The organism is Streptococcus sp. HPH0090 (genome assembly GCF_000411475.1).
In the GTDB taxonomy this organism is placed as follows: domain Bacteria; phylum Bacillota; class Bacilli; order Lactobacillales; family Streptococcaceae; genus Streptococcus.
Genome location: NZ_KE150464.1, coordinates 173,015 through 230,685, shown reverse-complemented (window position 1 = coordinate 230,685; position 57,671 = coordinate 173,015). Strand labels below are relative to the sequence as shown.

Annotated in this window: 43 protein-coding genes, 3 tRNA genes and 1 other RNA gene (2 of these 47 running past the window's edge); 9 read left to right on the top strand and 38 right to left on the bottom strand. The window is 39.6% G+C overall.

Annotation, left to right across the window (positions count from 1 at the left end):
- Together thiI and HMPREF1481_RS03065 are read right to left on the bottom strand one after the other, a co-directional pair.
- A protein-coding gene (thiI, locus tag HMPREF1481_RS03070; protein ID WP_016465624.1) for a tRNA uracil 4-sulfurtransferase ThiI crosses the window boundary here: on the bottom strand, window positions 1-520 show its 5' portion. 695 nt of this gene lie to the left of the window's left edge; only the first 520 of its 1,215 coding nucleotides appear in the window; the start codon lies at window positions 518-520; the stop codon falls past the left edge of the window.
- A gap of 8 nt (window positions 521-528) precedes the next feature.
- Window positions 529-1,671 (bottom strand): cysteine desulfurase family protein, encoded by a 1,143-nt coding sequence (locus HMPREF1481_RS03065; protein ID WP_016465623.1) that lies wholly within the window; start codon window positions 1,669-1,671, stop codon window positions 529-531.
- Between the two features lie 136 nt (window positions 1,672-1,807).
- Between HMPREF1481_RS03065 and HMPREF1481_RS03060 the strand changes: the two genes are divergently transcribed.
- Window positions 1,808-2,209 (top strand): DUF6556 family protein, encoded by a 402-nt coding sequence (locus HMPREF1481_RS03060; protein ID WP_016465622.1) that lies wholly within the window; start codon window positions 1,808-1,810, stop codon window positions 2,207-2,209.
- A gap of 122 nt (window positions 2,210-2,331) precedes the next feature.
- Here HMPREF1481_RS03060 and HMPREF1481_RS03055 read toward each other — a convergent pair whose 3' ends face one another.
- The 6 genes from HMPREF1481_RS03055 to HMPREF1481_RS03030 all read right to left on the bottom strand — a co-directional run bounded on the left by HMPREF1481_RS03055 (window position 2,332) and on the right by HMPREF1481_RS03030 (window position 23,681).
- Entirely contained in the window at window positions 2,332-10,551 is an 8,220-nt protein-coding gene (locus HMPREF1481_RS03055; RefSeq protein WP_016465621.1) for an SIALI-17 repeat-containing surface protein, read from the bottom strand.
- Window positions 10,552-10,702: 151 nt separating this feature from the next.
- Complete coding sequence (locus HMPREF1481_RS03050) at window positions 10,703-17,332, bottom strand: SpGH101 family endo-alpha-N-acetylgalactosaminidase (RefSeq protein WP_016465620.1); 6,630 nt, start codon at window positions 17,330-17,332, stop codon at window positions 10,703-10,705.
- A gap of 327 nt (window positions 17,333-17,659) precedes the next feature.
- Window positions 17,660-19,990, bottom strand: coding sequence for a DNA translocase FtsK (locus HMPREF1481_RS03045; protein ID WP_016465619.1), 2,331 nt, complete (start codon window positions 19,988-19,990; stop codon window positions 17,660-17,662).
- A gap of 90 nt (window positions 19,991-20,080) precedes the next feature.
- Complete coding sequence (locus tag HMPREF1481_RS03040; protein WP_016465618.1) at window positions 20,081-22,036, bottom strand: PTS fructose transporter subunit IIABC; 1,956 nt, start codon at window positions 22,034-22,036, stop codon at window positions 20,081-20,083.
- Window positions 22,033-22,944 (bottom strand): 1-phosphofructokinase, encoded by a 912-nt coding sequence (gene pfkB / locus HMPREF1481_RS03035; RefSeq protein WP_006148803.1) that lies wholly within the window; start codon window positions 22,942-22,944, stop codon window positions 22,033-22,035. The genes HMPREF1481_RS03040 and pfkB overlap by 4 nt, the downstream gene beginning before the upstream one ends.
- Window positions 22,941-23,681: a DeoR/GlpR family DNA-binding transcription regulator gene (locus HMPREF1481_RS03030; RefSeq protein WP_016465617.1), complete on the bottom strand. Its 741-nt coding sequence runs from the start codon at window positions 23,679-23,681 to the stop codon at window positions 22,941-22,943. The genes pfkB and HMPREF1481_RS03030 overlap by 4 nt, the downstream gene beginning before the upstream one ends.
- 161 nt (window positions 23,682-23,842) lie before the next feature.
- Here HMPREF1481_RS03030 and HMPREF1481_RS03025 point away from each other — a divergent pair.
- A tRNA-Ser gene (locus HMPREF1481_RS03025) sits at window positions 23,843-23,930 on the top strand.
- A 79-nt stretch (window positions 23,931-24,009) separates the two neighbouring features.
- On the opposite strand, the gene HMPREF1481_RS03020 is transcribed toward HMPREF1481_RS03025, so the two are convergent.
- The 7 genes from HMPREF1481_RS03020 to HMPREF1481_RS02995 form a co-directional block, all read right to left on the bottom strand.
- Window positions 24,010-25,344, bottom strand: coding sequence for an Nramp family divalent metal transporter (locus HMPREF1481_RS03020; RefSeq protein WP_016465616.1), 1,335 nt, complete (start codon window positions 25,342-25,344; stop codon window positions 24,010-24,012).
- A 404-nt stretch (window positions 25,345-25,748) separates the two neighbouring features.
- Window positions 25,749-26,717 carry a hypothetical protein gene (locus HMPREF1481_RS03015; RefSeq protein ID WP_016465615.1) on the bottom strand — a complete coding sequence of 323 codons (969 nt, stop codon included), beginning with the start codon at window positions 26,715-26,717 and terminating at the stop codon, window positions 25,749-25,751.
- Window positions 26,718-26,796: 79 nt separating this feature from the next.
- Window positions 26,797-26,884 (bottom strand) — tRNA-Ser (locus tag HMPREF1481_RS03010).
- A 35-nt stretch (window positions 26,885-26,919) separates the two neighbouring features.
- Window positions 26,920-27,267: a transfer-messenger RNA gene (ssrA, locus tag HMPREF1481_RS10620) on the bottom strand.
- A 59-nt stretch (window positions 27,268-27,326) separates the two neighbouring features.
- Window positions 27,327-27,962 carry an SGNH/GDSL hydrolase family protein gene (locus HMPREF1481_RS03005; protein ID WP_016465614.1) on the bottom strand — a complete coding sequence of 212 codons (636 nt, stop codon included), beginning with the start codon at window positions 27,960-27,962 and terminating at the stop codon, window positions 27,327-27,329.
- Window position 27,963: 1 nt separating this feature from the next.
- Window positions 27,964-28,791, bottom strand: a complete 828-nt coding sequence (locus HMPREF1481_RS03000) for an HAD family hydrolase (RefSeq protein ID WP_016465613.1) — start codon at window positions 28,789-28,791, stop codon at window positions 27,964-27,966.
- A gap of 23 nt (window positions 28,792-28,814) precedes the next feature.
- Window positions 28,815-30,134: a CapA family protein gene (locus HMPREF1481_RS02995; RefSeq protein ID WP_016465612.1), complete on the bottom strand. Its 1,320-nt coding sequence runs from the start codon at window positions 30,132-30,134 to the stop codon at window positions 28,815-28,817.
- Window positions 30,135-30,293: 159 nt separating this feature from the next.
- Here HMPREF1481_RS02995 and def point away from each other — a divergent pair, with 159 nt between their 5' ends.
- Together def and rlmB are read left to right on the top strand one after the other, a co-directional pair.
- On the top strand, window positions 30,294-30,905 hold the full coding sequence (gene def, locus HMPREF1481_RS02990) for a peptide deformylase (protein WP_006152551.1): 612 nt from the start codon (window positions 30,294-30,296) through the stop codon (window positions 30,903-30,905).
- Window positions 30,906-30,949: 44 nt separating this feature from the next.
- Window positions 30,950-31,678, top strand: coding sequence for a 23S rRNA (guanosine(2251)-2'-O)-methyltransferase RlmB (gene rlmB / locus HMPREF1481_RS02985; RefSeq protein ID WP_016465611.1), 729 nt, complete (start codon window positions 30,950-30,952; stop codon window positions 31,676-31,678).
- A 32-nt stretch (window positions 31,679-31,710) separates the two neighbouring features.
- Here the strand turns inward: rlmB and trxB are convergent, their stop codons facing one another.
- The 7 genes from trxB to HMPREF1481_RS02950 form a co-directional block, all read right to left on the bottom strand.
- Window positions 31,711-32,622, bottom strand: a complete 912-nt coding sequence (gene trxB / locus HMPREF1481_RS02980; protein WP_016465610.1) for a thioredoxin-disulfide reductase — start codon at window positions 32,620-32,622, stop codon at window positions 31,711-31,713.
- 65 nt (window positions 32,623-32,687) lie between these two features.
- The gene (locus HMPREF1481_RS02975; protein ID WP_016465609.1) at window positions 32,688-32,912 is read right to left on the bottom strand and encodes a DUF4059 family protein; all 225 of its coding nucleotides are present in this window, start codon (window positions 32,910-32,912) and stop codon (window positions 32,688-32,690) included.
- Between the two features lie 79 nt (window positions 32,913-32,991).
- Complete coding sequence (locus tag HMPREF1481_RS02970; RefSeq protein ID WP_016465608.1) at window positions 32,992-33,735, bottom strand: amino acid ABC transporter ATP-binding protein; 744 nt, start codon at window positions 33,733-33,735, stop codon at window positions 32,992-32,994.
- A complete protein-coding gene (locus HMPREF1481_RS02965; RefSeq protein WP_006149849.1) occupies window positions 33,735-34,535 on the bottom strand; it encodes an amino acid ABC transporter permease in 801 nt (266 codons plus the stop codon). Before HMPREF1481_RS02965 ends, HMPREF1481_RS02970 begins: the two co-directional genes overlap by 1 nt.
- A gap of 156 nt (window positions 34,536-34,691) precedes the next feature.
- Window positions 34,692-35,048: a Spx/MgsR family RNA polymerase-binding regulatory protein gene (locus HMPREF1481_RS02960; protein WP_016465607.1), complete on the bottom strand. Its 357-nt coding sequence runs from the start codon at window positions 35,046-35,048 to the stop codon at window positions 34,692-34,694.
- An 11-nt stretch (window positions 35,049-35,059) separates the two neighbouring features.
- Complete coding sequence (locus HMPREF1481_RS02955) at window positions 35,060-35,551, bottom strand: methylated-DNA--[protein]-cysteine S-methyltransferase (protein WP_016465606.1); 492 nt, start codon at window positions 35,549-35,551, stop codon at window positions 35,060-35,062.
- A gap of 13 nt (window positions 35,552-35,564) precedes the next feature.
- The gene (locus tag HMPREF1481_RS02950; protein ID WP_016465605.1) at window positions 35,565-36,065 is read right to left on the bottom strand and encodes a GNAT family N-acetyltransferase; all 501 of its coding nucleotides are present in this window, start codon (window positions 36,063-36,065) and stop codon (window positions 35,565-35,567) included.
- Between the two features lie 134 nt (window positions 36,066-36,199).
- Here HMPREF1481_RS02950 and HMPREF1481_RS02945 point away from each other — a divergent pair, with 134 nt between their 5' ends.
- Both HMPREF1481_RS02945 and trhA read left to right on the top strand, forming a co-directional pair.
- Window positions 36,200-36,655, top strand: coding sequence for a DUF1836 domain-containing protein (locus HMPREF1481_RS02945; protein ID WP_016465604.1), 456 nt, complete (start codon window positions 36,200-36,202; stop codon window positions 36,653-36,655).
- Entirely contained in the window at window positions 36,645-37,292 is a 648-nt protein-coding gene (gene trhA / locus HMPREF1481_RS02940; protein WP_016465603.1) for a PAQR family membrane homeostasis protein TrhA, read from the top strand. Before HMPREF1481_RS02945 ends, trhA begins: the two co-directional genes overlap by 11 nt.
- Window positions 37,293-37,325: 33 nt before the next feature.
- Here the strand turns inward: trhA and pdxT are convergent, their stop codons facing one another.
- The 6 genes from pdxT to HMPREF1481_RS02910 form a co-directional block, all read right to left on the bottom strand.
- Entirely contained in the window at window positions 37,326-37,898 is a 573-nt protein-coding gene (gene pdxT / locus HMPREF1481_RS02935; RefSeq protein WP_016465602.1) for a pyridoxal 5'-phosphate synthase glutaminase subunit PdxT, read from the bottom strand.
- Entirely contained in the window at window positions 37,899-38,774 is an 876-nt protein-coding gene (gene pdxS, locus HMPREF1481_RS02930; protein WP_006153788.1) for a pyridoxal 5'-phosphate synthase lyase subunit PdxS, read from the bottom strand.
- A gap of 138 nt (window positions 38,775-38,912) precedes the next feature.
- Window positions 38,913-39,545: a Pr6Pr family membrane protein gene (locus tag HMPREF1481_RS02925; protein ID WP_016465601.1), complete on the bottom strand. Its 633-nt coding sequence runs from the start codon at window positions 39,543-39,545 to the stop codon at window positions 38,913-38,915.
- A 2-nt stretch (window positions 39,546-39,547) separates the two neighbouring features.
- The gene (locus tag HMPREF1481_RS02920; protein WP_016465600.1) at window positions 39,548-39,886 is read right to left on the bottom strand and encodes a zinc ribbon domain-containing protein YjdM; all 339 of its coding nucleotides are present in this window, start codon (window positions 39,884-39,886) and stop codon (window positions 39,548-39,550) included.
- A 140-nt stretch (window positions 39,887-40,026) separates the two neighbouring features.
- Window positions 40,027-40,698 (bottom strand): (d)CMP kinase, encoded by a 672-nt coding sequence (gene cmk, locus HMPREF1481_RS02915; RefSeq protein ID WP_016465599.1) that lies wholly within the window; start codon window positions 40,696-40,698, stop codon window positions 40,027-40,029.
- An 8-nt stretch (window positions 40,699-40,706) separates the two neighbouring features.
- Window positions 40,707-41,198, bottom strand: coding sequence for an SAG1386/EF1546 family surface-associated protein (locus HMPREF1481_RS02910; protein ID WP_016465598.1), 492 nt, complete (start codon window positions 41,196-41,198; stop codon window positions 40,707-40,709).
- A 45-nt stretch (window positions 41,199-41,243) separates the two neighbouring features.
- Between HMPREF1481_RS02910 and HMPREF1481_RS10615 the strand changes: the two genes are divergently transcribed.
- Window positions 41,244-41,447 (top strand): ferredoxin, encoded by a 204-nt coding sequence (locus HMPREF1481_RS10615; RefSeq protein WP_167497302.1) that lies wholly within the window; start codon window positions 41,244-41,246, stop codon window positions 41,445-41,447.
- A 260-nt stretch (window positions 41,448-41,707) separates the two neighbouring features.
- Here HMPREF1481_RS10615 and galE read toward each other — a convergent pair whose 3' ends face one another.
- The 5 genes from galE to HMPREF1481_RS02885 all read right to left on the bottom strand — a co-directional run bounded on the left by galE (window position 41,708) and on the right by HMPREF1481_RS02885 (window position 47,844).
- Window positions 41,708-42,727, bottom strand: a complete 1,020-nt coding sequence (gene galE, locus HMPREF1481_RS02905; RefSeq protein ID WP_016465597.1) for a UDP-glucose 4-epimerase GalE — start codon at window positions 42,725-42,727, stop codon at window positions 41,708-41,710.
- Between the two features lie 100 nt (window positions 42,728-42,827).
- The gene (locus HMPREF1481_RS02900; protein ID WP_016465596.1) at window positions 42,828-43,928 is read right to left on the bottom strand and encodes an NAD(P)/FAD-dependent oxidoreductase; all 1,101 of its coding nucleotides are present in this window, start codon (window positions 43,926-43,928) and stop codon (window positions 42,828-42,830) included.
- A 16-nt stretch (window positions 43,929-43,944) separates the two neighbouring features.
- Window positions 43,945-44,742: a Nif3-like dinuclear metal center hexameric protein gene (locus HMPREF1481_RS02895; RefSeq protein WP_016465595.1), complete on the bottom strand. Its 798-nt coding sequence runs from the start codon at window positions 44,740-44,742 to the stop codon at window positions 43,945-43,947.
- Complete coding sequence (locus HMPREF1481_RS02890) at window positions 44,729-45,406, bottom strand: tRNA (adenine(22)-N(1))-methyltransferase (protein ID WP_016465594.1); 678 nt, start codon at window positions 45,404-45,406, stop codon at window positions 44,729-44,731. Before HMPREF1481_RS02890 ends, HMPREF1481_RS02895 begins: the two co-directional genes overlap by 14 nt.
- A 101-nt stretch (window positions 45,407-45,507) precedes the next feature.
- The gene (locus HMPREF1481_RS02885) at window positions 45,508-47,844 is read right to left on the bottom strand and encodes a cation-translocating P-type ATPase (protein WP_025173250.1); all 2,337 of its coding nucleotides are present in this window, start codon (window positions 47,842-47,844) and stop codon (window positions 45,508-45,510) included.
- A gap of 131 nt (window positions 47,845-47,975) precedes the next feature.
- Between HMPREF1481_RS02885 and HMPREF1481_RS02880 the strand changes: the two genes are divergently transcribed.
- Together HMPREF1481_RS02880 and HMPREF1481_RS02875 are read left to right on the top strand one after the other, a co-directional pair.
- Window positions 47,976-48,725: a lysophospholipid acyltransferase family protein gene (locus HMPREF1481_RS02880; protein WP_016465592.1), complete on the top strand. Its 750-nt coding sequence runs from the start codon at window positions 47,976-47,978 to the stop codon at window positions 48,723-48,725.
- A 107-nt stretch (window positions 48,726-48,832) separates the two neighbouring features.
- Window positions 48,833-48,905 (top strand) — tRNA-Thr (locus HMPREF1481_RS02875).
- A 291-nt stretch (window positions 48,906-49,196) separates the two neighbouring features.
- On the opposite strand, the gene pyk is transcribed toward HMPREF1481_RS02875, so the two are convergent.
- The 5 genes from pyk to HMPREF1481_RS02850 all read right to left on the bottom strand — a co-directional run.
- Entirely contained in the window at window positions 49,197-50,702 is a 1,506-nt protein-coding gene (gene pyk, locus HMPREF1481_RS02870) for a pyruvate kinase (RefSeq protein WP_016465591.1), read from the bottom strand.
- A gap of 66 nt (window positions 50,703-50,768) precedes the next feature.
- Window positions 50,769-51,776, bottom strand: coding sequence for a 6-phosphofructokinase (pfkA, locus tag HMPREF1481_RS02865; protein WP_016465590.1), 1,008 nt, complete (start codon window positions 51,774-51,776; stop codon window positions 50,769-50,771).
- Between the two features lie 81 nt (window positions 51,777-51,857).
- Window positions 51,858-54,959, bottom strand: a complete 3,102-nt coding sequence (locus HMPREF1481_RS02860) for a DNA polymerase III subunit alpha (RefSeq protein ID WP_016465589.1) — start codon at window positions 54,957-54,959, stop codon at window positions 51,858-51,860.
- Window positions 54,960-55,072: 113 nt separating this feature from the next.
- Window positions 55,073-55,456 (bottom strand): lactoylglutathione lyase, encoded by a 384-nt coding sequence (gloA, locus tag HMPREF1481_RS02855; protein WP_016465588.1) that lies wholly within the window; start codon window positions 55,454-55,456, stop codon window positions 55,073-55,075.
- Window positions 55,457-55,551: 95 nt separating this feature from the next.
- A protein-coding gene (locus HMPREF1481_RS02850; RefSeq protein WP_016465587.1) for a J domain-containing protein crosses the window boundary here: on the bottom strand, window positions 55,552-57,671 show its 3' portion. 415 nt of this gene lie beyond the right edge of the window; the window shows 2,120 of its 2,535 coding nt (coding positions 416-2,535); the start codon falls outside the window, past its right edge; its stop codon occupies window positions 55,552-55,554.

Sequence of the window (57,671 nt, the reverse complement as noted above, 5' to 3'; positions counted from 1 at the left end):
CAGGCAAACCACCTGTACCACGAATGGTTTCATATGAAAGGTAGGCTGCTTCTTCACGAATCTCCACCTGAAGGTTAATGTCAGGATTTTTCATTTGTGCCTGCACATTTGGAATAGCTTCAAAAACTGCTCCACCAAGCGTTTGATTGAGTTCACGACTATCGAGTTCAAAGTTGTGGTCGCTGCGCTTACTTGAGATTTTAAAGGTCATCCCTTCCTTGTAGATGTCCTTCATAATCTCTTGAACAGCAGACCTAAGAACTTCTACGGATTTTTCAACCTTATATACTGGAGAAAAGTTTTGAATCCCGAAAACTTGCTTGAGTGACTCTGCCACCGGTTCATAATTTGCCCCATTCAGATAAGCGTGGGCACGATCACGGTCTGCTGTAACTTTGACTTGAGGATAGATGGATAACACATCTGAGATATTATTACGTAGTTTATTGATGAAACGCATACGGTTTTTGCCCTTGGTTGACAACTCTCCGTAGCGAATCATAATTTCTGAATACTGCATGAATACTCCTATCTTACTTTTTTAGTTTGATTGTAGATTAATTTTAACTTGGTCAAGAACTGCTCCACCTGACTCATATCATTTTCTAAGTCAAGACTGAGACGAACTGCTGACTGGGCTTTATCCTTTTCGATACCCATAGCAATCAAGGTTCCAGCAGGTTTACCAGCCTTGGACGAGCAAGCTGACGTTGTAGAAATGAAAATATCATAGTCTTCAAAGGCGTGCACAATAACTTCCCCACGAACTCCCTTAATCCCAAAGGTCAGAATATGAGGCGCAAAGTTTTCCTCACCTGAAAAGACAAAAATATCTGGATATTCAAGTAGAGCTTGACGGATGACTTCCTTCATCTGACTGGTTTTGCTAGTAAACAAGTCCAGTCTCTCCATAGCCAAACGTAAAGCCTTGGCAGTCGCAGCAATTCCTGCTACATTCTCAGTTGTAGAACGATAGTCGCGCTCCTGACCACCACCGGTTAATAGGGGGGTGATTTTCTTGCCAGACTTAATGTAGACAAAGCCAACACCACGAACTCCATGGAACTTATGACTGGAGAAGGTTGCAAAATCTACTCGATCTGTCAAATACTTTTCTGTTGGTATTTTTGCTAAGGCCTGAACAGCATCCACATGGAAAGAAATGGTTGGTTTATCTGCTAAAAGATCTGAAATAGCTTGGATGGGCTGGATGGAGCCAATTTCGTTGTTGACTGCCATGATGGAAACTAGTGTGGTATCAGGACGAAGTAAACCTGCTAAGGCATCTACATCTACAAAGCCTCTTTCATCAACTGGTGCAAAATCTACTTCAAACCCTTGTGTTTTCAGCCAGAGAGCTGACTCCTTGACTGCTGGATGCTCAATATCAGACACAATGATATGTTTCCCAAATTTCGCTTTTTCAAATGCGACACCTTTGATAACCCAGTTATCCCCTTCAGTCCCACCAGATGTAAAGAAGATTTCTTCGCTTTTTTTGCCAATCAAATCAGCAATCTGTTGACGAGATGCATCTAAAATTCTGGTAGACTGGTCTCCTAAACGATGAAGACTAGAAGGATTTCCAATAATTTTTGCAGACACCTGCATATAGGTTTCAAGTGCTTCTGGATAGGGCTTGGTTGTAGCCGAATTATCAAAGTAAATCATGGTTTCTCACGCTTTCTAAAATCACTCCTTCTATTGTAACACGAAACAGTTCAGGCGACAAGAAAGGCAATTCAGGTTCATTTAAGTTTTTTTTAAAGATTTTGAGTATAATGAATCATGACAAAGGAGAGAAATTATGTCTAACTATCGTAGAAGTTCAAAACCAAAGACCGAACACATCAAAAAAGGCTTCACTGTTTTTCAAAAAACAATCGCAACGATTGCTAGTATTCTAGGTTTGATTACGGCTAGCATCACGATTATGAATGCCTTTGATAAAGAAAAAGATAAAAAAGATACAAATCCGCAAACAACCATTATCAAGGAAATTCAAAAGGAAAGCCCAGCTCAATCAAACGCTCCTTCACAGAGCCAACCAAACAATCAAGAAACCACTCAAAAAGAAGAAGTTCAAACTCCTAGCAAGAAAGAAGATACAAAATCAGAAGACAAGTCTCAACAAAAAGAGCAATCTGATTCTTCTGTAAATACTCCAACCACTGAAGCAGGAGTTAGTGCTAACAACGGAGCATCCTAAATTTCCCCCTAGACCAACGATTCATTCGTTGGTTTTTTTGTTACTGAATATTAAAAACCAGGAACTAGTGTTCCTGGTCTTCTTGTTGCAACTGACGAATCTGCTTTAGTTAAGATTTTTGCTTAATCTTCTTTTCCTTTTTTGATAAAGGTCGCAGATAGAACCAATCCAAGACTAGCTATGAATGCTAATCCTACTGAATCTTGCTCACCTGTTGCTGGAAGCTGAGCTTTAGCTCCAGTTGCAGGTGCATTTGGTCCTTCTTGTTCTGGTTTTTGGTTTGTTGCACTTGGAGTTGGCTTGTGATCTGCAAGTGGTTCAGCTGGAGTTGCTACAGGTTCTTTATATTCTGGAACCTCATTCTTAGCTGCTTCAACCCAATTAACGCCACCCTTGAACTCTGGGAGCTCATTCTTATCCGCTTCCACCCAATTAACCCCACCTTTGAATTCTGGAACTTCATTTTTAGCTGCTTCTACAGCATTAACGCCACCTGTAAATTTTGGAATTTCTACAACTGGTGCTGCTTGATCTCCTGCTGTTCCGATTGGTTCAGTGTATTCTGGAATCTCTACGACTGGTGGTTGTTCCTCACCCTTACTACTTGTTGGAGTTTCAGGTGTTGGTTCTGGTGTTGGAGTTGGTTCTGGATCTGGAGTTGGCTGTTCAGGTTCTTCTGAAAGTTCTTGATGGAATGTCGTCATTTCATAGAACTCTGGCTTGCCACCTTCCCAGATAAGTTTGACATCCAATAACGGTGCTTTTTCTCTCACTGCAAATGTTTGGAAGCTTGATGTAATTGCACCCAAATCTGTCCATGCTCCATCTCTGTCTGATTTCAAAGTACGAGCAAGTACACGTGCTGCCACACCTTGAGGTAGACTAGAAACAAGTCGGATGTGGTTAGCATCTGTTGGTTCTGACAAGTGGTAAACCAGCTCACCTTGGTCTTTCTCAGCCTTATAGCTATTCAAAACCTTACCATCTACAAGATTGGTGTAGAGGTTACCTCGACTCTCACCACTATTTCCTTGGACAGTTGGGTCGTTAGTTGGTTTCACAAATTCACCGTCATTGATAACCAACTCAGTAAATCCAACAAAGCGGGCATCGTAGTTAGCAGTAAAGAGAACACGGAGATAGTTGGCTTTGACAGGACTTGCAAGTTCACCTTCGATATAGCGATTTCCAGGCATCTTAGAATCATGTGTCCACCCATCTGTCAATGAATCATCATGCATATCATTAGCGATGCCATCGCCTACTGTCACAACGTCTGTCCATGTCTTGCCATCTTGGCTGACTTGAATCTTACCATCACGAAGATAGTTCTTAGTTCCGTCTTGGATATATGCTCTAATCTTCTTGATTTCACGTTCACTACCAAGTTTCAAGGTAATATGACCATCTTTATGAGCATAGTCAGAGAACTCTACGAAGTTATTGTACACACCATCAAACAACTGATCCAAATTCTTAATCTTGCGAACATCATTTGCACCATAATGGGCATCAATTCCCATAGATGTAGAATCAAGTTTAGTTGGTTGGACTTCTTTTGTCTTAACCAATAGAGAAGTTGCTGTCACTGCTTGTTCTTGGTCGGTCTTATTGACCAAACGAGCATAACGTACCAAGGACTTATCAGTTACTTGGCTAGCTGGATACCATTCTTGTGCATTTGGAGAGTATTCCAAGTCAAGGGATGGATTTCCAATACCAATAGCCTGGATGCTTTCAGCTTGGTGTAGGCGGTCTAGCTTCATTCCCAAGTAGCTATGAGCTGGAAGCTTAGTTCCACTTGGAATTTGCATGTCATAACGACCGAGACTGTCATATACTGGAGTTGATTTCAAACTTTCAACATTGGTATCTGTCATCTCGCTATTGCCAGTACGTGTTTCAACTGAGAAGTCAGCGATACGCCACCATAGATTGATATTCTTGGTGTTACGAACACGGATGTAGCGAGCTGAAATTGGAGTTTCAATTTCTTTGGTTTGTTCACCAGTCAAACGATCCAATTCTTGCCATGAACTTCCATCTGTAGAATACTCAAGAACACCTTCTGCTAATTTATCTCCTGAACCTTGAACGAGGCGAACCTTAGTTACAGGTTTGACTCCACCCAAGTCTAGTTGAACCCAACCATCGACTGGAGTTGAGTCTGTTCTATCAGCATTTGCAAGCATTGCTTCAGTATTATCACGACCATCTGTAATCTGAGCAACTGTCGTATTGTACTTGTACATCAGATTTGGACTGATGGTCACTGTAACTGCCTGTTTAGGACGACTTACTTCAACAGGTCGGTTAACAGCGATTTCTCGTACAGCAAACCAAGTATTATCACGATCTGAAGTAGCAATCATGCGAACAGCTTTAGCATTGATATTGAGGTTTTCAAATTTAAGAAGAGGCTCATTACCAGTGTAGCTTGGTTCTGAAAGTGTTACCCACTCATCATTTTCATTGAGGTACTCAACCTTAGCATTGTTAAAGGTATCATGTGGATTTGCTTGAGTTCCCATTGCAAATGTTAAGTTTTGGATTGGAACAGCCTTGTTAAATTTCAAGCCAATGTAGTCACCAGTTTGGATGCTATTTGGTGATTTAATTAGGGCATGTGTTCCTAAATCACCATCAGTGACTTCAGCAAGTCCACCTTCTACACCTGTACGGTTTGTGATAAAGGTGCTGATTACTTGGTCTGGGTGTAGGGCTTTTTGAACTTCAGTTGCCAATACTTCACGAAGGCCAAGCAAGAATGGTCGAATATGTTGAACACCCAACTCAGCTCTTTCATCATGGTCTACATAATGGAAAGTATAAGTTTGAGACTGTTCATAAAGCTTCAAGCCCTTGTAGTAGCTATCCCAAAGTCTAGCAGAATCATTGTTTTCAATAGCTTCTGATCCATCTAGGAAAGCACTCAAAGCATCCATTTGGTCAATAGTGTTATCCAACCAGTAATGGATTTGAGAGCGCATCTTTTCGTCACCAGATGCTTTATAAAGTTGAGCTGCTGCTTTGAGTTTTGCAAACTCTGCGCGCAATTCAGCACGCTCTGCGCTGACATCTTGACCAGCTTTTAGCTTAGCCATAAAGGCATCCAATTTCGGTGCAAGCTCAACAGACTCTTCTAACTTCACAACACGACCATCCATATTTTGGTTAATCATGTGTTTACCAAGTTCACGGAAGGCAACAGATGTTTCACTGTCAGTAAATTTACCTGTTTCAACAAAGTTGAAGGCGATATCATTTACTTTCTTAGCTTCGTCTTCAGATTTCCATTGTTTCCATGCGTATTGAGCAGCTGAGAAGAGGGCAATCTTTGAAGGCTCAGATTGTTGCATTGGGTTCAACATGATACCTGAAAGGAGACTAGGATCCACATTTGGATGAAGGAATTTCTCACCGCCACCCAAAATCAAGTGTTGTTTAGAGTTGTCTGTACATGGCCAGTTAATCCATAGAGATACTGGACGGTAGGTCTTGCCACCTGCAGTCAGATTGTTCTTAAGGTTAGATAGGAAGTTTTCAGATACTTCACCCCAAATCTTACCACCAGTAAGGGTCATAGAAGTTGAACTTGGAAGATTTTCATTTAGAGATTTCAACTCATCTTCACGACCATTACCCCAATACTGACCTGGAACGAAGATCATTTCCTTACGAAGGCCAACATAAGTTGCTTGTTTTTCAGTCAACCAGTCTGTCATGTCCTTCATCAAGCGGTTGTAGCTATTGTAGCCACCAACTGGACTTGGAGCATCATCTGCCAAAATACCGAACTCACGAACACCGGCATCCATCAATTGAGTGAATTTAGCCTTAATGGTTTCAAGATCTTTTTGGTAGTCAGCATCGTTGCCAAAACGGATACGGTTGTTCATGAATGGATGGATGGTCCAAACATAACGAGTCTTGTTTTGGTTTCCGACACGCGCCAACTCACGGATTTCAGCTAATTTTTCTTCTGGATAAAGTTCACGCCATTTCTTGTTGTGGTATGGGTCGTCTTTCGGTGCAAAGAAGTATTGTGTCATCTTCAAGTCGCCACCGTAGCGCATCAACTCAGCACGATCAGCATTTGTCCATGGATTTCCATAGTAACCTTCGATAAAGCCACGATTCTTAATTTCAGCGTAGTCTTCGACTGTTACATTACGCAAGACTGGAGCTTCACTTTCATTAAGCATGTGTTTCAAAGTTGTCAATCCATAGAAAACAGCATCTGTGTCCTTACCAACGATAGAGATTGTGTTGTTTTTGATCGACAAAGCATAAGCATCAATCTTATCAAAGAGGCCTTGAGAAATACCAGATATTTCTTTTTCAGCCTGTGAATGTTGACCATGAACACCAAGATAGATATTTGTAGCACCTGCTACTGCTGCTTGACTGCTTGTATATGAGATTTGATGATCTTGTAGAACACTCTTCAAGCGATTGCGAGTGTAAATATCTAGATGGTCTCCCATAACAAGATTAACTTGTTTTTGAAGTTTAGTGACACCTTCACCGTAAGTAACTTTTTGTGGTGTTGGGAATACCTTGTATTCTTTCTTGAGATAGTCTTGACTTTGTGTTGCAGCAGCAATCGCATCATCACTGGCTGGTTTTGTAGCTACAAAGCTATCCGCAAGTTCAGTTGTACCATCACTTACTTCTTCAACTTTTGGTTTTTCTGGGGTCACTGGTTTCTCAGGAGTTACTGGTTTTTCTGGAGCAACTGGCTCTTCTGATTCACTATCAGAAAGTGGCTTGAGCAGTTGAATTTCTGCGGCACTACCAAATCCTGCGAAACCTGACAGAACTTTAAATTCTACCTTATTGGTTTCAATTGCTGCAAAATTAACCGTTTTTTCTTTAGTATTATTTTCCCAAGTTCCTGATGCAACTTTAACCATTTGACCATCTTTTTGAGCATAAATTTCATAAGATGTCACGACTCCGTTACCACCACCTGGACGTGGAAGATAAGTCAAACCATTGACTTTTTCAGGAGCCTTCAAATTCATGGCAACGGTAAATGGAGCTTGATGTCCAGTCCATTTAGAATGCCAGAAGGTATTTGGATCATTGTCGAAAGCTTTTTCAACTGGGCCTTCAGTCTCTGTTCCTGGTGTTTCCTGACTAGTTGCAGAAACTGTGAAGTGATCTGTTGGGATCAAACGTGGGTTTACAAATGCTTCATTTGACAACTCTGCACTATGCAAGATTCCTTGGAAGCCACCGATTGTTTCAAGTGGAAGTACCAAGCTATTGTGAGCCAAGCGAGGGTGAGCTGGATTTGCAATACGCTCAACTTTTTCACCATCTACATAAACTTCTGTTTTTTGTGGTTTCGTAACAACAGAGATTTGATAACGTTTATTCTTCTCTAGCTTCTTGTCAAATTGAATATGGAATTGTTCAAATTTATAAGCTAAGTAGCCATCCTTGTCCGCAAGGTAAAGTTGGTTGTCCCCACTTGTAGAGAAGACTTGCTCTCCATCACCTGTAACAGTTACATCCAATTTCAAAACATGACTAGGACCAACATCACCTACTAAACCTTCGATACTAGAATCTTTTTCAAAATTCAACCCTGCTTCTGTTTTCTTCACATTCTTAGCAAGATATTCCTTGATAGTTTCTGGTTTAATTGTGAATAGGTCACTATCTTCTATTGTTTTTTCTGGATTTGAACGTGGTGCGTAGACACTTGTTGGTTGGATACGGTCTGCATAGGTCTTAGCTGCACGATCTGAACCCCAAGTGCGTTCTGCAGTTGATTGCATACTCTTGAAGAAGCGTTTAAAGATATCAAAAGAAGTAAGTCCTGTTTCATGCAGGTCAATATTGTCATTCCAGACTGCATGACCACCACCGATGATATTTGGATTTGAGGCTTCTAAGCGTGGCCCTCTTCGAGCAGTAAAGTCATTTGGTGCCCAGCTATTGTATTGCAATTCATAGTTAGCGTAGTCGCTATAAGGTCCCTGACTGTTGCTACCATTTGGAACACTATAGGTTGGTACATCCAAGATATTGATAATCTTAGCACCCTTAGCAATCGCTGCCTGTGGATTTTGCCAGCCGAGGCTCCAGATATCCACTTCTACACCATTCCAATCTACTGGTGTTTTGCCTGGTTTCGCAGTGAGTGAACCCCAAATACGTGGTGTTAAGCCTTTGTCTTTGATGTATTGAATCATATCATGGACATAGCGTCGATAATTTTCAGGACTTCCATAGTACTCATCTGTACCGATGTGAACTGTAGAAACACCTCGAAGTGGCGCATTTTCACCAACTAGTAACTTGTCATAAACAGATTTAACAAAAGCAAGTGTTTCTTCGTACTTGTTATCCAAGTCTAGCATTGCCACACGCTCTACATTATGCTTGTTAGCGCTCAGTGGTCCTTTATACATCAAATCTGGACGCACTTTGACAAAGGACAATGCGTGACCTGGTGTGTCAATTTCAGGAACAAGATTGATATGCAAGTCTTTAGCCAAGCTAATAATCTGTTGCAATTCGTCTTTTGTGTAATGTTCTTTTGAGGTTAATTTTTCACCATTATCACCAACAACATCTGTTTCTACACGGAAGCCTGTCTTAGCATTTTTCAGTACATAATCCAGTTCTCCTTGTTGGCTGAGGTGTTTACCTTCCACGTGTTTTTTTAAGAAGATATAGTTGTCATTCAAGTGCAATTGCAAGTCGTTCATCTTGTAGTAGGCCATGTTAAGCATGATATCTACAAGCGTATCATAAGGAATGAACTTACGACCTGTATCTAGCATAAAACCACGGTGACTGAAGCTTGGGAAATCACGGATTTCACCGTTTTGCAAGTTATTTTCTCCCAATTGAAGGAGGGTACGAGTTGCATAGAAGGCACCTGCATTCGTCGCTGCTTCTACAGTGATCACTCCATCTTTAATGGTGATGCCATAGCCTTCTTTACCATAACCCTTGTCTTCAACCTTTTTAAACTCAATACGATTTTTCGCTTCTTGACTACCGGTTGCGACTTCCAAACCACGATTTTCAAGGTCAGTTTGGTAGAACTTAGCTTCCTTGTCAAATCCTGAATTTCCTACTGAAATGACAGTTTCAGAAGTAATAGAAGTTTTACCTTCAGTGCCGTACCATTGTTGAACTGCTGGGGCAACTGCAGGTTTGGTTCCGACACCTTCATCTGCATGCAAACCTTTAATCACTACTTCAAATTCTTTTGTGAAGGTATGGTTATCATTCGTTTGTTGGACCATCACTTTGACATGTTGTTCTGTCAACGGTGTATAGATTTTATTATTTAGGTCGACAACACCTTGCTTATTGCTTCCAATCAAACTAACTTGGCCAGGCAATTTAGGCAATACAAGTGATTTTCCATCTTCAGCAACCGCTAGTTCTGTAACTTGACGAATATCTGTAGGTTTGCTAGTATCTGGAATGTTTGAGTAGGCACGAATTTCTTGGATACCCACATTTTTCCATTGCATAGTACCAGCTTGATAATCTGTAATTTCAAGTTTGAGATACTTAGCTTGAACGGCTTCTTTTAAGTCAACTTTTTCATCTAGAACCGGAGTTCCTGTCCGTTGATGAGCCAACTTCCATTCTCCAGGTCCTGATCCATTAACATTGTCTTGACCAGCATAATAGAGATTCCATGATTTGATATTTGGATCATTTTGTTCACCACGAACACGACGATCCCAATCAATTTCCACATGCTTGATTAAGGTTGTCTTTTCAAGCTTAAATTCGATTGTTGGTTTCACAACATCACGGTCAGTTGCCCAACGAGTATCTGGATTTCCATCAATCGCCTTCTCAGCTGTAAATGGTGTGTTCGCTTCATGGTTTGATACTGTCGCAGTAGCCTTTTCCAAATGATTGACATCGGGAGTTTCAACCACATCTTTTGCCACTGGAGTTTCTGCTGGTTTAGCTACTGGTGCTGCTTCTTCTTTTGGAGTTTCTGCTGGTTTTGGTGTTGCTTCTTCCTTAGGAACTGGAGTTTCAGCTGGTTTTGCTTCAGGAGTAACTGTCCCAGTGTTTGCAGGCTGTGTTGCTGGCTCGGTCGGTTGTGATTCAGTTGCTTCACTTGGGCTGGCTGTTTCAGCCTTTTCAATAGCTGCTGCTATATCTGCTGGCAACTTATCCATGGGCTGAACCTGAGTTACTGTACCTTCTGTCTCTGCAGGCCCTTCTGTTTCAGCCGCCTGAACTACACCAGCACCAAAAATGCTAGCACCAATCATGACAGAAGCTGCGCCAATTGCAAATTTGCGTATACTGTAATGACACCGTCTCTCAAAAAAATGTTTTCCCATTTTCTTTCTTTCCTTTCCTACGCTAAAATAGGTAAGCGTTATCATTTCCCTTTTAAAAAGAGAGGACCAAGAGGTCCTCTCAAGGTATTTGTTTTCTCCATTACAATAAGCAAGGAGTTTGAGTTTCTATGGTGTAGAACTCTATTATGTTTTAATCTTCTTTTCTTTTTTCAAGAAATAGAGCAGACATCGCTAATGCAAGACCAGCTATGAAGAGGTGTTCAGTTGTGCCTTCACCAGTTTCAGGGAGTTTAGACTCAGCCGCTTCTTTCTGTGCTGCCTGCATCTCTGGTTTAGGAGCAAGAGCTGGTTTCTGATCAAGTTTTTCTGCAACTGGACTTGTCTGATTGTCTCCTGCACCTAATGTTTCTTTATACTCTGGAACATCATTCACAGCTGCTTCAACCCAATTAGCTCCACCCTTGAACTCTGGAAGCTCATTCTTATCTGCTTCGACTGCGTTGACTCCGCCTTCGAATTCTGGAACATCGTTCACAGCTGCTTCAACCCAATTGACGCCACCTTTGAACTCTGGGAGTTCATGAACAGCAACTTCTGCAGCATTAACTCCACCTGTAAATTCAGGAATTTCAACTACTGGTGGTTCTTGATCTCCCTTACTTGTTAGTACTTCAGGTTCTGGAGTTGGTTTTTCTGGTTCTGGAGTTGGAGTTGGTTCTGGATTCGGAGTTGGCTCTGGATTTGGAGTTGGATCTGGAGTTGGAGTTGGTTTTGGATCTGGGTTCGGAGTTGGCTCTGGGTTCGGAGTTGGCTCTGGAGTTGGAGCTGGCTCTGGATTTGGAGCTGGCTCTGGAGTTGGAGCTGGCTCTGGATTGGGAGCTGGCTCTTCAGTTTCTTTAATTTCTTTCAAGCCTTCTACCAATTTATTAAGTCCGTTTGGAGTTAATAAGTTATGTTCTGCAAGACCATTCTTGTACGCTTCAACAGCTGCCAAGTATTCTTTCGCATCTTGACGATCAATCCTACGAACACGTTCTACTTCAGCATTGTATGCAGCTTCATCTAATGGTTTATCATCTTCAATTGGAAGGACGAAGCGTAATTCCGCTGCTGAAATATGTCCAGGATCACCGTATGTTTCGTTACCAGTAAAGATTGCTTTCTTCACTTTGATTGGAGCATCGAAGTTAATCACTTTTGTCTTCGCATCATTTGCCCATCCAGTAAAGTTAAAGTTATGTTCTTGTCCTTTTTCATCAATCACTGTAAGGCTACCGCTCATCACACGTCCGTTTGGACCTGAAGGACGAGGAACATATTCAAAGCGAGTTGATTCCATCGGATTATTGAACTCTACTGTTAATGGTTTTCCTAAGCTATTCACTCCATAAGGTGTATGCCATAAAGTATTTGTATTGCCATCAAATGCATACCATACATTATCTGCTTCTTCATAAGGAGCATCAAGATCATGGATATCGTCCCAATCTGGAGCGTTACGTTTCACCGCAAGTTTTTCTTTAGCCTCGTTAACGCGTTCTACAAGAGCTTTAGCATCATCCACACTAATATCATCGTCTGCTTCTAATAAAGCTGCTACAGCGTCTTTATAAGCATTTAATGAATCTTGTTTATAGTTGCCATTTACGATTGGTGTATTCTTTTCGTATGCTTCATCGATGATCATCTTACCAGTTAACTTAATTTCTTCAATTTCAAGGTTATCTAACATAAAGTCTTTATAACCTTTGAAGTTGATTTCGTTGTTATCTGTATCTCCTTTAGTATCGGCACCACGCGCATTTGAGTAAATACCAATCCAAGTGTTTCCACCTTTTTCACCAGTAACATAGAAGCTTACTTTCTTAGGAGTTGATGAATTTTCCCAAGTGTTTTCTAAGTCGTATTTCGTTAATTTACTACGACGAGAATTTTCGCCATTACCGATAACGAATGAGTATGCTCCATTTGAACCTGCTTCATAATCGAAGGTTACTTTATAAGTCTTACCTTCTTCGAAGCGGAAGTTTTGTGGAATTGTTTGGTAAACGAGTTTGTCATTTCCTGTTAAACCGTTCGTCTTCAATGACCAATTGCCTTCGATAACATCGTTGACTTTCTTACCATTCCAGCCACGTTGAGTATATGGTTCGTGTTTCTCAGATAAGTGAGTACGGTTATCTTGTACGCCTTCAACATCGCCGACTACGAATGGGAAGATACCTTGAGGCACTTCTTCAAAGTCTTGTTTGAATTTACCATTTCCTGTATCGTGTTTTTCGTTGTACATTACAGATTGGTTTTCGAATACACGAATTTCATCGAAGTAAGTTGCTGCTGCATCCGCATCACGTCCAAGTTCTAATGTCACATTAGAAACATCTTCGCCTGTTGTGAAGTATACATACATGTTTTGGAAGTAACTTGTATTATCCACAGTTGCGTTCTTTGGAAGTGTGTTATGCGCATGTGCTTGTACATAGTTCTTCGCGATTGATTTGTTAGTGTAGTTAGAAATCACTTTGTCGCCTACACGGATTGTGATATCTGCACGTGCATCACTTCGGTTATCTACACCTACATAAACAGCATATCTTGTATTTGGTTTCAAGTCTGTTAAGCGTTGTTTCAACGTCACACGTTCAGTGTTTCCTTGAATACGTAACATTTCGTTAGCCCCTTGAGATTTCACAATTTCAGCATGTTCGCTGTCACCTGTTTTTTCCCAATGATCTAATGTTCCGCTGTTGAAGCCTTGGTCATAGATGTGTAGTCCTTCACTCCATACCATTGTCTTCTTGCCTTGAGCAACTTTGTAAAGTACATATGGTTGGTTCGCTTCTCCCGTAATTTGAATCTTACGGTCTGCGCCGACTGTTAATTCTACAACATCTTTCTTACCTTGGTCTGTTAAACGGTAAAGATATACTTTATCTCCAGTCCAATCTTCTGGTAGAGTCCATTCAGTTGTTCCACCTTCAGTTGTGTAGAAGTACATCTTTTCTTTGTCGCCTGTTAAAGCTTTACCATTTTCGTCCCAGTTCCATGGTACTAAGTAGCTTCTACCATTTTCGATGACACGACCGTTTAATGTTGTGACACGTTTACGGTAATCTGGGCTGTTAGGATCGTTTGATTGACGAACAATCTTCACTTCATCCCCATTGTCATTCGTTAAATGAATTTCCATCTCTGGAGTCCACTTGTAGTTTTGACCGTTGTCGCTCATCGCAACTGGGTCACCGTTCACCCATTTAGAAACTTTGTAGTGTTGGAAGAACTTCGTCATAATGTTGTTTTCGAAGAGGTTACGAATATATCCTTCGTAGTCGCTTCGACCTTGCCATCCTTCAAAGTCTTTCATGTTGTATCCACCAAGTAATGGATAGTTAGCGGCACCACCGTAGCTAGGATAGTCACCCACCCATGAGTCTTTTTGGTGGTTACGAATGAATCGAGTAATATTTGAGTTAATCCCTTTCAGTGAGTATCCACCGTAAGTTAAGTCAGCTGCCCAGTGTTGGAATGTTGAATCATATTCCGCACCAAAGCCCCACTCGATAGCCATACGCCAGCCTTGAGAGTTTATTTCTTTAGCAAGTACGTGAGTTGGCCAAGCAGTGTTATCTCCTGATTGTCCGTTACCCCAAACGTCCACATAGATGAAGTCTAAGTCAGCACCTAGTTTTTCTCGTAATTCTTTCCAACGATCTAAACGTCCATGTGCTAAGTCATATTCTGCATCGATGTTGATACCTTGGTCTAACCAGTTCCAACCGTACATATATGTTCCGTCAGCGTTTCTACGTAAAATCGCTTCGCTGAAGTATTTAGATTCAGGATATGTTTCAGAAGCATTGACGTGAATACCGATTTTAGCTCCGTATTCTTTTGCTTTTGCTAATAATTTTTTGAAATCTTCAACGCCACCGATTCTCTTACCGATATCCGCATAGTTTAAGTGACCTGAGTCGTGACCTTCACTACCATAACCTTTAAGTAGGATTGATTGACCTAAACCATCTGTGTGTAAGTTAATCTTCTTAATACCATCTAATGTCATTAAGAATGGGTTTTGCGCTTGAGATGCAAAGTTCATCGCAATACGATACGCTACTAAATCTGGAACAGATTCTGCCCCTTTAGGATTGTTCATGATATTACGATATGCAATCGCACCATCTTGCCAGTCCACAACATTATCTTTGTTTAAGTCTTTTGTGATGACTACTTTAGAACTTGGTAATTCTAATGTGTATTCTGGGAATACTAAGTTCTTATAAGCACGTTGGTACCAGTAAGGTGAGCTTTGAATACCTAAGTAGTTTACGCCTTCAACACGTTCTAACGCTGTTGTTAAACGTGCAAAGTCATTTCCTCTATAAGTAAATTGAGAGTTACTCCAAACAGATGCTGCTAATTCATTAGAAGAAACAAATCCATACATGAAGCCGTAAGTATATTCATTCATCTTGCCTTTTTTCAAGTCTAAATGATAGTCTCCACGGTTATGTGTGTTTGTAGACATTTGAGCTCCGTCGAATTTTGCACCTTGTTTGTTAGAACCAACAGAAACAAGTGTGTTTCCTGGGAATTCAATGGTTTGGATTAATTTGCGAACATTGTCGACTGGTTTACCCATTTCGACATTGTTTTTGTTCACTACTTTTGTCACATCGAAGTGCATTTCGTTGCCGATTAATTGTAATTTTACAGTGATTTCAGCGTTGATGAATTCATCATCGTTTCTTACTTTCATTACATATTCTGCAGTAGTGTCATCAATCTTACGGTATTGAACTTCTGGAGTGACTAATACACCGTTGATTGACATTTTATCTAATTTTTGAACTTGACCTGTTAACGTTTTTCCATCTAATTCATATTCTTTAACACGTGGAAACGCTGTGTCGATAATCGCTTTTAATTGTTCTGATTGTAAAGTTTCATAGTGAACATCTTGGTCATTGCGACGTAACCCATCATCCACTGCTGGAGTTTCTTCTTCAGGTTTGATGTTATCTTGGTTATCCGCTTTGATCGATACAGAAGATAATTCTGTACCGTAAGTACCAGCTTTGAGGTAAACTTTATTCACATCAGCTAAAGCGTTCTTGACAACTTCTGGAACGACTTCTGTGCTAAATAAATTTTGTCCATTATTTGTAGCATTTAATTGACCGTCTTTTTTGTAAACGATAGATAGGTGGTTTTCTTCACCTACATTTGGTGCTTCTACACGAGTCTTACTATACCAAGTGTTTACATTTGGTCCTTTGTATTGCCAGAACCAACCGCCCTTGTCATACCCAACAAAGATGTTGTTATCATTATCTTTATATTTTAGATATACCCCAAAGCGTGTTTCAGCTGGAGGAGTATTTGCCTTGAACGTTAAGTCAACGCTTACATTTCCTTCCGCATCCGCCTGTAATCCAGCTTTTTCAAATAAAGCTTCGTTTGCTCCATTGTCGTTAGCTGTTGTTGAAGTTAATTTGTTGTAGCGTACTCCGCCTTCTTCAACGACTTCAACATTCCCTTTCACACGGCTTACTGAGTTCCACTCTTTTTTCACTTCGGCTGTCGCTTCGCTAGTTTCTCCCGTTGTTGCTTCAGCTGGTTTGTTTTCTGCTGGTTTGTTTTCTGCCGGTTTATTGTCAGCTGGTTTTTCTTCTTGAGGTTTGTCCTCTTTTGGTTTTTCTTCTTTATCTTCTACATGCTTATCCAAAGCATCTAGACCAGTTGGTTTCGTTGTTTCAATACCTTTGATATAGTTTTGAATCCACTCTAACTGAGCAGGTGAGAAGAGGATACCACCACTCCGTTTACCAGATACACCATTTTGATGAATACCAATTAATTTTCCATTTTCATCAAAGATTCCTCCACCACTGGCACCTGGCTCACTTCCTTGATAGCTAATCCCACGAACACCTTCACCGTGATCATTAATAGCTTCGACAGTTGTATTCAGAATTGGATCAAGCTCTCCTTTTGGATAACCAAAAACATGTACCTTATCTCCTACCTTAATCGTAGATGGTTTATCCAAAACTTCAACAGGAGCATTTGCAAGAGGTTTGCGAAGTTTCACGATGGCTAAATCGTTTTTATAGCCTTTTAGAAATCCTTCACGATCCCAGTGTTTTACATCATTTTTACTAAACTTAACGTCTGGAGCACCTTCATAAGAAATGGTATAAACATCGTCATCACTATCGATATTATCAGCAACTTTACGATTGTTGCCATCTGGAACATCTTTAATAAAGTTATGAGATACTGATAAAACAAGGTTTTCCCCGATAACGATACCACTACCAGTTCCAGCATCGCTCTTAATTTCAACTGTAGCACCGTAGTTTAATACCCCATTTTTTGTTTTAGCAACATCTTCTGGAACTAAACTTTTATCTTCTTTTGCTAAATCATCTTTTGAAGCAGAATGTCCACTATCTTCAGCCTTATCGAGTTTTTCGCGTAAATCTTTAGGAAGTTCATTTGCAGTTGCAGAAGTTGTTGCTACTTCTTTTTCTTTCGCTAGCAATTCCTCTTCAGTTTTTGGCCCCTCAGTAACTTCAGGAGACCCTTGATTTTCTCCAGGTTTTGGAGCTTCAAAATCATGTCCATTATCATCTTTTGCATTTGCCAGAGCTGCTGCTAAATCAGCTGGTATATTTGCAGTAGAACCAGTTTGTGCTGTATCTGCTAAAACAGTACTTGTTCCAAAGAATGTAGCACCAATAATAACAGAAGCAACACCTAATGAAAATTTCCGAATACTATATTTACAACGTTTTTCAAATAACCTTTTATCCATTATTTTTTATTCCTTCCTGCTTAAAAAGTAAGCGTTTGCATTTTTTCTTAAAAAATAACCCCCTTCATTTTTTTCGCTTATTTTTTAAACATATAAATATTTCTTATACCATTTTAATATATCAAAAACTAGTTTAAAAATCAATACAATATTAGTTAAAATTAGTAAAAGTAAATTCTAAATTTCGAACCAAACTGAAAGTCTTTTTACTACAAAAATACCTATAATCATAGGCATACAAAAAGAAATCACCTTAAAAAATTTAGGGAAAATCCTCCCCATTTCTCAAAGGTAATTTCTTGAATTTTTATTCTATTTTCAAACAATTTATTGTTGTAAGACTTTTCGAGGTTTAGTACCTTCAGCTGGGCCGATAACACCAGCCATCTCTAATTCTTCCATCAATCGAGTTGCTCGGTTAAAACCAACTGATAAACGACGCTGAATCATAGAAGCACTCGCCTTTTGTGTCTCGATGACAAGGGCTTTTGCTTCTTCAAAGAGTGGATCTCCAGCATCATCGCTAGAACCAAAGTCGCCTTCAGTCTCGGACACTTCTCCAGGGTCAAAGCTTTCATCATAGTCAGCATCTGCTTGGGCCTTGATGAAGTTCACAATACGCTCGACATCATCATCTGAAATAAAGGAACCTTGGAGACGAACTGGATGGTTTTCATCGATTGGCTTAAAGAGCATATCTCCTCGACCAAGCAATTTCTCAGCCCCATTTTCGTCCAAAATCGTCCGTGAGTCTGTTCCTGATGAAACAGCGAAAGCTACACGAGACGGAACATTGGCCTTAATCAAACCAGAGATAACATCTACTGAAGGACGTTGGGTTGCAAGGATCATATGGATACCAGCTGCACGCGCCTTTTGTCCTAGACGGATAATAGCATCTTCTACTTCCTTGCTGGCAACCATCATGAGGTCAGCTAACTCATCGACAATCACAACGATTAAAGGTAGCGGTACTTGTTTGTATTCAGACTGAGCGTTAAACTCTTCTACCTTAGCATTGAAACCAGCGATATTTCGAACGCCGACTTTAGCAAAGAGCTCATAGCGGTTTTCCATCTCGTCAACAACCTTTTGCAATGCCTTGCTAGCCTTACGTGGATTGGTAACAACTGGAATCAAGAGATGAGGGATATCGTTGTATACTGAAAGCTCAACCATCTTTGGATCGACCATCATGAATTTGACTTGGTCTGGGCGTGCTTTCATCAAAATACTTGCGATGATTCCATTAACTGCAACGGATTTACCAGAACCAGTAGAACCTGCAACTAGCAAGTGAGGCATTTTAGCTAAGTCAAAACTACGAGCTGTTCCGTTAACTGCTTTCCCAAGAGGAATTTCTAAAAGATTTTCAGGTTTTGTTTGTGATTGTTCCCAAAGTTCACGGAAGGATACAGTTGCAATTTCAGAGTTCGGAACTTCGATACCAACCAAAGATTTCCCTGGAATTGGAGCCTCAATACGGACATCCTTGGCAGCCAAAGCAAGAGCCAAGTCATCTGCTAGGTTGGAAATGCGATTGACACGAACACCTACAGCAGGTTTTACTTCGTACTTGGTAACGGATGGCCCAATTTCTGCTCTTTCAACCGTTACTTTAATACCAAAACTTGCGAAGGTTTCTTCCAAAATCTTGATATTTTCTCGTACGATTTTCTTTTCTTTAGACTGATCTTTAGGTTTATCCGGTGCAAAAAGTTGCAAACTTGGGAGTTTATACTCTAAGGCTTTTTTAGCAGAAAAATCGACTTCTACTTCTTCGTCATCCTCTTCTGGGAAAACTTCTTCCTCAGGAAGGTCAACTTCTTCAGGATATTCATACTCGGCTTGAGGGAGAATAATCTCAGGCTCTACCCATTCTTCCTCTGGAAGTGGAGGAAAATCGTGCAGTGGCTCTTCTGATAATATTTCTCCAGTTTCCATATCTACAGGAGGCATATCAATCAAAGCCTGCTCTTCTCTTTCTTTCTCAAGTCTTGCTTGTTCTTCTGCTTCTCTTCGTGCCTTTTCTTCTTCACGCTTGATAAAGCGTTCTTGTTTTTTCTGCTCATGGCGTTCCATCCAGATAGCAAATCGAGCTGAGAGAAAATCAGCGATATCGTAGATAGACCATGGACTGATCAAAAGAGCACCGATTAAGACTAAGATTGCTCCGATGAAGTAGGTACCAATGTTTGAGAACAAAAAAGCTACCGGAATGTAGAGGATAACCCCTATCAAACCTCCACCAGCAAAACTAGTTACTTGAAAGCTAGTTAAATCTTTAAAAATTTGACCGGCAGTCCCTTGGAAAACAGCGTTTGCCATGCTAAATTTCCAGACGAGATATGCTTGAAAGATGAGAAGCAAGCCTGAAAAAATGAAGAAGAAACCTGCTAACAAGCCTTCCTGTTTATGAATCCACTTAAATAAAAATAGATAGATTAGCAGAGAAAAAATAGCTAGATAAGCCAAACTCCCCACGAGTAAGCGGATTAGGTTATAAACAGTAATTCCGACTGCTCCCCATTTGAGAGCTGCAAAAATTAAACAGATAGCCAAAGCTAAGGAAATCAACATTCGTTGAATCGCTTGTTTTCTTTCTAATTCCGCTTTAGACGGTCTACGTCTTGTTTTACTTGTATTCTTGTTTGCCATGCTTCTATTATACCATATTTCATGAACTTTTCGAGAGGTTAAAAAAATGACTGCCCACTTTCGTGTTCAGTCATTTGAATGTGTTTGTGATTATTTTTCTAATGGTTTACGAAGGTAACCGTAAACTACACCACTGACAATTGCTCCTACCAAGACAAAGACAAGGTAAAGAAGAGCATTTGAAGTAAGGGCGATAACGAAGATTCCTCCGTGAGGAGCCATGAGCTTGATATTTGCAAGACCAACGAGTCCACCTGCTACTGCTGAACCAAGGATGAAGCTTGGGATAGCACGAGCTGGGTCTGCTGCACCAAATGGAATCGCTCCTTCAGTGATGAATGACAAGCCCATAACGATGTTCGTCAAACCAGAGTTACGTTCTTCTTTGGTAAATTTATTCTTGAAGAGAAGTGTTGCCACAAAGATTGCAAGTGGTGGAACCATTCCTCCAGCCATAACTGCTGCCATGGCTACTGAGCCACCTGTTGCCACTGTTGCTGCAAGAGTACCAGTACCAAAGACGTAGGCTGCTTTATTGACAGGCCCACCCATATCGACAGCCATCATTCCTCCAAGAACGACTCCAAGAAGGACAGCTGATCCACCTTCAAGACCACCAAGGAAGTTGTTCATACCAGTGTTGATTGCGGCCATTGGGATATTAACAGCTAGCATGACAAAGCCTGTCAAGATTGTTCCAAAAAGTGGTAAGAGAAGGATTGATTTAGCACCTTCAAGTGAGCGAGGAACCTTCACGTATTTCTTAACCAAGAGCACCAAGGCACCAGCGATAAATCCACCTACGAGGGCTCCAAGGAAACCTGATGATACTCCTGCAAGAGCTGAAGTTGCTTCACCACCCTGAGCATAAGGGATTTTACCAAAGGCATAACCTTCTTTAGCGATAGCACCAGCTACGAAACCGGCTACCAAACCTGGTTTTTCAGCGATTGAGTAAGCAACATATCCAGCAAATACTGGAAGCATCAAACCGAAGGCAGAACCACCAATTTTCATGAACATAGAAGCGAGTTCATGGTAAGAACCAAGATTTCCAAGGCTCTCATTTGGAACCCCCAAAGCACCATCAATCAAGAAGGCGAGGGCAATCATGATACCACCACCAATAACGAACGGCAACATTTGAGATACACCACTCATCAAGTGTTTGTAGAAAGCACCACCTAGACTTTGTTTTTCATTAGATGCTGTTGAAGCTTGCGCTCCATTAGCAGCACGATATACTTCAGCATTACCAGAAAGAGCCAAGTTGATCAACTCTTCTGTCTTACGAATACCGTCTGCAACTGGACGGTTCACCAATGGTTTACCATCAAAACGATCCATCTCAACTGCTTTATCTGCAGCGATGATAACAGCTTTGGCATTGCGGATATCTTCTGCTGTCAATTTGTTGCCAACACCACTTGCACCGTTGGTTTCAACCTTGATACCAACACCCATTTCCGCAGCCACTTTTTGAAGAGCTTCTTGGGCCATGTATGTGTGGGCAATTCCTGTTGTACAAGCTGTAACTGCTACGATAAAGTCACCAGATTCATTTGCAGGAGCTTGAACTGGTTCTTGAGCTTTTTCTGAAGCTTGGTCAAAGAGTTCAATGACTTGATCAGCTGATGTTACTTGACGAAGTTTATCAGCAAATCCGTCTTTCATCAAATATTGTGACAATTCTGCCAAGGCAGCCAAGTGCGTATCATTGGCACCTTCTGGAGCAGCAATCATAAAGAAGAGGTCAGTTGGTTGTCCATCTAAGCTCTCGTAGTCAACACCTTTGTTCGACTTAGCAAAGAGAACAGTGGCTTCCTTTACAGCAGCATTTTTGCTGTGTGGCATAGCGATACCGTCGCCCAAGCCTGTAGAAGTCAAAGCTTCACGCGCTAAAATTCCTTCTTTAAAGGTTTCAAAATCTGTCACGTATCCATGCTCCACCAAGCTATGAATCATTTCTTCGATAGCTGCTGTTTTTTCAGTTGCTTGCAAATCAAGTAACATGACATCTTTTCTCAATAAATCTTGAATTTTCATCTTTTTTCTACCTCAACTTTTTCATAAGTTTCTTTAATAAATGCTGCAGTTGCTAAATCATCTGAGAAGGTAGTTGCTGTTCCACAAGCCACTCCCCACTTGAAGGCTTCTACTGCATCTTTTGATTTGACAAACTCACCCGTAAATCCAGCAACCATAGAGTCACCAGCCCCCACTGAGTTTTTCACTGTTCCCTTGATTGGTTTAGCAAAGTATGCTCCATCTGATGTTACCAGAAGGGCTCCATCACCAGCCATAGAGATAATCACGTTTTGAGCACCCTTAGCCAGTAATTCTCGAGCGTATTTTTCTATTTCATCAAGGCTTTCAAGCTTGACTCCAAATATAGCTCCCAGTTCATGATTATTTGGTTTGACTAAAAGTGGTTGATAATCCAAACTATCAATCAAGGTTTGACCTTCAAAGTCACAGACTACTTGAGCGCCTGTCTGACGCGTCAAAGCAATTAATTCTTTGTAAACAACATTACCCAAATTTTTAGCACTCGAACCCGCAAAGACAACTGTATCTTCTGCTGTCAGACTTGAAAGAATGGCTTTTAACTCTTCAAGTTGTTCGGGCTCAACATTAGGACCTGTCCCATTGATTTCAGTTTCTTGGTCGGCTTTAATCTTAACATTGATACGCGTATCTTCTGCCACTTGGACAAATTGCGTTTCAATTTGTTCTTCAGCTAAAGTATCTGTGATAAATTTTCCAGTAAAGCCTCCGATGAAACCTGTCGCTGTATTTGGAATATCCAAACGCTTCAAGACACGGCTAACATTGATACCTTTACCGCCAGCAAACTTATCATCACTATCCATACGATTAACACTACCAACTTCCACTTTGTCCAAACGAACAATGTAGTCTATAGATGGATTGAGTGTGACTGTATAAATCATACTTCTATTATCTCCGTTTTCTCTTTGATAGCTGACAAGAGCTCGTGACCCTTGCTTGTAATGACAATAGCACGTTTTATAGGAGCTACCTTAGCAAAACAAGACTGACCAATCTTGGATGAATCTGCTAGAACATATGTCTGTTTAGAATTTTCTAAGATAGCACGCTTGACGGCGCCCTCCTCCATATCTGGAGTTGTAAAGTAACCTTCATCTACACCATTCATTCCAATAAAGGCACGATCAAAGTGCAGTTGGTTAATCTGATTGAGAGCTACTCCTCCGATACTGGCATCAGTTGTCATCTTGACTCCACCACCGATAATGACTGTTGGGATTTGCTTATCAACTAATTGAACCGCATGGTGAATGGAATTGGTTACCACTGTAATGTCTTTTCGCTCCAATTCTTTAATGAGAAAGGCTGTCGTACTTCCTGCATCCACAAAGATAACATCTTTTTCTTTGATGAGGGAAGATGCTCTTTGAGCAATCAACTTTTTCTCTTGAAGGTTTTTGACAGATTTTTCTTGAATGGTTTCTTCTTCTTGCAAGGAGTGAGGCAACTCTGCTCCTCCATGCACTCGACGAAGTTTATTTTCAGACTCCAATTCATCCAAATCACGTCTGACCGTTGATTCTGAAGTATCTAACAAACCTACCAATTTCTCTAGAGAGACGATTTTATGGTGTTTCAATTCTTCTAAAATCACCTGTTTTCGTTCACTTTTTAGCACTAGTTTACCTCCTGTTAACGATTACATTATTCATTTTATCATAAAAAATATCAAAGTCAAGCATTTTTTGTCACTTTCTTTCATTTTCTATCACTGAATCCTCAACTTTAAATAAATTTGCAAGAAAGAGGGCTTTATGGTAGACTAGGTTAGTAAACAATGGAAGATTACTCAAGAGGCTTAAGAGGCCGTGTTGGAAACGCGGTAGGCGTGTTAAAGCGTGCGTGGGTTCGAATCCCATGTCTTCCGTTTATTTTCAAAAAAGATACCCAAGAAATCTTGGGTATCTTTTTTCTTATATGTTTGTATTATAACTCGGGTGAATTTCTTAGAAAATATCAAATAACAATTTCACATTGAGAATTGTTAAGATAATGGAAACAATATAACCAAGGATGGTATTCCATTTAGCATTGGTAAATTCGCCCATCAGTGATTTCTTAGAAGTTAGATAAATCAAAGGGAAGATTGAAAACGGAAGAGCGATTGAAAGAAAGACCTGCGAATAGACCAATAACTGATCCAAGGTTTTTTCCTGATGACCAAACACAACCGCTACAATCATGACAGGCAACAAGGCAAAGAGACGAGTTGCCAAACGAATGAACCACTGAGGCAATCTCATATGCAAGAAACCTTCCATAACGATTTGTCCAGTCAAGGTACCCGTAATTGTCGAATTTTGACCACTGGCTAATAAAGCCAAGGCAAACAATGTTGATAAGGTTGAGCTAGCTATAGCTCCTGCAATAGTAGAATCCTGCAAGGCATTATACATTTGAGAGAAGGCAGAAATATCGGATGCATGGCCGAAAAAGAGAGCCGCCCCGAGGATTAATAGAAGGGAGTTAACGACAAAGGCCAAAGATAACTGGAGATTTGAATCCCAGGTCATAAAGCGCACCGCTTTTCGAACATCATCCTTGTCCTTGTGATTGATTTTCCGAGTTTGAGACAAGGAAGAATGTAAATAGAGGTTATGGGGCATAACCGTCGCACCTACAATCCCCAGAGCTAAAGTTAATTGACTTTCATGTCCTGGCAAAGGACTCTCAAATAAGGTCGAATTGGGTAAATAACCCTCAGCTATTCCCTGGAAACTTGGGTGTGACAAGGCTACTAGATAAGTAAAGATTGCTAAAATCGTTAAAATCAGTGTTGTCACAATAGCTTCAATCTTCTTAAAGCCAAATTTCATCAAAAGCAATAAGAGAAAGACATCTAGAACCGTCAAAAGGATGGCTATCATAATCGGAATCTTAAAGAGAAGATTGAGAGCAATGGCTGAACCTAGAACTTCTGCCAGGTCTGTCGCCATCAAGGCTAACTCCAAAATCACCCATAAGCTATAACGAAGCCATTTTGGTGAGTGATGAGCTGTTGCTTGAGCCAGGTCCATCTGGGTTACAATCCCTAGCTTTCCTGCCATCTGCTGAAGTTGCATGGCAATGAGAGATGAAATCAAGATAACAAACAAGAGACTATACTTATAGGAAGCACCACCGACTACACTGGTAATCCAGTTTCCTGGATCCATATAACCAACTGCGACAAGAGCACCCGGACCCAAGAAGGCCTTTAAATTTTGCCAGAAATGATTGTTATTTGGAGTATCGATAGATTGATTAATCTCAGAGAGTGACACTTTTTTATGAGAAGACATAGATACTTACCTCTTTCTATACCTACTTTTTCATTATTTTCTATTAGAGAAAAATAAGATTGACTTTAAACTATTAAAACAATGAAAACTATATGAAAAACATTTAGTTTTTTCATTATTTTTCTTAAGGCACCTTAATATTTTTCTTAAGGCACCTTAATTATAACACAAAAAATGAAAACTATATGAAAAACATTTAGTTTTTTCATTATTTTTCTTAAGGCACCTTAATTACAACACAAAATATGATAAAAACTTAAGAAAATTCAGGACTTGGACAGGCTATTTTAGAAAAAGATCAGATCACGCCTCAAAACAAGTTTCCTTAGTTTTGCTTAATCTCTGCCATAATCAAAAACAAGTAGCTCAGCATGAACTACTTGTTATCTTTAAAATCTTAAATTTTAGACGTTACTTTTTTCTTTTGATTTATCTTTGTCTTTGGATTTATCGGCGTCTTTAGATTTGTCGGCATCTTTAGATTTGTCGGCATCTTTAGATTTGTCGGCATCTTTAGACTTATCTGTAGATTTTGCTGAGTTCCCACGAACGATTTTATCGTAACCTTCAGTATTGTCAATCAACTCAGTTGCAAGAGTACGATAGTCTTCTTGAGAAATAAGCCAATTTCCATCCTTATCTTTTGTCAATTTGATTTCTGTGTCAAAATCTCCAGTAGTGAAAGGTGTTTGAGCAAGGTTAGGATCTACATCATTATAAGTACTGAAATCTTTTCTGAAAAGATGTTCAAAAATCCAATAAGAAATAAGTGTTTGGTAACGTTTAACATCAGCATCTGCACCAGCTTTGTTATACTTACCTAAGTTATCAATTCCACCAATCAAAGTAGTAAGTACATCCCTTGTAGATGATGCCAAACCTTTAGAGTGCAGCTTCTTAGAGTTAAATGTAACAGTTGCTGAGTCACCTGATTCATCAACCTTCACGTCTTTAATTGTATATGAACCGATTTCTTGGAACATTTTACGTCGTTGTTTTAAGAAACCTGAAATTGTTTCTTCAGGTGTCTCTACAGGAAAATCTTGGTGCCATTGTACTGAGTATGTAGATGCTGGTGTAAGACCATCATCTTTAATTTTTTCACTTGTTTGTACTGCAATTACGGCGTCAGTCCATTTTTCATAGGTTTCACCATAAACCTTTTTGAAACGTGCAGAGTCTGATGTAAGAACTGAATCTAGAAGAACTTCCGCATCTTTTGTAACTTTGTCTTCTACTGATTCCTTTTTAGGTTCTTCTGTTGTTTGCTCAGTAGTTGCAGAAGCAGATTCTGATTTTTTAGACGTTAAAGAACATGCACCCAAGGCCAATGTTGAAAGTGCCAAGATACTGAGTAGTTTAATCTTCTTCATAATATACCTCAATGTATAATATTTACTCTTGGAATCTTACTCCAAGGGTATGGTTTAGAAAAACATAGCGTTATTCTAACGGAGAATGGGGGATTCGAACCCCCGCGCCGGTTACCCGACCTAACGATTTAGCAAACCGTCCTCTTCAGCCTCTTGAGTAATTCTCCTGCGATACATGTATCTTACTTGATGAAACTTTACAGAATGGAGCCGGTGGGAGTCGAACCCACGTCCAAACACCTGCTAACATATTTGTCTACAACCATAGGTTATGTATTGTTTTAACAGTCCCTCGACACATAACTCAAGCCTAGGAACTGCGAGTCTATAAATCTCTTACCAAACTGCTAGACAAAGCTTGATCGTATCTCGCTAATAATAAGACCTGTCATCAGACACGAGCAATCCGAATCGGGTCACGCCTGCTGGTTTTTAGGCAGCTAGAGCGTAAGAAGTGTTATTTTTTGCAGTTATATTTAACTGAGCGTTTACGTCGCCACACGAGTCGCAAAATATGCCTCATAATGCCTGTCGAATCCGTAACGACCCCAAAGACTATAAAGATATTATACCTTATCTAGGTTAAAAAAGCAAAAAACAGGCAAAAACTTAGAAAATGTAATCTTTCAAGGCTTTTGATAAAGTCTGATAGCCAGAGACGCTAAGATGAAGACCATCTGTTGTATAGTCTGATTTGAGTTGTCCTTCCTGATCGAGTAGTTTGTCAAAAACAGATACATATTCTACCTGCATATAGGCTAATGCCAGTTCTTGGTAGGCTTGGTTCCATTCTTTAATTTTTTCATTGGTACGAATATAAACAGTCTGTTTGAAATTCTCACTCTCATTGACCGGCAAGATGGAAACAAGCTTTATTTGTGACAGCGGATAGTCACGTGAAATGGTTTGAATCACACTCTCAAGATTGTTTAGCGCTTCCATCATTGGAACATCTTTTCCAATGTCATTTGTCCCAATCAATAATACAATTTGATCTACTGCATCACCATAGAGGTGGGCATCAAGATTCTTCAATAAAAATCCGGTCTGATAGCCTCGAATGCCTCGATTCACAATCGTCTTTGATGTACCTAGTAGCTCTTGCAAAGGATAATACTCAATAATTGAATCACCAATAAAGATGATAGATGGTTCAATTACCGAGATACGATTGAGTTTACGATACTTGGTTTGAATTTTCTCCTGCTCTTTTAAGAGCCAATTTTCTAATAACTGTACTGCCAAGTTATTCTCCTTTTTCTAGCCAGTTTTCTAAAACTTGGTAAACACCCGCCTGACTGTTGGCTGGAGCTACTTTTGTAGCAACTTTCTTGACAGACTCCTCAGCATTTTCCATAGCGTAAGAAATTCCTGCCAACTCTAACATTTCGATGTCATTTTCACTGTCTCCAAAAGCCATGATTTGTTCTGGTTTTAAGTTCCAACGTTTGAGCAATTCCTCTAAGCCCCAAGCCTTATGGATCCCGTCTTGTAAGATATCAATACAGCCATATCCACTAGAAACAGCACGAACATGACCGTCAAACAAGTCATTAATTTCCTGCAAAACTGCATCTGATCGTTCTTCACCAACAACCATACTCATCTTTAGAACACCACCGAATAAGCTAGAGTCAAATTCATCAACAAAGTGCATTCGTCGATAGAGCTTTTCAATCATCTCTGGAGTCATAAATTTATCCAGTTCTGTAAAAACAGTGCCTTCCTTAACAAAACCACCATTCATACCAGTTACTACAAACTGATCCTGGCATTCTCTACCTTTAAAATGGTCTAAAGCCCTATCAACCATAGCATCATCCCAAGTTTGTGCCTGTAGCAATTTATCATTTTCGAATATACGAGCACCATTAGCAACTACGAGAATGACTCTTTCTACAAGATGCTTCAGTAATTGTCGCATGCGATGAACTTCATTCCCAGTAGCAATGACAAAACGAATGCCACGTTGATCTAGCTTATCCAATATTTTTTCTAGGCGTGGAAGATCTAGTTGTCCTTTTGGATCCAACAACGTACCATCCATATCCGTCGCAATGACTTTAATATCCATAATATCCTTCTTGCTCTTAGTTATTACCATTTCAAACCTACATGCTCATTCATTTCCTTGTAGGCTGTATCAATTCGTTCCTTGGTTGCCTCATCTAACTGATCACGGTATTTCCCACCTTCGATGAAATCATCCAAAATATAAGTCTGGTATAGATAAAGTGGATAGCCTTCTGGAGAATACGTTCCTTTTGGTGTTCTATTAACCCATGTAGGATGAGCTTTAGCCGTCTCAATTGTAGTCTTACCAGATTTTTTCTTAATGGTCACGTCCATGAGAACACCACGTTCTGTCCATTTTGCATTTTCCTCATCCTGCATGGTCTCAATTCGCTGATTTGAGATGAAATTTCCCATAGAATAGATAATGAGTTTCTTGTCCCCATCTTTCTCAACTGTCTCAGCAGGTTCAACAACGTGAGGATGGCCACCAAAAATAATATCTGCTCCCCAGTCAATCATTTTATGATAGAGTTGTTTTTGCTCTTCAGTTGGTTCCAATTGATACTCAATTCCCATCTGAGGCATTATAACCGTGATATCTGCTTCTTTTTCGGCTCTTTCAATTTCTGCCTTCATTTTTTCTTCATTCAGGTCAGACAAATGATTATCATAATCTTCTTTAGAAATGTATTCTTCAATACCGTTAAATCCATAAGAATAAGCTAAGAGAGCAACTTTAATTCCGTTAACTTCCTTGATGACTATCGGTGCTTTATCTCGTGGTTCATGGGTATAAACACCAATTGGTGTCATTCCAGCTTTTTCGATAGCATCTGCAGTCGAAAAAACACCCTCAATCTGAGAATCTAAGATATGGTTGTGAGCTAAGTCTAAGACCTGATAACCAGCATCCTTTATAGCGTCCATGACTTCTCCAGGAGCATTGAACAAAGGATAGCCTCCCAAGTAGTGGTCTTTGTTTACAGTACCTTCAAAGTCACCGATGACTAGATCTGCTTGCTTGAGCCAAGGTTTTACATACTCAAAATTTTCATGGAAATCATAAGTCCCATCTTCTTTTAGGGCAGTTCGATAAATTGGAATATGATAGAGAAGATCCCCATTTGCCATAATACGCGCACTTGTTTCTTGCTCTGTTGCCGTAGTTTTCTCCTTAGAATCAGCTGTCTGACTAACGACAGTTGTACTACTACTGGTCAATGGAATTCCCTTTATCCCTTGAGCTAATAAGGTCAAAGCCATCGAAATCGCAACAACAATCAACAAAACGACAATAACGGTTTTATTGCTCCACTGTCGATAGTTTTTGAAAAATCGAATAGATTTTCTAGCAACTTGTAAAACTGGACCTTTTTGATTTCTACTACTACGTTTTTCCATCTGTTTTCTCCTTGCTTTTTGATGCAAGTCTCCTTACCTTATTATACCACAGACAAATAGGTATTTCCTTTCTTTCTATTATTTTTTAACGGCTTCTGTTACTTTCTTTCTCATCTGTTTTGTGTTATCATGTAAATGTAATGTAAGGAAGGAGAGAACATGTCTGCTATAGAACGTATTACAAAAGCTTCACATCTAATTGATATGAAAGATATTATCCGCGAGGGCAATCCAACTCTACGTGCTGTTGCTGAGGAGGTCACTTTCCCATTGAGTGATCAAGATATTATCCTCGGTGAGAAAATGATGCAATTTTTGAAACATTCACAAGACCCAGTTATGGCTGAAAAATTAGGTCTTCGTGGAGGAGTTGGACTTGCAGCACCACAATTGGACATCTCAAAACGTATCATCGCTGTTTTGGTTCCAAATATCACTGAAGAAGGCGAAACACCTCAAGAAGCCTATGACCTGCAAGCTGTTATGTACAATCCTAAAATTGTCTCACATTCAGTCCAAGATGCTGCTCTAGGTGAGGGAGAAGGTTGCCTATCAGTTGACCGAGCTGTCCCAGGTTATGTTATCCGTCATGCTCGAGTGACTGTTGACTACTTTGACAAGGATGGCGAAAAACATCGTATCAAGTTAAAAGGCTACAACTCAATCGTTGTCCAACATGAAATTGACCACTTAAATGGTATTATGTTTTACGATCGAATTAACGAAAAAGATCCTTTTGCAGTCAAAGAAGGTCTACTCATTCTTGAATAAAGAAAATCCCGTTGCAAGGCGGGGTTTTATGTTATAATAGAGCCATGAAAACAAATGATATTGTCTATGGCGTTCACGCCGTCACTGAAGCACTTTTAGCAAATACAGGAAACAAACTTTATCTCCAAGATGATCTTCGTGGAAAAAATGTAGAAAAGGTTAAGGAACTAGCTACAGAAAAGAAAGTATCCATCTCTTGGACTTCAAAAAAGGCTCTTTCTGAAATGACTGAGGGTGCTGTTCACCAAGGTTTTGTTTTGCGTGTTTCTGAATTTGCCTATACAGAACTTGAGCAGATTCTTGCAAAGACACGTCAAGAAGAAAATCCACTACTGCTAATTCTTGATGGTTTAACAGATCCACATAATCTCGGTTCTATCTTGAGAACAGCGGATGCAACCAATGTTTCAGGTGTTATTATTCCCAAACACCGAGCTGTCGGCGTCACTCCTGTCGTAGCAAAAACAGCAACGGGTGCGATTGAACATGTTCCTATTGCCCGAGTCACTAATCTCAGTCAAACCTTGGACAAACTCAAAGACGAGGGATTCTGGACTTTTGGAACTGATATGAACGGAACACCTTGCCATAAATGGAACACAAGTGGCAAAGTCGCTCTCATTATCGGAAATGAAGGAAAAGGTATCTCAAGTAACATCAAAAAGCAAGTGGACGAGATGATCACTATTCCAATGAATGGACATGTACAAAGCCTCAATGCCAGTGTTGCTGCAGCTATCCTCATGTACGAAGTCTTCCGAAATCGATTATAAAAAAGTTTCCAATCGTTTGATTGGAAACTTTTTTAATTATGTTCAGTGATATATTTATAGGCTTCTTGACCTGCAATGGCGCCATCTCCAACTGCTGTTGTAACTTGGCGAAGGTCTTTCTGACGAACATCCCCAACTGCAAAGACACCTGCAACACTTGTCTTCATGTGGTCATCTGTCACAATCCAACCTGCCTGGTCTCGAATCTGCAACTCTTGAACGAAGTCACTAACTGGATCTAATCCAACATAGATGAAGACACCACCAAAGGCTTGTTCTGTCACTTGTCCTGTTTTAACATTTTCAATGACAACTGACTCCACACGGTTTTCACCCTTGATTTCTTTGACAACAGAATCCCAAATGAAATTGATTTTTTCATTGGCAAAAGCTCTATCTTGCAAGACTTTTTGAGCACGAAGTTCATCACGACGGTGAACGATAGTTACAGTTTTGGCAAACTGTGTTAAGAAGATTGCTTCTTCAACTGCTGAGTCACCTCCACCTACAACCAACAAATCTTGGTCACGGAAAAAGGCTCCATCACAAACGGCACAATAAGAAACACCACGGCTATTAAGTTCTTCTTCACCTGGAACTCCCAATAGACGGTGCTTAGAACCTGTCGCTACGATAACTGTACGAGTTTCATAAACTTGGTCGTCTGTTACGACTTTTTTAAATTCGCCATGGTCCTCAACATTTTCAACAAAGCCATAAAGATGCTCAACACCAAGATTTTCAAGTGGTTCAAACATCTTTTCAGCTAATTCTGGACCACTGATATTGGCATAGCCTGGATAGTTTTCAATATCCGAAGTATTATTCATCTGACCACCAGGAAGGCCACCTTCAATCAAAGCAACTTTCAGATTACTGCGTGCTGCATACAAGGCTGCAGTCATCCCAGCAGGACCTGCACCGATAATAATCGTATCGTACATTCTCTTTCCTTCTTTCTTGTTGTAACTATTTTTATTCTAACGGATTATATCCTATTTAACAACTATTATGCCTTGAGAACCAACAAGATACTCATGGTTGCAAAAGACAGTACTGGAATTATCAAAACTCCAATCATAATCATATCGTAGAGGTGAGCTTGACGTTCCTTAGCAGTTTTATCGGCTCCTGATAGTGCTCTAAAACCAATCCAAAGCCCTAAAACCAGTAAGACCAGTAGTATCGTCAACACTAAACTCTCTAAATATAAAGCAAATAGCTGGACTAACATGCTCTCTCTCATTTCTATTAATTTTAAAGAGCAAACCCAGTTAGCTTAGCTAACTGAGTTTTTCTTATCTTCTATTATATCAAATATAGGTCCGTTTGTAACTAGCAAAGAATTCTTTTGTTCGTTCTTCTTTCGGATGATTGATAATCTCATCTGGTGTTCCAGACTCAATAATCTTTCCTTTATCCAAGAACAAAACCTTATCAGCCACTTGAGAGACAAAGGACATGTCGTGACTCACCAAAATCATGGTTTGTCCCGACTTAGCGGCATTAGCGATAGATCTTTCTACCTCACCAACCAATTCTGGGTCCAGTGCTGAAGTTGGTTCATCCAAGAGTAAGACGTCCGGTTTCATAGCCAAAGCACGCGCCAAGGCTACCCGTTGTTTTTGTCCACCTGACAAGTGGCGAGGATAGTGCTGTTGACGATCAGATAGACCAACCTTAGCCAACTCTTCTTTAGCTATCGTAGTCGCTTCTTCATCTGATAGTTTTTTTACTACTACCAAACCTTCCTTGACATTGTCTAAGGCCGTTCTACGCTCAAACAGATTGAACTGTTGGAACACCATAGATAGTTTACGACGAAGAGTCAAGATTTCTTCTTGCGTAATTTGAGAAAAATCCACTTTGAAATCATCAATCTGAATACTTCCACTATCGGGAGTTTCCAGGTAATTTAGGCTACGAAGAAAGGTTGATTTCCCAGCTCCTGATGAACCAATAAGAGCAACGACTTCTCCTTTTTGAATATCTAAGTTCAGATGGTCCAAAACTGTCTGACCTGAAAAGGATTTGCTTAAATTTGAAATTTTAATCATTAGCGAAGCTCTCCTTTCACATCTGTTTCAACATTATCTGGTGCTGAAATCGCCATTTTTCTTTCAATGAAACGACCAAGATTTTCAATAGCAATATTTACAACCCAATAAACTAGAGCTACTGAGATAAAACGTTCGAAGTAACGATAGTCTGCACCACCTAAGATTTGAGCTTGGGCAAAAACTTCTACGACACCTGCACTAAAGGCGAGGGAAGTTCCCTTGGTCAATCCAATGAGGGAGTTAATCAAAGTTGGTGTTGCAACCACAGCTGCATTTGGAATAATCACACGGCGATAAACTTGTGCACGTGTCATCCCAAGACTGCGAGCAGCTTCAATCTCACCAGGATTTACAGAAAGAATGGCTGCACGGATGGTTTCACTAGCATAGGCTGCCTCGTTAAAGGCAAAGGCTACAATCGCAAACGCTGCAGCTGGAATCGCATTGATATTAAATGCAGTTCCCCATTGTTGATTCAATGCTTTAAGTGCCAAAGGAATTCCGTAATAGGTCAACATGAGTTGTACTAAAATAGGAGTCCCTTTTAAGAAACTAACAAAAAAGGCTTGTAATGGATAAAGAATTCTAACGCGATTGATTTTTACAATGGCAAAAAGCAGGGCTAGCATAATTCCAAAAAAAGCACCAAATACTGTCAACATCAAAGTTGTCGGTAATTGCTGTACTATTCTTGGAATCCCATCAAAGACTGAACGCCAACTAAAGAGTTTGCCGTCTGGGATATATTGCATCAAATTTTGATACCAATCAGATGCTAAAATCGTTGTAACATTCATAGAAACATCCTCTCAAGATAATGATTCATTCTATCATACTTATGCTCTAATTAAAAATATTTGCTACGAGCATATCAGATTTCATCTACCTTCTAGTTTATCATACTTTAAAAGTGGGAGGTTATATATTTTATCTATCAAAGAGATAGAAAAAAACTAATTCAAATCCAAGTTATTGTATGATTTACGATAGCCAATTTGTTTTACAAAACCATTTTCAACTAGTATCGGACGTTTCAATAGCATACCATCACTGGCCAAGAGTTTGGCTGCTTCTTTGTTTGACAATGTTCCAACCTTATCTTTCAATCCGAGTTCACGATATTTGATTCCACTAGTGTTGAAAAATTGCTTCAATTCAAATCCCGAAGTTTCGAGCCAGTTTAAAATGACCTTTTCACTCGGAGTCTCTTCAACGATATGAACGTCTTTATATTCTAGTCCGAGTTGATCTAATTCTTTCTTAGCTTTTTTACAAGTTGTACATTTTGGATATTCGATAAATTCTAACATTTTTTCTCTTTCTATTTTTTATTTTCTTGATAACTTGCACCTTCATGCCTCAATAGCCAAGCCTTCTTTTCGAGTCCCCAAGCATAGCCTGTCAGACGTCCTCCAGCACCTAGCACACGGTGACAAGGTACAAGGATAGACCAGGGATTGCGACCTACTGCTCCTCCGACTGCTTGAGCAGAAGCCACCTGCAAGTCCTTAGCTATTTGCCCATAAGTAACAGTCTGGCCAAAAGGGATTCCCCGCAAGTAGTTCCAGACTCTTTTTTCGAAGTCACTACCGACAGGAGCTAAAGGCATCTCAGATAAGTCTTGATCTTGCCCCTTAAAATAAGTCTCTAAATAGGAAGTAATTTGATTTAAAATGGGATGACTTTCAACAACAGTCACATCATTTTCAGATAAACCCTTCTCAAAATCGCTCTCTTCTTCAATCCATATCCCAAACAGATAGTGGTCATCTGCAACCAGAGATAAGGTTCCAATCGGAGACTTGTATAACATCTTTGCATACTTTTTAGACATTCGATTTTAATTTTTGGTAGGCCAAGCGTTCCCCGTCTACTGGAACTTTACCAACTTGTTTAAAACCAAGCTTTTCAAAAATATGTTGCATAACTTTGTTTTTAGCGTGCGTATCTGAACGAAAATCTAGGTAATCAAAGCCTTCAATCAAGCCTTCTAAAAAAGTCTGAGCAACACCTTGACCTTGCACATCACTAGCAACAGCAATACGGTGAAATACTAAGTATTCTGCTTCATTTCCCTCCCAGTTGCCATCATAAATTGCTTCATAAGCTTTTTCCGGGCTTTTAGTCACTGCTGCATAGGCTAAGAGTTCTCCTTCTTCTAGCGCTACGTAAGCCTGTCCAGAGATAATATCTTCAATGATGGTATCTGCATCTGGGTAGCCGTTTTGCCACTGAGTGCTACCAGCTTCTGCCAAACATTTCTTGGCTCCCTCAATCACTTGCATAATCTGATTTACTTCATTAGGAAAGGCTAAGCGAATCTCCATTATTTATCCTCTTTTCATACTATTTTCTCTCATCATAGCATAATTTAAGGCTTTCTACAAGCAGTTAAAACTTGACTTTTAATTTCTATTATTTTATAATCTAGTTATCAAAACTAGATAAAAAGGAGTTGGAAATGAAATCTGTTTTTTCCTACCCAAAATGGGAAGAAATTCCAAATATCAATCTCTATCTGGACCAGGTTTTACTCTATGTCAATCAAATCTGTCCTCCCGCTTCTCCTGACAAGGAGAAAGGTTTGACAGCATCCATGGTGAACAACTATGTCAAACACGGATATATCAGTAAACCTGAAAAGAAAAAATACCAACGCAAACAAATCGCACGATTGATTGCTATTACCACTCTCAAGTCTGTTTTTTCTATCCAAGAAATTGCTCAAACCCTTAATACCCTACACACAGACACTAATTCAGAAGAACTTTACAATGCTTTTGTGGACTATATGAATGAAGATATTGATCCAGCTAATCCCATTATCCAGGCAAGCTGCCAAACTGTCAAACTCTATCATCAAACACTTGCATTAGTCTATACAGAAACCGAAGAGGAGGAAACAAATGAATACTAGTTTCAAACTTAGTAAACGACTTAGTTTTGGAGAAGAAATTGCCAACAGTGTCACCCATGCTGTAGGAGCATTTATCATGCTCATCCTACTTCCCATTTCATCTACTTACAGTTATGAGGCACATGGTTTATTATCGTCTATCGGTGTTTCCATCTTCGTCATCAGCCTCTTTCTCATGTTCTTATCATCAACTATTTATCATTCTATGGCTTATGGTTCAACTCATAAATATGTGTTACGAATTATTGACCATTCTATGATTTATGTTGCGATTGCAGGTTCTTATACACCAGTGGTTTTAACCCTGATGAATAATTGGTTTGGTTATCTGATTATTGCTATCCAATGGGGGACAACCATTTTCGGTATTCTTTATAAAATCTTTGCCAAGAAGGTCAATGAAAAATTCAGTCTCATCCTTTACCTCATCATGGGATGGCTAGTTGTAGCAATCTTACCAGCAATTATCAGCCAAACAAGTCCAATGTTTTGGAGTCTTATGGTATCAGGTGGCCTTTGCTATACAGTTGGCGCTGGATTCTACGCTAAAAAGAAACCATACTTCCATATGATTTGGCATCTCTTCATTCTAGCAGCCTCTGCTCTCCAATACATTGCTATTGTTTATTACATGTAAAAAAGAAGGTGGGAGAAATCCCAACCTCTTTTTTTATTTACACATATTCATAAAGTACTGATGCAAACGAAGATCTTTTGTCAATTCAGGATGAAAGGAGGTTACCAGCATATTCTTTTCTTGAGCCGCAACGATTTGATGATTCACTACTGCCAGAACATCTACACCCTTACCAACTTCACTAATAATAGGTCCACGGATAAAGGTCATGGGAATTTTGCCAACACCCTTACAGTCTGCCTCAGTATAAAAGCTTCCTAGCTGACGTCCATAGGCATTGCGCTCTACTACTATGTCCATGGTCGCTAGATGGCTTTCCTCTTGAGAAGTGATTTGTTTTGCTAGCAAAATTAAACCCGCACAAGTTCCAAAGACCGGTAAACCATTGAGAATAGCCTCTCTTAGAGGAACTAGCATCTGCTGATCTCGCAACAGTTTCCCCATAGTTGTAGACTCTCCCCCTGGCAAGATTAACCCCGACAGGTCACTCTGGTGTTGCTGAAAATCTTCTAGGTTTCGCAGTTCAATACTTTCAACTCCTAGTTGAGCAAGCATTTTCTCGTGTTCTACAAAGGCACCTTGCAAGGCCAATATTCCGATTTTCATCTATTTTCCTCGCTCAGCCATGAGAATTTGGATTTCATTCTCGTTGATACCTACCATGGCTTCTCCCAAATCTTCAGAGATTTGAGCCAAAATTTGAGGATTCTGATAATTGGTAACTGCCTTAACAATTGCTGCTGCACGTTTAACAGGATCACCTGATTTGAAAATCCCTGAGCCAACAAACACACCTTCTGCACCTAGCTGCATCATAAGAGCAGCGTCCGCTGGTGTTGCAACCCCTCCAGCTGCAAAGTTAACAACTGGTAATTTCCCATGTTCGTGGACATATTGAACTAATTCTACAGGTACTTGGAGTTCTTTTGCAGCAACATATAACTCGTCCTCACGGAGGTTTTGAATGCGGCGAATTTCTTGATTCATCATACGCATATGACGAACCGCCTGAACGATATCTCCTGTCCCTGGTTCTCCTTTTGTACGAATCATAGAAGCTCCTTCAGCGATACGACGTAAGGCTTCACCTAAGTCTTTAGCGCCACAGACAAAAGGAACTTGAAATTCTTTCTTGTCCACATGGAAACGGTCATCAGCTGGAGATAGAACTTCGCTCTCATCGATATAGTCAATCTCGATAGCTTCTAAAATCTGAGCTTCAACAAAATGCCCAATTCGAACCTTAGCCATAACTGGAATGCTGACTGCTTCTTGGATTTCCTTAATCATCTTTGGATCACTCATGCGAGAGACACCACCCGCTGCACGAATATCAGCTGGGATTCGTTCCAAAGCCATAACTGCTGCCGCACCTGCAGCCTCAGCAATTCTTGCTTGTTCAGGATTTTGAACATCCATGATGACGCCACCTTTAAGCATCTGTGCCAAATTTTTATTTAATTCATAACGATTTTCAGTCATTTTTTTCATCCTCAATAGTTGTATTGGTAGCTACAGTTTTATTGTAAGGTATAAAAGACTGCATAACAAGATAAAATAAATCGATTTGTCCGGGTACAATTGTCTCTATCACAAAAAAAGCACCCACATTGGGTACTTTTATTTCTTAGATTTTTTAATACTTTTCACAAGATAAAAGAGATATCCTGAAACCATGTAGGCAACAAAGATAGTTGCTGCCCATTTAAAGACAAAGCCCCAACCATGTTTGGTAGCATTCAAAAAGAAATAAGGGAAGGGACTATCCTTAGCATTAGGGACATCCATCTTTAGAACAAAACCGTTTAAGAGGGCAAAAATCATATAAAGCAAAGGAAGGCTAGTCCAAAGCATGGGATCAACTAACTTATATTGACGACTCTTATCAAAAATAATTGTATCTGCTAAAAACCAGAGAGGGACAATATAATGACAAAGAAAATTTTCCAAACGGTAAAAATCTGTCGTCAAGGGAGCTAGCATGAAATGATAGATGACACAGGTGATCATGATACTCATAGTAACGCCACCTTTGAGACGTAGAATACCAGGACTCTGCCAACTATCACCACCACTATGCATCTTTAACAAAAGATAACCTGTAAAAAGTACAACCAAAAGGTTAGAAAGTACAGTGTAGTAAAGCAACATCCCTAAACCACCGCGCTTGGTAATCTCCAAGTATACACCGGTAAAGGCTGCTATAAATAAAAAGATACGACTATAAAATATTACTTTTTCATTTTTAATCATGATTAAATCTTCTTCACAAATTCTGATTTAAGCTTCATAGCACCAAAACCATCAATCTTACAGTCAATGTTGTGGTCACCTTCAACAATACGGATGTTTTTCACACGAGTTCCTTGTTTGAGGTCTTTAGGAGCCCCTTTAACCTTCAAATCTTTAATCAAGGTTACTGTATCTCCATCAGCTAGTTTGTTCCCATTTGCATCGATAGTAACAATGCCTTCTTCAACTTCTGATTGCTCAGCAGGATTCCACTCATAAGCACATTCTGGGCAAACAAGAAGTGTGCCATCTTCATATACGTATTCTGAATTACATTTTGGGCAATTTGGTAATTGACTCATGTTATCTCCTTAAAAAATTTATAATTATTTGAATGTCAAATTTTCTTCAACAGCAACTATTATACCTTAAAACAGGCCATTTGACAAATCATGATAAAAAAACGATCAACCAAAATTCAGTTCATCGCTTTTAAAGTTTCTTATAAATGTTTTTGTGCTTCTGATTTGATTTTTTCAACAACCTCTAAAATAGAGAGTCCAGTTGTATCCAAATAGATTGCATCCTCAGCCTGTTTAAGAGGTGAAGTTTCACGATGACTATCTTTATAGTCACGCGCAGCAATCTCTTCCTTCAAAGTTTCCAAATCCGTTTCGATTCCCTTTGAAAGATTTTCTCTGTAACGACGTTCTGCACGTTCATCTACAGATGCTACAAGAAAAATCTTCAATTCAGCCTTAGGCAAGACCACTGTACCAATATCGCGACCATCCATGACAATACCACCTTGCTTGGCAATCTCTTGCTGAAGGGCTACTAATTTTTCTCGAACAGCTGGAATCGCCGCAAAAGCAGAAACAGCATTGGTTACTTCATTTTCACGGATTGGATTTGTCACATCGACATCTCCAACAAAAACAAGCTGTTCTCCTGTTTCAGCGCGACCAAAGCTAATCGGATATTGTTCCAGTAATTCAAGAAGTCGTGAAGACTCTTCTGGACTAACTTGGTTGTTCAAAGCGATGTAAGTCGCAGCACGATACATAGCACCCGTATCCAGATACGTATAGCTAAAGTCCTTAGCGATAATCTTAGCTACCGTACTCTTACCACTGGAAGCTGGCCCATCAATAGCAATCTGAATTGTTTTCATCGTCACTCCTATCTTGTCTTAAGGACATCACCTGGATTTGCAAACCAAGTACCTGAAGACATATGACCAGGGTTTAGAGCTTCCAATTGAGCAATAGAAATACCAGCTCGAGCGGCAATCGCTGCTTCCCCTTCACCTGCCATGACTGTAATTGTGCCCTCAGAATCAGTATGTGCTTCTGTATGTTCTTGTTGAGTTGTTTCTGCTTCTGTTGACTCTGTTGACTGAGCAGTAGTAGCCACTGTTGTAACTTGCTCTACTTTTGGTGCTGAAGAATCATAAAAATCTTTCAAAGCTGAAGTACGATCACTTCCGCCTGATGACAAGTAGACCAATACAACTACCATCCCAACAACAATCACAAAGAAAAGAATCGCTAGAACAGTTAAAATACGATTCGCCACGACACCTGAACCTTTTTTGTTTCGTTGACGACGTTCTGTTCTTGTTTCTTCTTCCTGGTTCTCATAAATATCTTCTTGCCACGGTTCCTTTTCCATACCCTACTCCTTGAGTTTTTTTTAGTTTCTTATTACAATATAAATATGAAGATTAGACTTATACCTGAACGCTGCATTGCTTGCGGGCTCTGCCAAACTTATTCAGAATTATTTGATTACCATGATAATGGCATCGTCCGTTTTTTCGATGATTCTGAGCAATTAGAGAGAGAAATCCCTTCTAGCGACGATGTATTAGAAGCCGTTAGAAATTGCCCTACTCGTGCTCTGATCAAAGAGGAATTTTAAATTTTGGTGGAGCATAGACCTCTATTTTCCACTCCCTCTAGTTTAGCATATTTTTCTAGAAAATTATAGTCTTTTGTTAGACTATTTTTATACAATTTTACTTTTATTTTTTCTGATATTTTAATAATAAATAAACTGTTCTTTTAGGACATTTATCGATGACATTAACAGTAAAAAACTGCTTGTCTTTTTTGTTTCAATTTCATAAGGAGCTAGAAAAAAGAGGAAACACTTCCTCTTTTTTTATTTTATTCAATTGATTAATCTTCAAATCCATTTGGATGTTGACTTTGCCAACGCCATGCATCTTCACACATCTCTGTAATACCAAGTTCTGCTTCCCAACCGAGCTCTGCTTTCGCTTTTGCTGGATCTGAGTAGCAAGCTGCGATATCACCCGGACGACGTTCAACGATACGGTAAGGAATTGGACGTCCGACTGCTTTCTCCATATTTTGGATAATTTCAAGTACAGAGTAACCTTTTCCTGTACCAAGGTTGTAAATATTTAGACCTGAACCCTTTTGAAGTTTCTTAAGTGCTGCAACATGCCCTTTTGCTAGGTCAACGACGTGGATATAGTCACGCACACCCGTTCCGTCTTCAGTATCGTAGTCATCCCCAAATACTTGAACTTGTTTCAACTTACCAACTGCAACTTGTGTCACATATGGCAAAAGGTTGTTTGGAATACCGTTTGGATTTTCACCTAAGTCACCACTCTTATGAGCTCCAATTGGATTGAAATAACGAAGCAACACAACGTTCCATTCTGAATCAGCTTTATAGATATCTGTCAAGATTTCTTCAAGCATTAGCTTGGTACGACCATAAGGGTTAGTAGCTGAAAGAGGGAAATCTTCTAAGATTGGGACTGTATGAGGATCTCCATAAACAGTTGCTGATGAGCTGAAGATGATGTTCTTACAGTTTGTCTCTTCCATAACTTTCAAGAGACTGACAGTTCCAGCGATATTGTTATCATAGTAGGCAAGTGGGATACGTGTAGATTCCCCTACAGCCTTCAAACCAGCAAAATGGATGACTCCTGTTGGTTCTTCATGTTTGAAAATATCACGAAGTGTATCTGTATCACGAATATCTGCTTCGTAGAAAGGAATTTCTACGCCTGTGATTCTTTCGACTACTTCAAGACTTTTACGACTACTATTGACCAAATTATCCACGACAACAACTTGATGTCCAGCTTGGACCAGTTCGATGACAGTGTGAGTTCCGATAAAACCTGCTCCACCTGTTACCAGAATTTTTTCTTGCATTTTATTTCCTCAATTCTTGGATTATTTTTTTCATTTTACCATTTTTGATAGGGAAAGTCATTTACTTTCCTAAGACTACCGTAAAAACTAAGTAAAAGATTTACGATTGTTTCTCTTTAATATATCTCTCAGTTGGATAATCTGCTGGATCCAATACTCCACTTCTTCCTTGAAGCATTTGAGCTAGGTGATAACCGATAATGGGACCAGTTGTTAACCCTGAAGATCCTAGTCCGCTTGCTGTATAAACTCCTGACAAGGCTGGTACTTGACCAAAGAATGGAGAGAAGTCACTTGTATAAGCACGAATACCCACACGTTCTCCAGATGAAATCGCCTCAGCTAGGGCTGGGTAAAATGGACTCGCTGTCTCAGCCATTTGATCGAGCAAGGTTTCATCCACTGTCAAGTCAAAGCCCATGTCATTTTCATGAGTAGCCCCTAAAGATAATTTACCGCCTGGAAATGGTATCAAATCCCACTCTCCTTCAGGCATAACCACAGGGTAGGTTCCCATATCTTGTGGCACTTGATAATCTCTAAGTTGACCTTTTTGAGGACGAACATCCACCTCATAGCCTAAAGGCTCCAAAATATGTCCAAGCCAAGCTCCCGTGGATAAGATAACTTGGTCAAACATTTGATTGTCTATCTGATAGCCTGATAATAAAGGAGTTAGACTAACCTCTTTCTTTACCACCTTAACCTGACTGGCATCCAGTAAACGACTCACTAGGAGTTGCCCATCTACTCGAGCTCCTCCAGAAGCATAGAGCAATCTCTCAAATCCCTCTAGACCAGGGAATAGGCTGCTTGCAGCAGCTTGGTCCAAAATGGCTAATTCGCCAATTAAGGGAGATTCATCTCTACGTTGCAAGGCTAAGTCATAGAGTTCCTCGAGCTTGGAGTCATCTTTTTTAAGAAGAAAGATGCCAGAACGCTGGTAGAAATCAACCTTTTGACCCGATTTTTCTAAATCAGCCAATAAATCTACATAAAAATCCGCTCCCAAGCGCGCCATCTTATACCAGGCTTTATTGCGTCGTTTAGAGAACCAAGGACTGATGATTCCTGCAGCTGCCTTGGTCGCTTGGCCGTATCCATGATCAAAGACAGTTACTTCGATATCTGCTTCTTTAGAGAGGTAGTAGGTGGCCGTTGCCCCTACAATCCCTGCTCCTACAATGGCAACTTTTTTCATTGTCCTTACCTTCTAACTAGATATGATGGAATGGATTGGTAGAAGCTTGACTTGCGATAACTTCAAGAGACCAAGCATTCTCTTTCTTCCATTCGTTCAAGAGCGATTCAATTTTTTCAATAAAGAGAACTTCGATATAGTGGCCTGGATCCAAAGCCAATAAGCCGTCTGACAACATATCTTGGGCAGTGTGGTAATAGATGTCACCAGTAATGTAAACATCCGCTCCTTTAGCCAAAGCATCAGGATAGAATGATTGACCACTTCCACCACAGATAGCCACTCTTGAAATTGTTTTTTGCAAATCACTCTCATCATAATACACCATACGGAGGCTATCTAGACCAAAGACTTCCTTAACATGGTCAGCAAATTCCTTAAATGTTTGAGGTCTAATAGTTCCAATACGGCCAATCCCACGTTCGGGACCTGTTTCCTGCAGATAAGTTGTATCCTCAATACCCAATAGTTGGCATAACCAATCATTAAGACCATTTTCAACAATATCTATATTAGTATGACTGACATAGACAGCAATATCGTTCTTGATGAGATCAATATAAATCTGATTTTGAGGTCGACTAGCTACCAAGTCCTTTATGGGACGAAAGATGGGCGCGTGCTTGACGATAATTAAATCAACACCCTTTTCAATAGCTTCTGCAACTGTCTCTTCTCGGATATCAAGCGCAACCATGACTTTTTTGATTTCCTTATCTAGGGTACCAATTTGCAGACCACGACTATCACCTTCCATAGAAAATTCTTGAGGACAATAAGCTTCATAACGCTTAATCACTTCACTTGCTTTCATGGAGCACCTCCTTAATGGCTTGAATTTTATCTGCAAGAACCTGACGTTCTTCTCGGTTTTTTTCTGGAATTTGATTGAGGGCAAACTCTAACTTAGCAGCTTCTTTTTGCCATTTTTGGATGAAGACTGGACTGACTTCTTTGGACAAAAAGGGGCCAAAGCGGGTATCAGTAGCTGATAAATTCATTTCCCCAGCTTCCACTTCTATAATCTCGTAAAACTTCCCAGCTTCTTCTAGAATGCTTTCTGCTACGATTTGAAAACCGTGCTCTTGTAACCAAGTACGCAAGTCATCTTCTCGATTATTGGGTTGAAGGATCAGTCGCTCAACATTAGCTAGTTTGTCCAATCCTTCTTCTAATATCGTAGCAATCAAGCGACCACCCATTCCGGCAATAGTGATAACAGATACTTGATCACTTTCTTCAAATGCTGCTAAACCATTAGCTAAACGAACTTGGATTTTATCAGCTAATCCATGACTCTCAACATTTTTGACCGCAGATTGATAGGGACCTACCACTACCTCTCCTGCAATCGCACGTTCGATGTGACCCTTTTCAACTAATTCAATTGGTAGATAAGCATGGTCGCTTCCAACGTCCAGTAAAACGGCTCCTTGCGGAACAAAAGAAGCTACCGTTTCTAATCTCTTTGAAATCATCTTCTCTCACTTTCCAAAAGTCTATTTCCCTTTATTATACCATATTTTAGCTAGCAATCCCGCACCTAAAAAAGACCGCAATCTAAGATTGCAGCCTTTCTTTATCTTTTAACTTGATAACGACTTGTCAGGATGAAAATCACAATAAAGACGAGCATCATAATGCCATAGACAGGTAGTGTTTGACCTGTAAGTGTTGAAATTTCAAGTAGTTTTTGGATTCTTGGGAATAGAGCTGTTCCAAGGAAGCCACCAACTGACCAAATAATCAAGAGCACACGCCACAGACTAAATGGCAAACAAGCTCTAACTACAGACATGAAACCAATCGATGCCAGTAGATAATATAGAAGTGTTGAAATTTCAATGGCCGACCAACCTTGACTTGTTCCAAAAATTTTAATAAATAGAACGCTAAAGACTACCATCAAGGCACTTGGTAGTGCACGAAGCATGGACTTTCTGAGGAAGTTTTGTTCTACTGGTTTAATATTTCGTTCAAAGGTCAATACGAACGGCGGGAAACCTTCCACAAACTGGTCAATCATGGTAATCTGAATCGGAATAAATGGGAAAATCAAAATCCATTCAGTACGACCCAACAATGCACTTGCAATACAGATGATTGCTAACAAGAAGGAATAGATAGTCTTAATCAAGAAAATTGGAGCAATGTGGGCAATATTATTAACCACACGACGACCTTCAAAGAGAATCTCAGGTACATCATTAAAGTCTGAGTTCAAGAGAACCAGATTTGCAATCTGACGGGTCGCTGGATCTCCTTCAGCCATCACGATGGAACAATCTGCCTCGCGGAGAGCAAGAATATCATTGACACCATCTCCTGTCATGGCAGTGGTATGACCTGCTTTTTTCAGAGTTTGGATAATCAGTTTCTTTTGATGAGGAGAGACACGTCCAAAAATCGCTGTTTCCTCAGCCATAGCAATCAATTCCTCATCCGTGATTTTTGAACAATCTACATAGCTATGATAATCTGCAAAACCTGCTTTTTGGGCAATACTTGAAACAGTAACCGGATTATCACCAGAAATAATTTTCAGCCCTACTTCCTGAGAACGAAGATAGTCTAGAGTTTCAGCTGCCCCTTCTCGGATAGGATCTAGAATCTCAAGCAGAGCCAAGGCTTGCATATCCGATGGTTTCTGCGGTTTGTGGTGGTCAAGTTTTTCTTGACTGAGAGCCAGAACTAAGACACGAGACCCTCGTTCAAGAGCTTCCCTAGCTTCAGGAACTTCAGCATCCAACAACATCTCTGGTGCGCCTAGAAAAACAGTTCCAAGATCTTCCAATTCCATGGCTCCCCATTTTCGATCACTTGAAAATGGAAGACTAGAAATCATCGGATAGACTACCTCTCCCGCAAAACGCTTTCGAATAGCTTGAGCAGTTGGATTTTTATCCTCACTGTGTGCCATATAGCTGGTTAGTATTTTTGCAATAGCATCCTTGTCATAAGCCTGGGTCAAAGGAAGAACAGTCTCAACCTGCATCTTTCCTTGAGTGATGGTACCTGTTTTATCCAAACAAAGCATATCCACGCGTGCAAGGGTTTCAACAGAATACATCTCCTGCACCAAGACCTTCTTCAAACCTAGCTTGATAACAGCAGTTAAAAGAGAGGTAATGGTCAAAAGTGCGATTCCCTTAGGCAACATCCCCAAAAGAGCTGTAGAGGAATTCACTACAGAAGATTTAAGGGGTAAACCTTTTAAGACCAAAGCTTCAAGCAAGAGGGCAATTCCAAATGGAATGATGATTTTCCCGGTAAAGCCTGCAAGTTGATCAAGTGATTTCATGATACGGGAATTGATTGGTTTAACGGTCTTAGCTTCAAGCATGAGTTTAGCAGCATAGTTGTCTGCTCCAACATGATGAACCTGTGCTAAGACAGACCCACTTGCAAGAAAGCTTCCTGACAGCATCAAGTCTTCTACTTCTTTTTGAACCAAGTCACTCTCACCTGTTAACATGGCCTCATTGACTTCAGCAAAGCCTTCTAATACAACTGCATCGCTTGGAATCTGATCCCCTGCAGACAAGCGAATCACATCATCCAAAACAAGCTCTTCTGGGTCTAAAGCAATCTCCTGTCCATCACGAATAGTCGTAATCTTTTCTTTATTCAAGAGATTGAGTTTATCAACCATATGCTTGGCACGTAATTCAGTTACAATTCCTGAAAAAGCATTAAAACAGATAACCGCAAAGAAGACCAAGTTGCTCCATGCTTGAACAAAAGCGAGTGCTAAGGCGATGGCAAAGTTTAATGCATTGAATAAAGTAAAGACATTTCGCTTTACAATCTGCCAGGTACTCGTACTAGCTGAAGCTTTGAAATCATTGACCTGTCCCTGTTTCTGACGATCTTTAACTTCTGATTGGCTTAATCCCAACATTTTATTTTTATCCATAAATTCTATCATATCATTTTTTTTTGAATATTTCTAATTTCATATAAAAAACTATTCCGCCTAAACAAAAAACATTTGCCTGTCCTAGTATGATAAGGTATAATAAAAGAAAGAAAACTGAAGGAGACACCATGTTTTATACTTATCTACGTGGGCTAGTTATGTTGATTTTATGGTCGAACAATGGAAATGCCCACTTTCACAATACTGAAAAAATTCCAAGTTTAGATGAAAATTATATCCTTGTTGCCCCACACCGTACTTGGTGGGATCCAGTCTACATGGCCTTTGCGACCAAACCGAAACAATTTGTCTTTATGGCAAAAAAAGAACTCTTTTCAAATCGTATCTTTGGTTGGTGGATTCGCATGTGTGGTGCCTTCCCGATTGACCGAGAAAATCCAAATTCTTCTGCCATCAAGTATCCAATCAATGTTCTTAAAAAAAGCAATCGCTCACTGATTATGTTTCCAAGCGGTAGTCGTCATTCCAATGATGTTAAGGGTGGTGTAGCCCTCATTGCAAAGATGACTAAGGTTCGCATCATGCCTGTTACCTATACTGGTCCTATGACTCTAAAGGGGCTTGTCAGCCGTGAACGTATTGATATGAACTTCGGAAATCCGATTGATATCTCTGATATTAAAAAGATGAATGATGAAGGAATTGAGATGGTTGCAGACCGTATCCAATCTGAATTTCAACGTTTAGATGAAGAAACAAAACAATGGCACAATAACAAAAAACCAAATCCACTCTGGTGGTTCATCCGTATCCCTGCCTTGATTCTCGCAATTGTTATCGGAATTCTAACAATTCTCTTTACCTTTGTAGCAAGTTTTGTTTGGGACCCCGATAAAAAGAGAAAACAACTACAATAATCCAATCTTCACAAGCCTAAGTGGATTACTTGGGCTTTTTTCAATGAGTTAAGATACTTTTCAACATATTGACAAAAGGATAAATCTATAGTATACTTTCAAAGTAAGCTGATTTAGCTCAGTAGGCAGAGCGCATCCATGGTAAGGATGAGGTCGCCGGTTCGATCCCGGCAATTAGCATCATTCATCAGTTCCTTTTTTAGGGACTGTTTTTTTCTTGACAAAGTATTGCCCCTATAGTACAATAAAGTCTGCGATGAGTCGATATGTAGCAAGAGCTACAATTGCGCAAAGGAGGTCATTAACGCAGGAGCGGACCTTGAGAAATTGTGTGAACCGGTTTCTCACATGGAGATGCCTCTCATGCTTTCTGGTTTTCCAGAAAGCTTTTTTTAATTCTTTTATATTCCACAACAAAAAAGCCTATCACCCAAGCGCGAACGCTTGATGTGATAGGTTTTTATTTTTTGATTAACGTACAGTGCGGATACGCATTGTGTTAGTACGAACTGCTTCTCCAACTGGCACACCTGCAACGATAACGATATCGTCACCAGATTGTACAAGACCTGCTTCAACTGCTTTACGTTCTGCAATTTCAAACATGTCATCAGTTGATGATGGAGCTTCTGTCAACATTGGGATAACACCCCAGTTCAACATCAATCCACGTTCTGTCAATTCGTCAAATGTCAATGCCAAGATATCAGCATTTGGACGATATTTAGAGATCAAACGTGCTGTGTGACCAGTCTTAGTAAGAGTTACAACCAATTTAATGTCCATTGAGTTAGTAGCGTCTTTAACAGCTGAAGCCATAACTTCTGTCTTAGAGTTACGTTCGAAAGTATCTGAGTTCAAACGTCCGTATTCGTTAAGAAGAGTTTGAGCGTTCTTGTCGATTGTAGCCATTGTTGTAACTGACTCAAGTGGGTATTTACCATTTGCAGATTCACCTGAAAGCATAGTAGCGTCAGTTCCGTCGATAACAGCGTTGAATACGTCTGATACTTCTGAACGAGTTGCACGTGGTTTTTCAGTCATTGTTTCAAGCATGTTTGTTGCAGTGATAACAACTTTACCAGCAGCATTCACTTTAGTAATGATCATTTTTTGGTAAACTGGAACCATTTCGAATGGTACTTCGATACCCATGTCACCACGAGCGATCATGATACCGTCAGCAGCTTCAATGATTTCGTCCAAGTTATCGATACCTTGTTGGTTTTCGATTTTAGCGAACAATTGAACGTGACCGTTACCAGTTTCTTCACAGATAGCACGAACTTCGTTTACGTCTTTTGCAGTACGTACAAATGAGATCGCGATGAAGTTGATTCCTTGTTCAAGACCGAAGCGAATATCATCGTTATCGCGTTCAGCAAGAGCTGGGAAAGGAATTTTAGTGTTAGGGATGTTAACACCTTTTTGTTTAGCGATAACACCGTCATTTTCAACTTCAACGATGAATTCACGAGTAGCATCGTCTTTTTCTACAACGCGAAGACCAAGTTTACCATCGTCAACCAATACTTGACGACCAACTTCAACGTCATCGTAGATGTCAAGTGCACCTGCAACGTTCAATGCAATCACTTCACGAGTTGATTTGATACCTTGTTTAGTTGCAACACGGATTTTTTCACCAGTTTTGTATGAGTACTCTTTAGCTTCACCTTCGAACAATTCAGTACGGATTTCTGGTCCTTTAGTATCAAGAAGGAAACCAACTTTTTTACCTGCAAGTTTTTCTGCAAGTTTAACAGTTGCCATACGTTCACCTTGTTCTTGGTGGTCACCGTGTGAGAAGTTGAAACGGAAAGTGTTAGCTCCTGCTTCAATCAATTTAGCAATGTTTTTTGCTGAAGCTTCAACGTCAAGTTTTTCACCCCAGTATCCGTCTTCACCAAATTTTTTACCACCACGGATTTCTACCGCAGGACCCAAAGTTGCAACGATTTTTACACGTTTGTTCATGATTTTTGTGACTCCTTTATATAATTCGACCTTTTATGGTCATTTTACCAGATTTATGAAAATTGATTATGACAAGCTCTTGTTCAAGTCAGAGAGTTCAATATCAGCTTTGTGAGGGTTATTGACAACAATCTTACCATCAGCTGTTAAGCTAAATAATGCTCCTTCTTCTGCTGTACCAAGAATTGGATTTTCAACCATTTTCTCGTTACGGATACCAACAGCGACACCACCGATTCCTTGTTTAAGGAGTTTAACAGCGTGTGCACCCATACGTGACGCCAATACACGGTCACGAGCAGTTGGTGAACCACCACGTTGGATGTGACCAAGTTCTGTTACACGAAGGTCACTTGTATCTCCAGCTTCTTTTAGTTTTTGACCAAATTCAGCCGCTGACATAACACCTTCTGCCAAAACGATAATGTTGTGTTTTTTACCGTGCTCATAACCAGCTTTGATACTTGCTACGATATCTTCAAATTTGAAGCCCTCTTCAGGGATGATGATTTCGTCAGCACCAGTTGCGATACCTGCCCAAAGAGCGATATCACCTGCGTTACGTCCCATTACTTCAACTACGAAAGTACGACGGTGACTTGATGATGTATCACGAATCTTATCGATCGCGTCCATTGCAGTCGTAACTGCAGTATCAAATCCGATTGTGAAGTCAGTACCTACGATATCGTTATCGATTGTACCTGGAAGTCCAATAGCAGGGAATCCATGCTCAGTCAAGCGCATAGCTCCATGATAAGAACCATCACCACCGATAACTACGACACCTTCGATACCGTGTTTTTTCAATTGCTCAATCCCTTTAAGTTGACCTTCAAGTTGTGCAAACTCAGGGTAACGAGCAGAGTGAAGGAAAGTACCACCACGTGAAATGATGTCTCCCACTGAAGCAGCATCAAGTGGATAAATCTCACCAGCAACCATACCAGCGTATCCATCATAGATACCAAATACTTCCATTCCTTCTGAGATTGCTTGACGAACAACTGCACGGATAGCAGCATTCATACCAGGGGCGTCTCCACCACTAGTCAAAACAGCAATACGTTTCATTTGGTTTTGCTCCTTTTTCTTTTAACATTCTAACTGATTATACCATATTTAAAGTTAAAATTCTTTTATTTTCATTGATTTTTAACGATAAATCGTTTTCATTGTCATTTGATTTAAAGATTCTTGTAAGCTTGCGTCTTTTGCTACAAAATAACCTGGCAAAAGGACATTTTTTTGTTCATCCTCATAGCGAATGACGACAGGAATTTGTCCCTTGTATTGCTCTAAAATATGATAAATTTCAGAATCATGGTTATGATTAGCAACTTGAATCCAAAAACGCTCACTCACTGCTTCTTTTAGATTATTTAACACTAATTGAAGGCGACCATCTCTTGCCTGTACTTTTCCATTTAGGTAGTAAAATCTTCCTTCATGTAGGAGATTTTTAAATTGGCGATACTGATCAGAAAAAACAGTAACTTCCAGATTTGTTTTACTATCACTTACTTTCAAAAAGGCCATGTTCTCACCTTTTTTAGTTCGAATCACTCGGATAGACTGAATCTCAACGAGCACTGTAGCTGTCTGTCCCTCGAAAAGCTCAGATAAACTCACGATTGGATACAAAGGGTTCTTCGCTAAAACCAGCAATGGGTGTTGGCTAATTCCAACACCTAACCAATCTTGCTCTTTTTGGAATTTTTCAATATTTAAAAAGTCCTCTGTATCTGTCCAACTATAGCTAGAATCCGCAAAGAGGCTACCGAGTTCTTCCACAAAGATAAACAAAGTTGGTAGATTGGTTAAGATTTTTTGACGATTTTTATCAAATCCATCAAAAAGTCCTACTTCCACTAAAGGGGTTAAGAGGCTAATCTTTTTATAATTTTTGGGTAATCGTGTGATAAAATCTTCAACACTGCTAAAAGGACGATTCTCTATAATCCAATAAGCAAAGTCTCGAGACATTCCCTTAATACTTTTAAGCCCCAAATAAACCGTCTTATCCGTTAATTTATCCTGATATGGAATTGTATTGATTGAAAGCGATGCTAGTTCAAAGCCCATTTCAAGCGCATCGAGAATATAATCTCCACTCGCATAATTGAGCATGACCTGATAAAAAATGGCTGGAAAATGTGTCTTAAAGTAGGCAAGTTGAAAAGCTAAAGCTGCATAAGCATAAGCATGCGAACGGTTGAAGCCGTAACCGGCGAATTTTTCCATTACGGCAAAAACTTCTTGCGCCTGTTCTTTTTTATGTCCTTTTTCGAGTGCACCTTGGATGAAACTTTCTTCCATTCGGTGCATCTCAGCTGCGTTCTTTTTCCCCATGGCGCGACGTAAAATATCGGCCTTCCCAAGACTAAAACCAGCATATCGCTGAGCTACTTGCATCACCTGTTCTTGGTAAAGCATAATACCATAAGTTGGAGCCAGAATATCTTCTAGTATAGGGTCAAGTACTGTAACTTTTTCTTTGCCATGTTTTCTGGCTACAAAGTTATCGATATAGTCACTTGCACCTGGCCTGTTGAGGGAAGTCGTTGCCACTACTTCTTCAAAGTTTTCTGGTTTCACGCGCTTCAATAAGCGAATGGCTCCAGGTTGTTCAAACTGAAAGATTCCCTTAGTTTTGCCAGCTGCAAAGAGGGCTAAAGTTTCTTTATCCTCAAGGTCTATATCCTCAATTCTTAGCTGAATTCCTTGAGTTTCATATAAGAGCTCCTGCATTTTTTGAACGAAGGTTAGGTTTCGAAGACCCAAGAAGTCCATCTTGAGCAAGCCATTTCCTTCAACTCCATGCGCATCATACTGGGTAATCAGCATGTCCTCACCATACTTAAGAGGGATATAATCTGTTAGATTTTTATCACTGATTACAACTCCAGCAGCGTGGATGGAAGTTTGTCGAGGATAGCCTTCTATCTTTTTGGCGATTTCAAAAGCTTTTTGATACTCAATCTTACTTTGAATCAGTTGTCTAAATCCTAGATTACCTTCATAGGCAGATGTTAAGGTATCTTTGGTTCCTATCTTTTTGGTAATGACCGTCAACTCATATTCAGGGACACCGTACCGTTTAAAAATATCACGGATAGCTTGCTTGGCACCAAAGGTCGAGTAGGTAACAATCTGAGCAGCATGGATACTACCATAGCGGTCACGAACATAACGGATAAACTCAGGGCGATAGATATCTGGGATATCAATATCAATATCTGGCATGGTGTAACGTTCACGATTCAAGAAACGTTCAAAGATAAGATTCTTAGCTACAGGATCAATTCCAGTAATATCTAGGGCATAGGCCACTAGACTTCCAACTGCGGAGCCGCGTCCCATCCCCATATAATAACCTTGAGAACGGCCAAAACGTAAGAGGTCCCAGACAACCAAGAAATAGTCATCGAATCCCATATCATGAATCACAGACAGTTCTTCTTCTAAACGAACCTGATAAACTTGATTCCATAACCCTTTCTGTTCCAATCCCTTGATAGCTCTCTCCCTTAATTCCTCAACAGCTGGTCTCTCCGGATTAAAACGAGGAAGCTTGAGACTACTATCAATCTCGTAGGAAGTCCCCTTGGTCAATCTTGCTAGGTTTTCGAGTGCTTGTGGAAACTTCTCTACAAAAACCTGTTCTAGACGGTCAGCTGGTAAAAACAAACCCTGTTGAGATTGAACATCAACCTCTCTCAAGGTCACGTTTTCTTTAATCGCTTTAAGCATCTGTAGGGCTTCCAAATCTTCATTTTCGAAAGAATTAACACGATAAAAAGGGAGAATTGGTTGAGAAAAATTCGATTGAGGTGTATCTGGATACACTCCGATATAGTAGTCATGCCCTAAGTCCAAGGAATCAATTTCAGGATAGTAAGGAACAATAACACAAATATCTTCAAGGTAGGAAGAGAAATCAGTCCATTCTTTTTTACCTGTCATCTTTAAAGACGACAGCTTCATCAGGTTTTGATAGCCACGATTTGACAGGGCTAGAAAACGTAGATTGATCCATTCATCTTGATGATGAACAGTCATCTCAAGACCTAATAAAGGCTGAATCCCCTGTTTTTGGCATTCTTTGATAAAATAATAGGCTCCATAGAGATTATCTTCATCCATGATTCCAAGTGATGAATAGCCATATTCTTTCCCTAGACTGACATATCTCTTGATTGAAACCATACTCTCCATAAAACTATAGACTGTTTTGGTATCCAGTTGGGCAATCATTCTTTCTCACCTCCCTTTTTCTTTTTCTATTATACCATTTTAAAAAGTAGAAAAACAGATACTTTTATGTTAACCAAACTAAAAAACCACAGCTGTTGCTGTGATCTTTTAGATTATTTTTTCTCACGAATCACTTCTACCTTGTATCCATCTGGATCTTTGATAAAGTAATAGTTTGGTTGAGTACCTGGAAGCCCTTTAGGTTCCGTTACTTCATAACCTTTTTCGCTATGTTCTTTGTGAAGAGCCTCAAGGTCAGGTGTACTTAGAGCGATGTGAGCAAAGCCGTCACCCACAACATAAGGCCCATGATCATAGTTGTAAGTCAACTCCAATTCATAATCATCACCGTCAAGACCTAGATAAACAATGGTAAAAGCATAGTCTGGAAAATCCTTACGACGCAATTCCTTAAATCCAAAAGCATCTTGATAAAAAGCAATTGATTTTTCAAGATTTTCTACTCGCAAGCAAGTATGTAACATTTTTGAAGCCATATCATTACCTCTTTCGTTTTTATAGTTCTATTATACCCTTAATTAGAAAAATTTACTAGAGACTAGAACGATAGTCTCTAGTCTGTATTTCAGTCTCAATCAATACTTTCACGATTTTCCTTACGAATATTTCGCATAACCAAAAGTAGGATAAGGACGAAGAGCCATTCTAGAAAATAAAATGCAAACTCATTGTTCATAATTAGTAAGTCTTTTTCAAAAAAGACTTTGCTAAAATCTGGTATAGGCGCGAATAGGATTCTAAATAAACGTCTTAGGAAAATAAAGATCTGCAATCCATAAATCATAAAGGTCTTTTTAACACCAATTGCTAAACGCTGTTCTTTTGTAAAATAAGCCAATACGATTCCATTTAATAAGAGTATGAACGTTAAGCTCAGAGTTTCATTTTTTAGAATAACCGGATTAAAAAGACTTAAACGACTGTGAGTGAACGGCAATAATTGAAAGAATATAATACCCATTAAAATTGGAAAGAAAATTCCCTTCAATGAAGGTGGTAATACTATTTTATATCTTGTAAAGTATAGAATACCAACCACTATCATAACAATAAAGATGTAACACATCGCAACATATGAAATCATTTCGCTTCGGTTGGCCAGAACAACTAGAAAACCTGAAGATAGAAACAGTCCCAGTGGAACTAATTTGTCTAAAGAATAATCCCACTTAAACCCTTCACTTATCTTGAATCCATCAATAGAACAGAAAAAAGTAATGAAAGCAAGAGCCCCAATGAGACCTAACGGTAAGGTTGGTAAGATAAAGACCATGAACAATATTAATAGAATCCATGGTTTGAGATTGTAGTAGAATTTTTGTTTTAATCCTCTGGCAGCTATACCTTCTTCAATCAGTGTTTGCCTCAATTTTAGCATAAAAACGTAAAATAGTGATACCATACCGGCATGGACCCAGGAATTCATAGCATGTTGCTCTAAAACACTGAGTATTAAACTAAAAATCGTAAATAGACCAAATACAAACTGAAGAAACTTATTTTTAAAGACCTGTCTTTTTTTCCAAACTAAATAAGATATTTTAGAATTTGGATGACAAAGTTGATAAGCATAGTTAGTCATCTCTTCTAGTTTCTGGTCTGTCTCCTCAGTCATCATCATGGGAACCATTTTAGAGGTAGAAAAAGGACCTAAAACATACAGCAACAATTCTCCGTCTTTAAAACGATGATACTCCTTATAGATTTGTTGAAGCAAAATCGCAAGAATGCGCGGTTTACTTTTAAAGTAAGTTTTCCACTTCTCCCAATCATTGATATCTTCATCACTCTTCGTAATCTTATCAATATAGAGATAGCCTTGATGATACCAGTAATCAAAATTTTCTTTTTTATTTAATGAAAACTTTTCAACAACCCAAGGATAAGAATGAGTATCCTTCCAGAAACTGAATTTCTTCAGATAAGGATTTTCTTCATCCTTAATATGATTTCTTACAAATCCAAAAACAAGATCCAGAACCTTATCATTTGTAAATGGATAAACATCGATGTCCTCTAATAACTGAAGTAAGAGAGATTTATCCTGAACGTTCTCAAGGAGATAGTGCCAATCCTGTACAAGTCTAGCATCGTCTTGATATGTACTATAGGCTAAGAGATATAGAGCTTCCTCAACCTCTGAAGGATCTAGCAAATTATAAGAATGGATATCGAATGGTTCTTCTGAATTTGCTTTTAATTCTTCAAAGTAAACTACAAGCTCGTCATAGGCTTTTTGATCCTCTTCTCCCACCTCTGGTTTAATCTTCTCCAGGATATAGGTCAAAACTGGAATGCTAGTAATCATTTGTTTACTGCTATTCAAGAGAAAAAGGACCGTACCAGGAGAAAAAGATTGTTTGAAAAATGTTATCCAAACTCCAATTTGATTGGCTTTTTGGGTGTCCTCTAGAAGGGCTTGGCATAAACGATAGGAAGCATATAATTTCGCAGTTTCTTTTTTCGCATCTTCAAGAGACTCTCCATTTTTATATGCAGTAGCTCTTTTTACCTTCCAATGCTTTAGTTTATAGTAGTAGCCCCAGTACTTATAGTCAGGAATATAGTCTTCCAGCAAGGGAATGATGATAGAGAATTGCTCAGGTTTATTAAAAATATAAACATCCATTTCCTCCAAAACAGACTGAACAGTACTCATATCATATCGATACTGATTAAAAAACTGTTGCC

Excerpts from the sequence above, each read along its gene's own strand:
- HMPREF1481_RS03065 (WP_016465623.1), bottom strand. The coding sequence starts at position 1,671 with ATGATTTACTTTGATAATTCGGCTACAACCAAGCCCTATCCAGAAGCA.
- HMPREF1481_RS03060 (WP_016465622.1), top strand. The coding sequence starts at position 1,808 with ATGTCTAACTATCGTAGAAGTTCAAAACCAAAGACCGAACACATCAAA.
- HMPREF1481_RS03055 (WP_016465621.1), bottom strand. The coding sequence starts at position 10,551 with ATGGGAAAACATTTTTTTGAGAGACGGTGTCATTACAGTATACGCAAA.
- HMPREF1481_RS03050 (WP_016465620.1), bottom strand. The coding sequence starts at position 17,332 with ATGGATAAAAGGTTATTTGAAAAACGTTGTAAATATAGTATTCGGAAA.
- HMPREF1481_RS03045 (WP_016465619.1), bottom strand. The coding sequence starts at position 19,990 with ATGGCAAACAAGAATACAAGTAAAACAAGACGTAGACCGTCTAAAGCG.
- HMPREF1481_RS03040 (WP_016465618.1), bottom strand. The coding sequence starts at position 22,036 with ATGAAAATTCAAGATTTATTGAGAAAAGATGTCATGTTACTTGATTTG.
- pfkB (WP_006148803.1), bottom strand. The coding sequence starts at position 22,944 with ATGATTTATACAGTCACACTCAATCCATCTATAGACTACATTGTTCGT.
- HMPREF1481_RS03020 (WP_016465616.1), bottom strand. The coding sequence starts at position 25,344 with ATGTCTTCTCATAAAAAAGTGTCACTCTCTGAGATTAATCAATCTATC.
- HMPREF1481_RS03015 (WP_016465615.1), bottom strand. The coding sequence starts at position 26,717 with ATGAAGAAGATTAAACTACTCAGTATCTTGGCACTTTCAACATTGGCC.
- HMPREF1481_RS03000 (WP_016465613.1), bottom strand. The coding sequence starts at position 28,791 with ATGGATATTAAAGTCATTGCGACGGATATGGATGGTACGTTGTTGGAT.
- HMPREF1481_RS02995 (WP_016465612.1), bottom strand. The coding sequence starts at position 30,134 with ATGGAAAAACGTAGTAGTAGAAATCAAAAAGGTCCAGTTTTACAAGTT.
- def (WP_006152551.1), top strand. The coding sequence starts at position 30,294 with ATGTCTGCTATAGAACGTATTACAAAAGCTTCACATCTAATTGATATG.
- rlmB (WP_016465611.1), top strand. The coding sequence starts at position 30,950 with ATGAAAACAAATGATATTGTCTATGGCGTTCACGCCGTCACTGAAGCA.
- trxB (WP_016465610.1), bottom strand. The coding sequence starts at position 32,622 with ATGTACGATACGATTATTATCGGTGCAGGTCCTGCTGGGATGACTGCA.
- HMPREF1481_RS02975 (WP_016465609.1), bottom strand. The coding sequence starts at position 32,912 with ATGTTAGTCCAGCTATTTGCTTTATATTTAGAGAGTTTAGTGTTGACG.
- HMPREF1481_RS02970 (WP_016465608.1), bottom strand. The coding sequence starts at position 33,735 with ATGATTAAAATTTCAAATTTAAGCAAATCCTTTTCAGGTCAGACAGTT.
- HMPREF1481_RS02965 (WP_006149849.1), bottom strand. The coding sequence starts at position 34,535 with ATGAATGTTACAACGATTTTAGCATCTGATTGGTATCAAAATTTGATG.
- HMPREF1481_RS02960 (WP_016465607.1), bottom strand. The coding sequence starts at position 35,048 with ATGTTAGAATTTATCGAATATCCAAAATGTACAACTTGTAAAAAAGCT.
- HMPREF1481_RS02955 (WP_016465606.1), bottom strand. The coding sequence starts at position 35,551 with ATGTTATACAAGTCTCCGATTGGAACCTTATCTCTGGTTGCAGATGAC.
- HMPREF1481_RS02950 (WP_016465605.1), bottom strand. The coding sequence starts at position 36,065 with ATGGAGATTCGCTTAGCCTTTCCTAATGAAGTAAATCAGATTATGCAA.
- HMPREF1481_RS02945 (WP_016465604.1), top strand. The coding sequence starts at position 36,200 with ATGAAATCTGTTTTTTCCTACCCAAAATGGGAAGAAATTCCAAATATC.
- trhA (WP_016465603.1), top strand. The coding sequence starts at position 36,645 with ATGAATACTAGTTTCAAACTTAGTAAACGACTTAGTTTTGGAGAAGAA.
- pdxT (WP_016465602.1), bottom strand. The coding sequence starts at position 37,898 with ATGAAAATCGGAATATTGGCCTTGCAAGGTGCCTTTGTAGAACACGAG.
- pdxS (WP_006153788.1), bottom strand. The coding sequence starts at position 38,774 with ATGACTGAAAATCGTTATGAATTAAATAAAAATTTGGCACAGATGCTT.
- HMPREF1481_RS02925 (WP_016465601.1), bottom strand. The coding sequence starts at position 39,545 with ATGATTAAAAATGAAAAAGTAATATTTTATAGTCGTATCTTTTTATTT.
- HMPREF1481_RS02920 (WP_016465600.1), bottom strand. The coding sequence starts at position 39,886 with ATGAGTCAATTACCAAATTGCCCAAAATGTAATTCAGAATACGTATAT.
- cmk (WP_016465599.1), bottom strand. The coding sequence starts at position 40,698 with ATGAAAACAATTCAGATTGCTATTGATGGGCCAGCTTCCAGTGGTAAG.
- HMPREF1481_RS02910 (WP_016465598.1), bottom strand. The coding sequence starts at position 41,198 with ATGGAAAAGGAACCGTGGCAAGAAGATATTTATGAGAACCAGGAAGAA.
- HMPREF1481_RS10615 (WP_167497302.1), top strand. The coding sequence starts at position 41,244 with ATGAAGATTAGACTTATACCTGAACGCTGCATTGCTTGCGGGCTCTGC.
- galE (WP_016465597.1), bottom strand. The coding sequence starts at position 42,727 with ATGCAAGAAAAAATTCTGGTAACAGGTGGAGCAGGTTTTATCGGAACT.
- HMPREF1481_RS02900 (WP_016465596.1), bottom strand. The coding sequence starts at position 43,928 with ATGAAAAAAGTTGCCATTGTAGGAGCAGGGATTGTAGGGGCAACGGCC.
- HMPREF1481_RS02895 (WP_016465595.1), bottom strand. The coding sequence starts at position 44,742 with ATGAAAGCAAGTGAAGTGATTAAGCGTTATGAAGCTTATTGTCCTCAA.
- HMPREF1481_RS02890 (WP_016465594.1), bottom strand. The coding sequence starts at position 45,406 with ATGATTTCAAAGAGATTAGAAACGGTAGCTTCTTTTGTTCCGCAAGGA.
- HMPREF1481_RS02885 (WP_025173250.1), bottom strand. The coding sequence starts at position 47,844 with ATGGATAAAAATAAAATGTTGGGATTAAGCCAATCAGAAGTTAAAGAT.
- HMPREF1481_RS02880 (WP_016465592.1), top strand. The coding sequence starts at position 47,976 with ATGTTTTATACTTATCTACGTGGGCTAGTTATGTTGATTTTATGGTCG.
- pyk (WP_016465591.1), bottom strand. The coding sequence starts at position 50,702 with ATGAACAAACGTGTAAAAATCGTTGCAACTTTGGGTCCTGCGGTAGAA.
- pfkA (WP_016465590.1), bottom strand. The coding sequence starts at position 51,776 with ATGAAACGTATTGCTGTTTTGACTAGTGGTGGAGACGCCCCTGGTATG.
- HMPREF1481_RS02860 (WP_016465589.1), bottom strand. The coding sequence starts at position 54,959 with ATGATTGCCCAACTGGATACCAAAACAGTCTATAGTTTTATGGAGAGT.
- gloA (WP_016465588.1), bottom strand. The coding sequence starts at position 55,456 with ATGGCTTCAAAAATGTTACATACTTGCTTGCGAGTAGAAAATCTTGAA.